General features: G+C 69.5%; 56 protein-coding genes and 1 tRNA gene (2 of these 57 cut by a window edge). 30 read left to right on the top strand and 27 right to left on the bottom strand.

What is annotated here, in order from left to right; genetic code table 11:
• Positions 1-605, top strand: the final stretch of a protein-coding gene (locus AC3ENX_RS01140) for a transglutaminase TgpA family protein (protein WP_434810008.1). Its footprint begins 1666 nt before the window's first position; the window shows 605 of its 2271 coding nt (coding positions 1667-2271); its start codon lies beyond the left edge, outside the window; its stop codon occupies positions 603-605.
• 62 nt (positions 606-667) lie between these two features.
• Here the strand turns inward: AC3ENX_RS01140 and AC3ENX_RS01135 are convergent, their stop codons facing one another.
• Together AC3ENX_RS01135 and AC3ENX_RS01130 are read right to left on the bottom strand one after the other, a co-directional pair.
• Positions 668-2083 carry a dicarboxylate/amino acid:cation symporter gene (locus tag AC3ENX_RS01135; protein ID WP_434810007.1) on the bottom strand — a complete coding sequence of 472 codons (1416 nt, stop codon included), beginning with the start codon at positions 2081-2083 and terminating at the stop codon, positions 668-670.
• A 201-nt stretch (positions 2084-2284) separates the two neighbouring features.
• Positions 2285-2376 (bottom strand) — tRNA-Ser (locus tag AC3ENX_RS01130).
• A 112-nt stretch (positions 2377-2488) separates the two neighbouring features.
• Here AC3ENX_RS01130 and AC3ENX_RS01125 point away from each other — a divergent pair.
• Genes AC3ENX_RS01125 through AC3ENX_RS01110 form a run of 4 tightly spaced genes read left to right on the top strand, consistent with a single transcriptional unit; the run spans position 2489 to position 4243 of the window.
• Positions 2489-3025 carry a PadR family transcriptional regulator gene (locus AC3ENX_RS01125; RefSeq protein ID WP_434810006.1) on the top strand — a complete coding sequence of 179 codons (537 nt, stop codon included), beginning with the start codon at positions 2489-2491 and terminating at the stop codon, positions 3023-3025.
• Positions 3022-3312: a hypothetical protein gene (locus tag AC3ENX_RS01120; protein WP_434810005.1), complete on the top strand. Its 291-nt coding sequence runs from the start codon at positions 3022-3024 to the stop codon at positions 3310-3312. Before AC3ENX_RS01125 ends, AC3ENX_RS01120 begins: the two co-directional genes overlap by 4 nt.
• Positions 3303-3680 (top strand): hypothetical protein, encoded by a 378-nt coding sequence (locus AC3ENX_RS01115; RefSeq protein ID WP_434810004.1) that lies wholly within the window; start codon positions 3303-3305, stop codon positions 3678-3680. Before AC3ENX_RS01120 ends, AC3ENX_RS01115 begins: the two co-directional genes overlap by 10 nt.
• 23 nt (positions 3681-3703) lie before the next feature.
• Positions 3704-4243 (top strand): hypothetical protein, encoded by a 540-nt coding sequence (locus AC3ENX_RS01110; protein WP_434810003.1) that lies wholly within the window; start codon positions 3704-3706, stop codon positions 4241-4243.
• Here the strand turns inward: AC3ENX_RS01110 and AC3ENX_RS01105 are convergent.
• On the bottom strand, positions 4228-4746 hold the full coding sequence (locus AC3ENX_RS01105) for a hypothetical protein (RefSeq protein ID WP_434810002.1): 519 nt from the start codon (positions 4744-4746) through the stop codon (positions 4228-4230). The two genes, AC3ENX_RS01110 and AC3ENX_RS01105, sit on opposite strands and share 16 nt — an antisense overlap.
• A gap of 165 nt (positions 4747-4911) precedes the next feature.
• On the opposite strand from AC3ENX_RS01105, the gene AC3ENX_RS01100 reads away from it, so the two are divergent.
• Positions 4912-6135: a sensor histidine kinase gene (locus tag AC3ENX_RS01100; protein WP_434810001.1), complete on the top strand. Its 1224-nt coding sequence runs from the start codon at positions 4912-4914 to the stop codon at positions 6133-6135.
• The gene (locus AC3ENX_RS01095; protein WP_434810000.1) at positions 6132-6761 is read left to right on the top strand and encodes a response regulator transcription factor; all 630 of its coding nucleotides are present in this window, start codon (positions 6132-6134) and stop codon (positions 6759-6761) included. Before AC3ENX_RS01100 ends, AC3ENX_RS01095 begins: the two co-directional genes overlap by 4 nt.
• Before the next feature lie 25 nt (positions 6762-6786).
• Here the strand turns inward: AC3ENX_RS01095 and AC3ENX_RS01090 are convergent, their stop codons facing one another.
• From AC3ENX_RS01090 to AC3ENX_RS01080, 3 genes are all read right to left on the bottom strand, one after another.
• Positions 6787-8289, bottom strand: a complete 1503-nt coding sequence (locus tag AC3ENX_RS01090) for a SulP family inorganic anion transporter (RefSeq protein ID WP_434809999.1) — start codon at positions 8287-8289, stop codon at positions 6787-6789.
• 79 nt (positions 8290-8368) lie between these two features.
• The gene (locus AC3ENX_RS01085; RefSeq protein WP_434809998.1) at positions 8369-10075 is read right to left on the bottom strand and encodes an ABC1 kinase family protein; all 1707 of its coding nucleotides are present in this window, start codon (positions 10073-10075) and stop codon (positions 8369-8371) included.
• Between the two features lie 5 nt (positions 10076-10080).
• Positions 10081-10656: a PadR family transcriptional regulator gene (locus tag AC3ENX_RS01080; protein WP_434809997.1), complete on the bottom strand. Its 576-nt coding sequence runs from the start codon at positions 10654-10656 to the stop codon at positions 10081-10083.
• 202 nt (positions 10657-10858) lie between these two features.
• Between AC3ENX_RS01080 and AC3ENX_RS01075 the strand changes: the two genes are divergently transcribed.
• Positions 10859-12394, top strand: a complete 1536-nt coding sequence (locus AC3ENX_RS01075; RefSeq protein WP_434809996.1) for an MATE family efflux transporter — start codon at positions 10859-10861, stop codon at positions 12392-12394.
• Positions 12395-12428: 34 nt separating this feature from the next.
• Here the strand turns inward: AC3ENX_RS01075 and chrA are convergent, their stop codons facing one another.
• Together chrA and AC3ENX_RS01065 are read right to left on the bottom strand one after the other, a co-directional pair.
• Entirely contained in the window at positions 12429-13643 is a 1215-nt protein-coding gene (gene chrA, locus AC3ENX_RS01070) for a chromate efflux transporter (protein WP_434810368.1), read from the bottom strand.
• Between the two features lie 104 nt (positions 13644-13747).
• Positions 13748-14731 carry a LacI family DNA-binding transcriptional regulator gene (locus tag AC3ENX_RS01065; protein WP_434809995.1) on the bottom strand — a complete coding sequence of 328 codons (984 nt, stop codon included), beginning with the start codon at positions 14729-14731 and terminating at the stop codon, positions 13748-13750.
• 149 nt (positions 14732-14880) lie between these two features.
• On the opposite strand from AC3ENX_RS01065, the gene AC3ENX_RS01060 reads away from it, so the two are divergent.
• Genes AC3ENX_RS01060 through AC3ENX_RS01045 form a run of 4 tightly spaced genes read left to right on the top strand, consistent with a single transcriptional unit; the run spans position 14881 to position 20044 of the window.
• Positions 14881-16521: an HAD-IA family hydrolase gene (locus AC3ENX_RS01060; protein WP_434809994.1), complete on the top strand. Its 1641-nt coding sequence runs from the start codon at positions 14881-14883 to the stop codon at positions 16519-16521.
• Between the two features lie 60 nt (positions 16522-16581).
• Positions 16582-17499, top strand: a complete 918-nt coding sequence (locus AC3ENX_RS01055; protein ID WP_434809993.1) for a DUF8171 family membrane protein — start codon at positions 16582-16584, stop codon at positions 17497-17499.
• Entirely contained in the window at positions 17496-19220 is a 1725-nt protein-coding gene (locus AC3ENX_RS01050; RefSeq protein WP_434809992.1) for an ABC transporter ATP-binding protein, read from the top strand. Before AC3ENX_RS01055 ends, AC3ENX_RS01050 begins: the two co-directional genes overlap by 4 nt.
• Positions 19220-20044: an energy-coupling factor transporter transmembrane component T family protein gene (locus AC3ENX_RS01045; protein WP_434809991.1), complete on the top strand. Its 825-nt coding sequence runs from the start codon at positions 19220-19222 to the stop codon at positions 20042-20044. Before AC3ENX_RS01050 ends, AC3ENX_RS01045 begins: the two co-directional genes overlap by 1 nt.
• A gap of 1 nt (position 20045) precedes the next feature.
• Here AC3ENX_RS01045 and AC3ENX_RS01040 read toward each other — a convergent pair whose 3' ends face one another.
• Positions 20046-20570: a bifunctional nuclease family protein gene (locus AC3ENX_RS01040; RefSeq protein ID WP_434809990.1), complete on the bottom strand. Its 525-nt coding sequence runs from the start codon at positions 20568-20570 to the stop codon at positions 20046-20048.
• 161 nt (positions 20571-20731) lie between these two features.
• Between AC3ENX_RS01040 and AC3ENX_RS01035 the strand changes: the two genes are divergently transcribed.
• The 5 genes from AC3ENX_RS01035 to AC3ENX_RS01015 are packed head-to-tail and all read left to right on the top strand — an operon-like array spanning position 20732 to position 28254.
• Positions 20732-21976 carry an ROK family transcriptional regulator gene (locus AC3ENX_RS01035; RefSeq protein ID WP_434809989.1) on the top strand — a complete coding sequence of 415 codons (1245 nt, stop codon included), beginning with the start codon at positions 20732-20734 and terminating at the stop codon, positions 21974-21976.
• Positions 21977-22031: 55 nt separating this feature from the next.
• Positions 22032-23396 carry an extracellular solute-binding protein gene (locus AC3ENX_RS01030; protein WP_434809988.1) on the top strand — a complete coding sequence of 455 codons (1365 nt, stop codon included), beginning with the start codon at positions 22032-22034 and terminating at the stop codon, positions 23394-23396.
• A gap of 4 nt (positions 23397-23400) precedes the next feature.
• Positions 23401-24354 (top strand): carbohydrate ABC transporter permease, encoded by a 954-nt coding sequence (locus AC3ENX_RS01025; protein WP_434809987.1) that lies wholly within the window; start codon positions 23401-23403, stop codon positions 24352-24354.
• Positions 24351-25196: a carbohydrate ABC transporter permease gene (locus AC3ENX_RS01020; protein ID WP_434809986.1), complete on the top strand. Its 846-nt coding sequence runs from the start codon at positions 24351-24353 to the stop codon at positions 25194-25196. The genes AC3ENX_RS01025 and AC3ENX_RS01020 overlap by 4 nt, the downstream gene beginning before the upstream one ends.
• Before the next feature lie 43 nt (positions 25197-25239).
• Positions 25240-28254, top strand: coding sequence for an alpha-mannosidase (locus tag AC3ENX_RS01015; protein WP_434809985.1), 3015 nt, complete (start codon positions 25240-25242; stop codon positions 28252-28254).
• Positions 28255-28422: 168 nt separating this feature from the next.
• Here the strand turns inward: AC3ENX_RS01015 and AC3ENX_RS01010 are convergent, their stop codons facing one another.
• Positions 28423-29748, bottom strand: a complete 1326-nt coding sequence (locus tag AC3ENX_RS01010) for a M18 family aminopeptidase (RefSeq protein WP_434809984.1) — start codon at positions 29746-29748, stop codon at positions 28423-28425.
• Between AC3ENX_RS01010 and AC3ENX_RS01005 the strand changes: the two genes are divergently transcribed.
• Entirely contained in the window at positions 29747-30298 is a 552-nt protein-coding gene (locus AC3ENX_RS01005; protein ID WP_434809983.1) for a CueP family metal-binding protein, read from the top strand. The two genes, AC3ENX_RS01010 and AC3ENX_RS01005, sit on opposite strands and share 2 nt — an antisense overlap.
• On the opposite strand, the gene AC3ENX_RS01000 is transcribed toward AC3ENX_RS01005, so the two are convergent.
• The 5 genes from AC3ENX_RS01000 to AC3ENX_RS00980 all read right to left on the bottom strand — a co-directional run bounded on the left by AC3ENX_RS01000 (position 30276) and on the right by AC3ENX_RS00980 (position 35560).
• Entirely contained in the window at positions 30276-31358 is a 1083-nt protein-coding gene (locus tag AC3ENX_RS01000; RefSeq protein WP_434809982.1) for a DNA glycosylase AlkZ-like family protein, read from the bottom strand. The genes AC3ENX_RS01005 and AC3ENX_RS01000 overlap by 23 nt on opposite strands.
• Positions 31359-31512: 154 nt before the next feature.
• Positions 31513-32322, bottom strand: a complete 810-nt coding sequence (locus tag AC3ENX_RS00995) for an ABC transporter permease (RefSeq protein ID WP_434809981.1) — start codon at positions 32320-32322, stop codon at positions 31513-31515.
• Positions 32323-32331: 9 nt separating this feature from the next.
• A complete protein-coding gene (locus tag AC3ENX_RS00990; RefSeq protein ID WP_434809980.1) occupies positions 32332-33159 on the bottom strand; it encodes an ABC transporter permease in 828 nt (275 codons plus the stop codon).
• 77 nt (positions 33160-33236) lie between these two features.
• Positions 33237-34427, bottom strand: coding sequence for an extracellular solute-binding protein (locus AC3ENX_RS00985; protein WP_434809979.1), 1191 nt, complete (start codon positions 34425-34427; stop codon positions 33237-33239).
• Between the two features lie 50 nt (positions 34428-34477).
• Positions 34478-35560 carry an ABC transporter ATP-binding protein gene (locus tag AC3ENX_RS00980; protein ID WP_434809978.1) on the bottom strand — a complete coding sequence of 361 codons (1083 nt, stop codon included), beginning with the start codon at positions 35558-35560 and terminating at the stop codon, positions 34478-34480.
• 127 nt (positions 35561-35687) lie between these two features.
• Here AC3ENX_RS00980 and AC3ENX_RS00975 point away from each other — a divergent pair, with 127 nt between their 5' ends.
• Both AC3ENX_RS00975 and AC3ENX_RS00970 read left to right on the top strand, forming a co-directional pair.
• Entirely contained in the window at positions 35688-36449 is a 762-nt protein-coding gene (locus AC3ENX_RS00975) for a FadR/GntR family transcriptional regulator (RefSeq protein WP_434809977.1), read from the top strand.
• 53 nt (positions 36450-36502) lie between these two features.
• Positions 36503-37222 carry a cache domain-containing protein gene (locus tag AC3ENX_RS00970; RefSeq protein WP_434809976.1) on the top strand — a complete coding sequence of 240 codons (720 nt, stop codon included), beginning with the start codon at positions 36503-36505 and terminating at the stop codon, positions 37220-37222.
• Between the two features lie 16 nt (positions 37223-37238).
• Here AC3ENX_RS00970 and AC3ENX_RS00965 read toward each other — a convergent pair whose 3' ends face one another.
• The 3 genes from AC3ENX_RS00965 to AC3ENX_RS00955 are packed head-to-tail and all read right to left on the bottom strand — an operon-like array spanning position 37239 to position 39022.
• Positions 37239-37883 (bottom strand): NAD(P)H-binding protein, encoded by a 645-nt coding sequence (locus AC3ENX_RS00965; RefSeq protein WP_434809975.1) that lies wholly within the window; start codon positions 37881-37883, stop codon positions 37239-37241.
• Between the two features lie 9 nt (positions 37884-37892).
• Positions 37893-38294, bottom strand: a complete 402-nt coding sequence (locus tag AC3ENX_RS00960; RefSeq protein WP_434809974.1) for a DUF3054 domain-containing protein — start codon at positions 38292-38294, stop codon at positions 37893-37895.
• A complete protein-coding gene (locus AC3ENX_RS00955; protein ID WP_434809973.1) occupies positions 38291-39022 on the bottom strand; it encodes an NYN domain-containing protein in 732 nt (243 codons plus the stop codon). Before AC3ENX_RS00955 ends, AC3ENX_RS00960 begins: the two co-directional genes overlap by 4 nt.
• Before the next feature lie 54 nt (positions 39023-39076).
• On the opposite strand from AC3ENX_RS00955, the gene AC3ENX_RS00950 reads away from it, so the two are divergent.
• A complete protein-coding gene (locus tag AC3ENX_RS00950; protein WP_434809972.1) occupies positions 39077-39544 on the top strand; it encodes a hypothetical protein in 468 nt (155 codons plus the stop codon).
• Positions 39545-39575: 31 nt separating this feature from the next.
• Here the strand turns inward: AC3ENX_RS00950 and AC3ENX_RS00945 are convergent, their stop codons facing one another.
• A complete protein-coding gene (locus AC3ENX_RS00945; protein ID WP_434809971.1) occupies positions 39576-41003 on the bottom strand; it encodes a dihydrolipoyl dehydrogenase family protein in 1428 nt (475 codons plus the stop codon).
• Between the two features lie 95 nt (positions 41004-41098).
• Here AC3ENX_RS00945 and AC3ENX_RS00940 point away from each other — a divergent pair, with 95 nt between their 5' ends.
• The 4 genes from AC3ENX_RS00940 to AC3ENX_RS00925 are packed head-to-tail and all read left to right on the top strand — an operon-like array spanning position 41099 to position 44292.
• Complete coding sequence (locus AC3ENX_RS00940; RefSeq protein ID WP_434809970.1) at positions 41099-41929, top strand: ABC transporter ATP-binding protein; 831 nt, start codon at positions 41099-41101, stop codon at positions 41927-41929.
• The gene (locus AC3ENX_RS00935; protein ID WP_434809969.1) at positions 41926-42615 is read left to right on the top strand and encodes an ABC transporter permease; all 690 of its coding nucleotides are present in this window, start codon (positions 41926-41928) and stop codon (positions 42613-42615) included. The genes AC3ENX_RS00940 and AC3ENX_RS00935 overlap by 4 nt, the downstream gene beginning before the upstream one ends.
• Complete coding sequence (locus AC3ENX_RS00930) at positions 42612-43331, top strand: ABC transporter permease (RefSeq protein WP_434809968.1); 720 nt, start codon at positions 42612-42614, stop codon at positions 43329-43331. Before AC3ENX_RS00935 ends, AC3ENX_RS00930 begins: the two co-directional genes overlap by 4 nt.
• 37 nt (positions 43332-43368) lie before the next feature.
• The gene (locus AC3ENX_RS00925; protein ID WP_434809967.1) at positions 43369-44292 is read left to right on the top strand and encodes an ABC transporter substrate-binding protein; all 924 of its coding nucleotides are present in this window, start codon (positions 43369-43371) and stop codon (positions 44290-44292) included.
• A gap of 89 nt (positions 44293-44381) precedes the next feature.
• Here AC3ENX_RS00925 and AC3ENX_RS00920 read toward each other — a convergent pair whose 3' ends face one another.
• Both AC3ENX_RS00920 and AC3ENX_RS00915 read right to left on the bottom strand, forming a co-directional pair.
• Positions 44382-45698, bottom strand: a complete 1317-nt coding sequence (locus AC3ENX_RS00920) for an LLM class flavin-dependent oxidoreductase (protein ID WP_434809966.1) — start codon at positions 45696-45698, stop codon at positions 44382-44384.
• The gene (locus AC3ENX_RS00915; RefSeq protein ID WP_434809965.1) at positions 45695-47020 is read right to left on the bottom strand and encodes an O-acetylhomoserine aminocarboxypropyltransferase/cysteine synthase family protein; all 1326 of its coding nucleotides are present in this window, start codon (positions 47018-47020) and stop codon (positions 45695-45697) included. The genes AC3ENX_RS00920 and AC3ENX_RS00915 overlap by 4 nt, the downstream gene beginning before the upstream one ends.
• A 243-nt stretch (positions 47021-47263) precedes the next feature.
• On the opposite strand from AC3ENX_RS00915, the gene AC3ENX_RS00910 reads away from it, so the two are divergent.
• Positions 47264-47842: a DUF805 domain-containing protein gene (locus tag AC3ENX_RS00910; RefSeq protein WP_434809964.1), complete on the top strand. Its 579-nt coding sequence runs from the start codon at positions 47264-47266 to the stop codon at positions 47840-47842.
• A gap of 49 nt (positions 47843-47891) precedes the next feature.
• Here AC3ENX_RS00910 and AC3ENX_RS00905 read toward each other — a convergent pair whose 3' ends face one another.
• On the bottom strand, positions 47892-48815 hold the full coding sequence (locus AC3ENX_RS00905; RefSeq protein ID WP_434809963.1) for a sulfite exporter TauE/SafE family protein: 924 nt from the start codon (positions 48813-48815) through the stop codon (positions 47892-47894).
• A gap of 19 nt (positions 48816-48834) precedes the next feature.
• On the opposite strand from AC3ENX_RS00905, the gene AC3ENX_RS00900 reads away from it, so the two are divergent.
• Positions 48835-49410: an RrF2 family transcriptional regulator gene (locus AC3ENX_RS00900; protein WP_434809962.1), complete on the top strand. Its 576-nt coding sequence runs from the start codon at positions 48835-48837 to the stop codon at positions 49408-49410.
• 30 nt (positions 49411-49440) lie between these two features.
• On the opposite strand, the gene AC3ENX_RS00895 is transcribed toward AC3ENX_RS00900, so the two are convergent.
• Both AC3ENX_RS00895 and AC3ENX_RS00890 read right to left on the bottom strand, forming a co-directional pair.
• Positions 49441-50193, bottom strand: coding sequence for a sulfurtransferase (locus tag AC3ENX_RS00895; protein ID WP_434809961.1), 753 nt, complete (start codon positions 50191-50193; stop codon positions 49441-49443).
• Positions 50194-50243: 50 nt separating this feature from the next.
• Complete coding sequence (locus AC3ENX_RS00890; protein ID WP_434809960.1) at positions 50244-51191, bottom strand: aldo/keto reductase; 948 nt, start codon at positions 51189-51191, stop codon at positions 50244-50246.
• 203 nt (positions 51192-51394) lie between these two features.
• Here AC3ENX_RS00890 and AC3ENX_RS00885 point away from each other — a divergent pair, with 203 nt between their 5' ends.
• The 3 genes from AC3ENX_RS00885 to AC3ENX_RS00875 all read left to right on the top strand — a co-directional run bounded on the left by AC3ENX_RS00885 (position 51395) and on the right by AC3ENX_RS00875 (position 53617).
• Positions 51395-52429: an LLM class flavin-dependent oxidoreductase gene (locus AC3ENX_RS00885; RefSeq protein ID WP_434809959.1), complete on the top strand. Its 1035-nt coding sequence runs from the start codon at positions 51395-51397 to the stop codon at positions 52427-52429.
• A gap of 154 nt (positions 52430-52583) precedes the next feature.
• Entirely contained in the window at positions 52584-53141 is a 558-nt protein-coding gene (locus AC3ENX_RS00880) for a dihydrofolate reductase family protein (RefSeq protein WP_434809958.1), read from the top strand.
• 35 nt (positions 53142-53176) lie between these two features.
• Positions 53177-53617: a GNAT family N-acetyltransferase gene (locus AC3ENX_RS00875; protein ID WP_434809957.1), complete on the top strand. Its 441-nt coding sequence runs from the start codon at positions 53177-53179 to the stop codon at positions 53615-53617.
• Between the two features lie 9 nt (positions 53618-53626).
• Here the strand turns inward: AC3ENX_RS00875 and AC3ENX_RS00870 are convergent, their stop codons facing one another.
• The 3 genes from AC3ENX_RS00870 to AC3ENX_RS00860 form a co-directional block, all read right to left on the bottom strand.
• Positions 53627-54334, bottom strand: a complete 708-nt coding sequence (locus AC3ENX_RS00870; protein WP_434809956.1) for a lysophospholipid acyltransferase family protein — start codon at positions 54332-54334, stop codon at positions 53627-53629.
• A gap of 87 nt (positions 54335-54421) precedes the next feature.
• Positions 54422-55120, bottom strand: coding sequence for an ABC transporter ATP-binding protein (locus tag AC3ENX_RS00865; protein ID WP_434809955.1), 699 nt, complete (start codon positions 55118-55120; stop codon positions 54422-54424).
• On the bottom strand, positions 55113-55694 hold the 3' portion of the coding sequence (locus tag AC3ENX_RS00860) for an ABC transporter ATP-binding protein (RefSeq protein ID WP_434809954.1). 393 nt of this gene lie beyond the right edge of the window; the window shows 582 of its 975 coding nt (coding positions 394-975); its start codon lies beyond the right edge, outside the window — the gene reads right to left on this strand; its stop codon occupies positions 55113-55115. Before AC3ENX_RS00860 ends, AC3ENX_RS00865 begins: the two co-directional genes overlap by 8 nt.

Genomic DNA, 55694 nt, shown 5'->3' with positions numbered 1-55694 from the left:
CCGACACCGGTGGCGAAGACATCGCGGGACCGACGCCGACGGCGGCAGCGACACCCTCCGCATCGGCCGCTCCGCTGGACCCGCAGGACCCGGCCGGCAGTGCCGACGCGCTCGGCGGTGGCCGGCTCGTCGACCTGCGTCCGTACCTGTTCACGCTTGGCGGGCTGCTGGCCGTCGCTGCCGCGCCCGGCCTCGCGCGCCTGGTCATCGAGCGCAGACTTCGACGGCGAGCAGCCGCCGGCAGCGTCGCCTCGGCGTGGCGCATCGTGCAGAACACCGCCATCGATCTCGGGGCCCCCGCGCCCGCCGCCGAGTCACCCAGGGTGTTCGGGCGCCGACTCGTGAAGCTCGGCGCCAAGCGCGCCGAAGTCGACCGACTCGTCGAAGCCATCGAACACGCCAGTTACGCGCCCGGCGACCGCCCGTCCGGCGATGCGCTCGTCGACGACGCGATCGCCGCGCGCCGAGCGATGCTCGACTTCGCCGAGCCCGCGCTGCGCACCCGCGCACTGCTGCTCCCGCGCTCGCTCGTCGTGCGGCCCGGCTCCGCCTTCGCCGCCGCTGCGCAAGTGCGTCGGACGCCGTCCTTCCTCACCGCCGAATAGCAACGCGGCGGGGACGACGAAGGGGACGCCGGAGTTCCGGCATCCCCTTCGCGTGCGGAGCCTCAGCTGCGAGTGGCAGGGGCCTCGTCGGCCTCACGCTCGGGCACGTCATCGCCCGAGTCGTCGGCGAACGGCTCGCCGTCGCGCGGCGCGTCATACAACTGCTGGTCGAGGATGCCCTCTCGCTTGGCGACGATCGTCGGCACGAGCGCCTGGCCCGCAACGTTGACGGCCGTGCGGCCCATGTCGAGGATCGGGTCGATCGCGAGCAGCAGGCCCACGCCCTCGAGCGGCAGCCCCAGGGTCGACAGCGTCAGGGTGAGCATGACGGTCGCACCGGTGGTGCCGGCCGTGGCCGCCGAGCCCACGACCGAGACGATCGCGATCAGCAGGTACTGCACGAAGGTCAGCTCGATGCCGAAGAACTGTGCGACGAAGATCGCCGCGATCGCGGGGTAGATCGCCGCGCAGCCGTCCATCTTGGTGGTCGACCCCAGCGGCACGGCGAACGACGCGTACTCGCGCGGCACACCGAGGTTGCGCTCGGTCACGCGCTGGGTCAGCGGCAGCGTGCCGATCGAGGAGCGCGACACGAACGCGAGCTGGATCGCCGGCCATGCGCCGGAGAAGTACTGCCGGATCGACAGGCCGTTGACCTTGAGCAGGATCGGGTAGACCACGAACAGCACGAGAGCCAGGCCGATGTAGATCGCGACCGCGAACCACAGGAGCGTCGTCAGCTTGCTCCAGCCGTAGGTGACGACCGCGGAGCCGATGAGACCGAGGGTGCCGAGCGGTGCGATGCGGATGATCCACCAGAGCACACGCTGCACGACCTTGAGGAACGATTCGGTGAACGCAACGAACGTGTCTGCCCGCTTGCCGAGCTTGAGTGCGGCGATGCCGACCGCGACGGCGATCACGATGACCTGCAGCACGTTGAAGCCGACGGTCGAGGTCAGCGCGCCGGCTTCGTCGGCACGTGTCGAGACGGTCAGTCCGAGGAAGTTCTGCGGGATGAGACCGAGGAGGAAGTTCCACCACGTGCCCACCGAGGACGGCGCCCCGGTTTCGAGCTGCGTCTGGTCGACGCGCGCGCCTGGCTGGATGGTGACGCCCAGCACGATGCCGATACTGACGGCGATGAGCGCCGTGATACCGAACCACAGCAGGGTCTGACCCGCGAGCCGGCCGGCGTTGGTGACGTTGCGCAGCTGCGTGATGCTCGCGACGATCGCCAGGAAGATGAGCGGGACGACCGCGACCTTCAGCAGCGTGACGTACGAGCTGCCGATCGTCGAGAGCGTCGCGGCGAGCGCGTTCGCGTTGCCGTCGGCGTCGGTGCCCAGCTGCAGCGCGAGCAGGCCGAGCAGGATGCCGGCGACGAGGCCGAGGGTGATCTGGAAGCCGAACGAGCGGTAGAAGGGCTTCTTGGGCTTGGGCGTGCGCGCGGGGGTCTCCGCGATGGTGGAACTCACGAGTGTTTCTCCTGGGGGTGGCGCAGGTGCTGCGTGCCGGTGGTGCGATACGACGCTATGCGCCGTCGCGCGTCGAATGCACGTGCATGACGCCTGATGACAACGCCCTCGCTTGCGCACTTTGTTCCCAATCGCGGGAAGCGGATCTGCACGCGCAACGAAAGAGCGCCTCACCCCGTCGGGGGCGAGACGCTCATCTCGTGGCGGAAGTGACAGGATTTGAACCTGCGAGGCGAGTTACCCCGCCTACATGGATTCCAGCCATGCTCCTTAGGCCGCTCGGACACACTTCCGTCGGAGATCCTATCACTGGCCGCATCGGCACCCGTCGCCCGCGCTCCCCCTTGACTGACATCACTCCAAGGGATATCTATATCTCTCAGAGGGATATCGGAGGTGGTGTCGATGCCGTTCGTCATTCTGGGCCTGCTCCTCGACGGTCCGCAGTCGCTGTACGACCTGCGCAAGCGGTTCGGCGCGGGCATCTCGCTGTTCTACAGCGCGAGTTTCGGCGCCCTGCAGCGCGCCCTACGGCAACTCGTCGACCAGGGCGACGTGACCGTCTCGGACGACACGAGCTCGGCCCGAGCCCGCAAGCTCTACGCCGTCACGCCTGCAGGGCAGACCCGATGGCGCGAGTGGATGCGGGAGCCGATCGCCGACACCGCGGATGCCGAGACCGTGATGCTCGCAAAGGTCTTCCTGCTCGGCCGGCTCGACACGGCAGACCGAGACACGGTCATCGACCTCATCCGAACGCACGCAGCGCAGGCGCAGGCGAAGCTCGATGCGCTGGCCGTCGAGGTCGATGCCGCCGCAGTATCCGTTCCCGCAGAACATCTCGAGGTGTACGCGTTCCAGCGTGCGACCCTCGACTACGGCCTGCGCGCCCACGCACTCATGCGAGCCTGGGCCGACGAGCTCGGACGCGTGACGCCGTGACCACCGCCCGTCGCTCACGACGCCCCCTGTTCGTGATCGCGGCCGTCGGCGCGGCCCTCGTCACCGCGATCTTCGCGACCGTCGGCGACGGCGTCGCGGTCGAAGCGGCCACGGGGGTGCGTGCGGCGATCGTCGACCACGGGCACACCCTGGTGTGGGCGCTGCTGACCGTCGCATTCACGATCGCGGCGGTGCGCGGCGGGTGGGTACGGCCGGCCGGCGCCGTGGCCGTCACCGCGGCGATCGTCTACGCCGTCTTCTTGTTTGCGGTGTTCCTGTGGCCGTGATCGCCGCCTGGATCGCGGTCGCACTCCTGACAGCGCTGGCCGGGCTCCAGGCGTGCGTCGCTGCGGGCGCCCCGTGGGGACGGTTCGTGTGGGGTGGTGGGCACAAGGTCCTCCCCCGCCACCTGCGCATCGGCAGCGCACTCTCGGTCGCGCTCTACGCCGGTTTCGCATGGCTGCTGCTGGCCCGGGCCGGGGTGCTCGCGGGCGGATCGGGCGCCTTCGCCGGGGTCGCGGCGTGGGTCCTGTTCGGGTACTTCTCGGTCGGCGTCGTGATGAATCTGGCATCCCGCAGCCCCGCCGAGCGCTGGACGATGGCGCCGGCCTGCCTCGCCCTGGCGCTGCTGACCTGGATCGTCGCGGCGTCGTGAGCGGAGCAACGCACAATGGTGTCATGGATCACACGGCGACCCAACGCACCTTTCGACTCACGCTCGGATCGCTGAACCAGGAGGAGCTGACGAGTGCGTTGCGGCATGCGGGCGTGCAGCTCAATGCACATGCCCGCACCCTGCTCGATCAGATCGACGTGCAGGATGGCGCGGGCCAGTCCTTGACGCTCACCGAAGTCTCCGTCGCAGACCTCGGACTCTCGGAGGGTGGGTCGTTGAGCGCTGTGTTCGCCGCGGCCGAGGTGCGCGGATTGGGGCCGTGTCCGGCCGCGACCGCTCCGTATCTGCGGTTGGCGTGGAGCGATCAGCGCCCATCCTCGGACGCCGAACTGTCGGCGGGGCGCGCACCCGATGGGTCCGTGACGGTCGCCTCACCGCCGCCGAGCGCCGACGACGAAGACCCGAAGGGCTTCTACCTTCGGGTCCTCGAGGGGGTCTCCTGGCTGCGCGGATACCGCTGCGACGACGAGCACCGGTGGGCGGCGACGGATCGATTCGTCTTCTGTCAGGCCAAGACGGTGCCTGCTCAGCGCGTGATGTAGACGCCGAGCGAGGCCAGGACGCCGAACACGGTACCCCAGAGGATGATCGAGACGATCTGCCACACGATGACCGTGTTGCGGTTCGCGCCGAACGACACCATCGCCGCCGAGGTGATCTGGCTCGGAAGGATGGTCTGGCCGAGCAGGCTCACCCCCGGCACGCCGAAGCGGTCGAAGGCGCGACGCAACTTCTGCCGACGGGCAGACTCCTGCGCAACGGGCTCATGCTCAGCGATGGCCACACCGCCTGCTCCGGCCGTCGTGCGGCGGCCCGCGACGACCTTCTCACGCACACGCGATGCCGACATCACGAACGCGAGCATCGAGATGACGTTGCCGACGACGGCTGCCGCGACCGCAACCACCGGCGGCAGACCGATGACGACACCGATGATCGCGCCGAAGTAGGACTCGACGAACGGGATCGCAGCGACGAGCATGACGGCGAGCCATTGGATGTAGGTGGGGAAGGATCCGGCGAAGTCCTGCAGCGCCTCGATCATGACGTGTCCTCTCGGAGTCGTGGGCCGCGCCGGAGGGCTCCGGAGCGGGCGATGTGTCCATCCTTCGAGACCGTCGCCGTCGGCGGCAGTGGCGCGATGTCACCTGCTGCCCGTCGATTTCGCACGTCGGACGATGACATTTGTCACTGCTCTACGCTCGGTGCCATGAGCCCCGACCGGCGCCCCGCGCGTGACAGTTCGCGCAGCGTGCGCTCCACCTGGCTGTACACGCTCGCGTCCTTCGTGTTCTTCGTCGGCTTCTATGCAGCGTTCATCGCGCTGCTCATGTTCGACAACCTCGCCGGCGCCGACGAACCGAACACGCCACTGGTGACCACGGTGATCGTGCTGCAGCTCGTCGCCGGCGCCGTGCAGGTGCGGTTCTGCTGGTTTCTGCAGGTCGGGCGCGGGGGCGGCCTGCCGCATCCTGCATGGGTGACGGCGCTGCTGGCGAGCGCGATCGCCGTCTGGACGATCGGGTTGTTCACACCTGAGACCGCGCTCCTTTCGGGTGCGGCACTGTGGACGGCGATGTGTCTCATCGCGAGCCTGTTCCCCCACCCGTGGCGCTGGACGACGGTGCTGCTGGGCGCGTTGGTGTTCGCAGGCCACATGGTGCTCGCCTCGTCCACAGGTCAGGTCGCCGCCGCCCCCAATGTCACGCCGATGATCGTGTACGGCATCGCGATGCCGTTCATGCTCATTTCGGGCCTGTGGTGGTGGCAGATCGTGGTCGAGCTCGACCGCCACCGTCGCTCGGCCGGACAGCTCGCCGTCGCGCAGGAGCGACTGCGGTTCGCCGCCGACCTGCACGACATCCAGGGACACCACCTGCAGGTGATCTCGCTGAAAGCCGAACTCGCCGAGCGGCTGCTGGCCGCCGACGTCGAGGCCGCGCGGGAGAACATCCACGAGGTGCGCACGATCGCCAAGCAGGCGCTCGAAGAGACCCGATCCCTCGTCGCGGGGTACCGGCAGGTGTCGCTCGACGACGAGCTCGAGAACGCGCGCGAAGTGCTGACAGCCAGTGGCGCGCGATGCCTGCTGCGGCTGGGCGACCTGCCGACGGATGCCGCCGTGCGCGGCGCACTCGCGTCCGTCGTGCGCGAGGCGACCACCAACATCCTGCGCCACAGCGAGGCGAGTGAGGTGACGATCGTGGTGGATGGCGGAGCCGACGGCTGGGTGATCGAGATCGTCAACGACGGCGTCAGCGACGAGCCCGGCGATTCGGGCGGCTCCGGTCTCGCGGGCATGCGTGAGCGGGTCGCGGCGGCGGGTGGCACGCTGGTCAGCGGCGTCGCGCAGGGCCGGTTCCGCCTTCGAGCGGCGCTCCCGGACGCGCCACCGCTCACGGTCGGGCCGACGGCACCGGGCGGTGCGGCGTGAGCGGCACCGCGACGCCAAACCCCGGCATCCGCCTGCTGGTCGCCGACGACGAGCACCTCATCCGCGGCGCGCTCGTCGCGCTGCTCTCCCTCGAGCCCGACATCGAGGTCGTCGCGACCGCCGAGAACGGCTCGATCGCCGTCGAGCAAGCCCTCGAGCACCGCCCCGACGTGTGCCTGCTCGACCTCGAGATGCCCGAGGCCGACGGGTTGGAGGCGGCGACGCGGATCCTCGCCCGCGTCTCGACCAGGGTGGTGATCGTGACCCGGCACGCGCGCCCGGGCGTGCTGCGGCGAGCCCTCGCGTCGAAAGTGTCGGGGTTCGTCCCCAAGTCGACCCCCGCCGAGGAGCTCGCCGATGTCATCCGGGCTGTCGCGGCCGGCAAGCGCTACGTCGATCCTGAGATCGCGGCGACCGCATTGTCGGCGGAGCGCTGCCCGCTCACCGACCGCGAACTCGACGTGATGCGCCACAGCCGGTCAACGCTGAGCGTGCAGCAGATCGCCGATCGCCTGCACCTGGCGCCCGGCACGGTGCGCAACTACCTGTCGTCCGCGATGACCAAGCTCGACGCCGCGTCGCGGCACGAGGCCGCCGAACGCGCGTGGCAACAAGGCTGGATCTGACACCGAGCTCCCGCTCACGCATTGATCAGTCAGCGCCGAGCCCGCCCGTCAGCCGTTCATGGAACGCCCTCGCCGAGGCGTTCATGCCGACGAGCTCCACCTCGATGTCGTAGCGCCGATACTTCGTCGTGATGGCGTCGAGCGCAGCGACGCTCGACGCGTCCCAGACGTGTGAGCGGGTGAGGTCGATCTGCACGCGCTGCGGATCCTGCGAGTACGCGAACTGGGTCGTGAGGTCATTGCTCGATGCGAAGAACAATTCGCCGTCGACCCGGTATCGAGCGAGCTGCCCGGCATCCGTTTCGACGACCTCGCGCGTGACGGTCGTGAAGTGCGCCACGCGGCGGGCGAACAGAACCATGGCGACCACGACCCCCGCGCCGACACCGATCGCCAGATTGTGGGTCCAGACTGTCATGGCGACGGTGCTGAGCATGACGATCGTCTCACCGAGCGGCATCCGTCGAAGTGTGCCCGGACGCACCGAGTGCCAGTCGAACGACACGATCGACACGACGATCATCACCGCCACGAGCGCCGCCATCGGAATGACCGCGACGACGTCGCCGAGCGCCAGCACCAAGACGAGCAGGAACGCACCGGCGACGAACGTCGAGATGCGGGTGCGGGCTCCCGACACCTTCACGTTGATCATCGTCTGGCCGATCATGGCGCACCCGCCCATGCCGCCGAACAGTCCGGCGAGAATGTTCGCACCACCCTGCCCCAACGCCTCGCGAGTCTTCGAGGAGTGGGTATCGGTGATGTCGTCGACGAGCTTCGCCGTCAACAGCGATTCAATGAGCCCCACGAGCGCCATCGCCAGTGCGTATGGGGCAATGATCTGCAGTGTCTCGAGCGTGAACGGCACGTCGGGCAGAAACGGAATCGGCAACGCATCCGGCAGTGCGCCCTGGTCGCCGACGGTCGGCACGTGGATGCCGAAGACGACGACCACGACGGTGAGGACCACGATCGCGACGAGCGGCGCCGGCACCGCGCGCGTGAGCTTGGGAAACAGCCAGATGATGGCCAGGCCCGCGGCCGTCAGCGGATACACGGCCCACGGCACATCGATCAGCTGCGGCAGCTGGGCGGTGAAGACGAGGATCGCGAGCGCGTTGACGAATCCGACCATGACCGAACGCGGCAGGAAGCGCATGAGCTTTGCGACGCCGAGCAGCCCGAACGCGAGTTGGAGGATGCCGGCGAGGATCACGGTCGCCAAGAGGTAGTCCAGCCCGTGGTCGCGCATGACCGGCGCGATCACCAGCGCCACGGCGCCGGTCGCCGCAGAGATCATCGCCGGTCGCCCACCGAGGAACGCGATCGAGACCGCCATCACGAACGCGGCGAACAGGCCGACGCGCGGGTCGACGCCGGCGATGATCGAGAACGCGATCGCCTCGGGGATGAGTGCGAGGGCGACCACGACGCCGGCGAGCACTTCGCGTGTCAGCATGCGCGGACTGCGCAGCGCCTGCAACACGGTCGGCTCGATGCGTGGGTGCGCAGCGGGTGCGGGCATGACGAAGCTCCGGAGAAATCGGGGGCGGGTGCGCGGGCGAGTCTATCCCGCACGCTCGTCGCCCCGACTGCGCCAGCGCTCAGCGCCGGCCGAGCGCTCCCCCGAAGACGGCGTACAGGCCGGGCACGGCCGAACTCCACATGAGCACAGCACCCAGCACCGCATCCGCCTCGCGCGTCACGGCGCCGGCCACGAGCAGCCCCGCGAACAGCACAGCGCCAAGGACGCGACGACCGAGCCGCTCCGACCGCGACGCGCGCTTGTCGGCGCGGGGGTCGCTCAGCGGCATCCGCCCTTCATCGATGCGGGTAAGCAGATCGTCGAGCCGACCGGGCATGCGCATGAGCGTCGCCGCCGTCGACATCGCCTGCGCGAGGGTGTCGCGGATGATTCCGGCGCTCTCCTCCCGCAGCAGCCTCGCGGCGTAGGGTTCGACGGCATCCCACAGGTTGAACCGGGCATCGAGCGAGCTGCACACGCCCGAGGTGAGCGACATGGCCCGCATGATCAGCAGGAAGTTGTCGGGCAGCTGCACCGGGAGGGTGCGCACCATGTCGCCGAACTCGTCGGCGAACGCGCGGAACTCGCGCGGGTCGACCTCGCGGAGCTCTGCGAAACCCATGCCGCCGAACCGCGCGAACAGCTGCGTGAGCGCCCGTTGCAGTTCGGTCGTATCGGTCCCGGGCAGCAGCACGCCGACCTCGCGCACGGCGTCGACGAGCGCCTTGCCGTCGCGCGCGGCTGCGGCGATCATCAGGCGCCGCAAGCCGGCGCGCAAGCGCGGCGAGACCTCGCCCATCATGCCGAAGTCGACGAACGTGAGGTGCCACCCGCCGCCGGGCTCGGGCGTCACGAAGATGTTGCCCGGATGCGGGTCGGCGTGAAAGCGTCCGCGCGTGAAGACCTGGTCGAACATGACGGGGGCGAACACCGCGGCGACCTCGGCGGGGTCGATGCCGGCCGCACGCAGCGCGTCGACGTCGGTGATCTTGATCGCCGTCACGTCGGCGAGGGTGAGCACGCGCCTCGTCGTGTACTCCCAAACGACAGCGGGCGCCTCGACGCGCGCGTCGTCGGCGACGTCGGCGGCGAACTTTTCTGCCCCCTCCGCCTCGTGGATGTAGTCGACCTCTTCGAGGCTCGTCTTGGCGAACTCCTCCATGAGCGCGGGCATGTCGACCCGCGATGCGACGACGTGCACGTGGCTCAGCCAGCGGGCGACGCGGCGGAGCGCGGCCAGGTCGACGTCGACGATCTGCTGGATGCCGGGGCGCTGCACCTTCACGACGACATCCTCGAACCCGACGTCACTCGCGATCGTCGGGCTGAGCCGGGCCCGATGGGCTTGCCCGAGGGATGCGGCTGCCACCGGCACCTCGTCGATCCACGTGAACGCGCGCGCGAGCGGCATCCCCAATTCACCCGCCGCAAGCTGCTCGATCTGCCCGAACGGCACGGCGGGCACCTCGTCCTGGAGACCTGCGAGCTCTGCCGTGAACTCGGGCGGTAGCACGTCGAGGCGCGACGACATGTACTGCCCGACCTTGATCATGAGCCCACCGAGATCGACAGCGAGCGCATGGAACCGTCGCGCGATGCGCTGCAAGCGCCGAGGCCGGCCGCGAGCGGCGAGACCACCGAATCCGATCCGCGGTAGGAACAGCTCGAACCACCACGTGACGATCAGGTGCCACGCGGCGAACCGCAGGATGCGGCGGTACCGCGCACGCGTCCGACCGGCTGCGGCCTCGTCGGTCGTAGTGTCGCCGGCCGCGTGGAAGGTCACCCGGCTCAGCCCTGCGCGAGCAGTCCGTAGAGCCTGCGGCGGGCGTCGTCGAGGATGTCGACGGCCTCTCGCACCTGCTCGGGGCTGCCGCTGCGGGCGACCTGCGCGGCGGCCTGCGCCAGTTCGACGCCGGCCTTCGGCAGCGCCGTGTGCCGCGACCCGTCGCGCGCGCTCGAGCCCTCCCACGGCGCCGGCTTCTCGCCCGCCTCCTCGGCGGCGGCTCGTCCCGCCTCGGTGAGCGAGTAGGTCTTGCGACCCTCCGACTCCTCAGCGCTGATCAGGCCCTCATCGGCGAGCAACTGCAGCGTCGGGTACACCGAGCCCGCGCTCGGTTTCCATGAGCCGCCGCTGCGCTCTTCGATGCGCTGAATGATCTGGTAGCCGTGCATCGGCTGCTCGGCGAGCAGCGCGAGCACCGCGGCGCGCACGTCACCGCGGCTCATGCGGGTCGTCGGACGCTGCTCGAACGTGGATCGAAGCTGATCCATCGCGTCCCACAGCCCCGCCCCGAGGTCGCCGAGCCCGAACCCGCGACTGTTTCCTGCACCGGGGAACCCCGCCCCCGAGAACGAATCGTTCATCATGCCTCCTCGTCCGAACGACTGTCAGCGATACTCAACGATATATCGTCCAGACGCGCGGCGAAAGCCCCTATCGCGCATCGAGCGCGATCGGCTCTCAAAACTTTCCCAACCTTTCCCGAATCGATTCGATACACTGGATCACATCGGCCGTCGCGCCACCCGCATCCCCACCCCGCTCTCCTTCTTCCGAGGCACCCGCATGTCCCGTTCACTCGTCACCGGCGCGCCCTGGCGCGTCATCCTGCTCTTCTCCGTGCCGTTGCTCGTCGGCAACGTGGTGCAGCAGCTGTACCACTTCGTCGACGCGATCGTCGTGGGCAGGCACCTCGGCGTGAACGCACTCGCGGCCGTGGGCGCGACCGGCAGCATGCTGTTTCTGCTGTTGGGGTTCGCCTGGGGCCTCACCTCGGGGTTCGCGATCCCCACCGCCCAGGCGTTCGGCGCCCGCGACCACGCCGCCGTGCGACGCTCGGTCGCGGCGGGAACGATCCTCACCGGCATCACGAGCGTCGCGCTCACCGTCGGCGCTCCCCTGCTGTCGCGCCCCCTGCTCGAACTGCTGCAGACGCCCACCGAACTGCTCGACGATGCGACCGTCTTCGCGCAGATCAGCTTCCTCGGCGCGGGCGCCATGATGTTCTTCAACTATCTGTCGGCCATCATCCGCGCCATCGGCGATTCGCGCACCCCGCTCGTGTTCCTCACGCTCGCGTGCCTGCTCAACGTCGCGCTCGTCATCATCATGGTCGGCCCCCTCAACTGGGGCGTCGGCGGCGCGGCCCTGGCAACCGTCGTCTCGCAGCTCGTCTCGGTGGTGCTGTGCCTCGAGTTCGTGCGTCGCCGCATTCCGGTGTTGCACGTGCGGCGCGAGGACTGGCGTGCGGCCCGCGGCGAGCTGACCCTGCACCTGCGCCTCGGTCTGCCGATGGGATTCCAGGCATCGATCATCGCGATCGGCACCCTCGTGGTGCAGGTCGCGCTCAACGAGCTCGGATCGGATGCCGTGGCCGCCTACACCGCGGCATCCCGCGTCGACGGCATGGCGATCGCGCTGCTGCAATCGCTCGGGCTCGCGGTCTCGATGTTCGTCGCGCAGAACTACGGCGGCGGGCGCCCCGACCGCATCCGCGTCGGCGTCACGCAGGCGACCTGGATGGCCCTCATCGGCTCGGTCGTCCTCGGCGCCCTGCTCGTGGTCGCCGGCGCCGCGCTCGTGCGACTGTTCGTCGGCGAGGCGGCAGAAGATGTCGTGTCGCTCGCCGCCCTCATGCTCGTCATCAACGGCGTCACCTACACCTCGCTCGGTGTGCTGTTCGTGCTGCGCGGCGCACTGCAGGGGCTCGGACACACGCTCATCCCCACCGTCACCGGCATCATCGAACTCGTCGCCCGCGTCGCGGCGGCGATCGTGCTGGGCGGCATCATGGGCTTCGCCGGCGTCGCGTGGTCGAACCCGCTCGCCTGGGTGGGTGCGGTCGTGGTGCTGATTCCCGCGTACCTGCACGCGCAGCGCGCGCTCGCGCGGATGCCGATCGCCGATCACATCTCCCCCGAGACGACCCCGATCCCGGTCGTCGGCCCCACCAACGGATCGATGTCGGTGGATGCCGTCGTCACCCGACCCGTGCCGATCATCCCGGCCGGGCGCCGCGCCCCGCGCGGACTCACCCGCATCGTCGTCGCTGAGCGGGAGCGTCCGTTTACAGGACGCGTGTGGTCACGTCGCGCGCGCTGAGGCGATCACACGCGTCCTGTATCCGGCGGTCGGTTCAGACCAGCGCGAGCAGCACGCCACCGCAGGCGCCGATCAGTACGGCGGCCCACGGCGGCATCCGCACGGCGGTCAGCAGCACGAAGCACACGGCCGCGAGCGCGAACGAGAAGACATCGGTCACGGCCGTCGTGAACACGGGCGTGTAGAGGGCGGCCGCCAGGATGCCGACGACGGCGGCGTTCGCGCCGGCCAGCGCAGCGCGGGCGAGCGGCCGCGCACGCAACGAATGCCAGAACGGAAGCACGCCGAGCAGCAGCAGGAACCCCGGCGCGAACAGCGCGAGCAGCGCGATGACCCCGCCGACAACGCCGCCCGGGCCCACGTCGGAGATGGCCCCGAGGTAACCGGCGAACGTGAACAGCGGCCCGGGCACGGCCTGCGCGACGCCGTACCCGGCCAGGAACGCGTCAGCGCTGACCCACCCGGGCGCGACGACCTCGGCATCCAGCAGCGGCAGCACGACGTGCCCACCCCCGAAGACGAGCGCTCCTGCCCGCGAGAACGCGGCGACGAGGGCCGCCGCGCCGTTCTGGGTGAGGGCTGCGACGATCGGCGCGCCCACGACGAGGACCACGAAGCCCGCCAGCGCGACGAACGCGCCGGTGCGGCCGATGACGCGCGACGAGGCCGGAGCCTCGGGCTGCATCCCCTCGGATCGGCACAGGACGATCCCGGCGACCGCCCCGACGGCGATCGCGACGAGCTGCCCGCCACCGCCGGCCCAGACCAGCGCGATCACGAGCGCCGCCCCGCCGATGAGCGCACGTCGCGTGTCGGGGGTGAGGGTGCGCGCCATGCCCCACACGGCGTGCGCCACGACGGCGACGGCGACGATCTTCAGACCGTCGATCACACCGGCGGCGATGGGACCCTCGAGCAGCGAGGCGCCGAACGCGAAAGCGATCATGACCACCGCGGACGGCAGCGTGAACGCGACGAAGGCGGCGAGCGCGCCCCACAGGCCCGCCCGTCGAAGCCCCAGCGCGAAGCCGACTTGGCTCGACGCGGGCCCCGGCAGGAACTGACACAGTGCAACCAGGTCCGCGTATTCGCGGTCATCGACCCAGCGCCGACGCTCGACGAGTTCGGTGCGGAAGTACCCGAGATGGGCGATGGGCCCGCCGAACGAGGTCAGTCCGAGCCGCAGGAACGCCGCGAACACCTCGCCCACCGTGCCGTGCCCGGGCGCTCCAGTCCGGTCAGCGTTCACCCAGTCCCACCACCACTGCGCAGACGGCGACAACCACACCGATCCGACGCCCTCTCATGTGTGCTCCCCCTGCCGACTCTGGTCGACGTTCTCACTGCCAGACACTACGCGAGCGGCGCCGATGTCGAGCGCCGGACCACGAGGGACGGAGCGACGACGCTGCGCCGGGCTGCTCCGCCCGCCATCAGGTTGGTGAGTTCGACCATCGCGAGCTCCCCCATCCGGCGCCGCGGCTGGTCGACCGTGGTGAGCGCGGGGCGGAGGCTCGAGGCGGCCTCGATGTTGTCGTAGCCGACGACGCTGAGCCGCCCGGGCACATCGACACCGGCATCGACGGCAGCACCGACGGTGGCGATCGCCGCGTTGTCGGTCGCGCAGAACACCGCCGTCGGGGCATCGCGCGATCCGCCCGCGACATCGACGACGAGCGCGGCCGGATCGTCGTAGACGCGCACCGCGCTCCCCACGCCCAGTGCCGCCATCGTCTCTTCGTACGACGATCGTCGGGCGAGGGCCGCTTCTCGCGTCGACCCGGCGATGTGCGCGATACGCCGATGCCCGAGCGCCGCGAGATGGTGCACCGCCATGCGTGCTCCGACGCGGTCGTCGTTGCACACCTGCGACACCTGCTCAGGCACCGCGCGTGGCCGCCCCACAACCACCAGGGGCAGCCTGCCGACCGCCGCGCGCAGCACGTCGGCGTCGGCGAGCCCCGACACCACGACGACACCGTCGATACCGAGCGACAGCATCGATTCCAACCGGGTGGCGAGGACAACAGGATCGCGCCGTCCGTCCGCGAAGAACACGGTCGATCCCGCGGTCGCCGCCGCATCCTCGAAGCCGCGTACGACATCGACGTGATACCCGCGCAGATCGCCGACCAGCACCCCGATCGTCTGACTGCGCCCGCGGGCCAGGGATCGCGCCCACGGATTCGAGCGGTAGCCCAGTCGGTCGGCGGCCTCCAGGATGCGCCGCCGGGTGTCGTCGCCCACGCGCCCTTCACCGCGAACGGCGAGCGAGACGAGCGACTTCGACACCCCGGCAGCGGCGGCCACGTCGAGCAGCGTCGGCTTGCGGATCACCCTTCCGTCCTACCGGGCGCTGGAGCGTTCCAGCACGTTCCAGCTGGAGCGTTCCACCACTGTTCACCGAACGGGGCCGTCGCGTACACGCGGCCGCAATAGCGTCGCCGTCGACCGCCCCAGAACGGAAGCCGATCGAAAGAGAACCCGTGCCCGTACCGACCACCTCCCCCGTCGCCGAGACCGCCGATGCCATCCCGGCGCTCGCCCACGCACCGCGCGCCCTGCTGCTCGATTTCGGCGGGGTCGTCTTCGAGACCGCGAAGCGACCGACCGGACGCGACGAGCTCGCAGACTCGCTCGTCGCGCGCCTCGCGCGCGCCGGCCACACCGTCGATCGGACGACGATGCGGGCTGGGCTGGATGCCGGGCTCACCGCACTCGGCCACTGGAAGCACGCGTCGAGCCGGCGACTCGAACCGCGCGAGATGACCCACCGCGAGGTGGTCGGCGACTTCCTCGCCGCCGATCTGCCGCCGGCTGCGCGCGCCGTGCTGGTCGCCGAGGCGGGCGACGTGCTCGCCGAGGTCAACACGACCCTCTCGACGCACCAGGTGCGCCCCGGCATCCGCGAATTGATCGACGAGGCCACGCGCCGCGGCATCCCGCTCGGCATCGTGAGCAACGCCCACTCCGGCCGCAGCCACCGTGCCCTGCTCGCCGCGCACGGCCTCGCCGGCGTGTTCGGCGTGCAGGTGTACAGCGACGAGGTCGGCATGCGAAAGCCGCATGCACGCATGATCGAACTCGCAGCCGCAGCACTCGGGGTGGCGCCCGCCTCGACGTGGTACGTCGGCGACACGCAGGACCGCGACGTCGTCGCCGGGCGACGCGCCGGCGTGGGCGCCGTCATCGTGACCGCGAGCCACCACACCGATCGCCCGCCGTTCACGGTGAACGACGTGGCCGATGCTGTCTTCCCCACCCCCGAAGGCTTGGCAGCGGCGCTTCGCGCTTCAGCCCCCGCGGGCTCTGCTCCGACCGTCCGCGTCGACGCGCCGACGCCCGGCCGCCCGGCCCTGCTCATCGACCACGGCGGCGTGATCTCCACCTCCGTCCCCGACGACGCGCTCATGGAGGCATTCGCCGAACACCTCGCGGGGCTGCTCGACGGTGACGACGAACGGGTCACACCCGGTCGTGCACGCGAACTCGTCACGCTGGCCAAGCAACGCCACAGCGACCGCAAGCGCGAGCAGCGGGCCGCGCTCGACGCCGGCGGCGAGAACCTCGAAGTCGACGCCACCGTGTTCTGGCGCGACCTCGCCGGCGAAGGACTGTCGACCCGCGCGAGAGCAGTGCTCGAAGCCGAAGCGCACGACCTGATGTTCCGCTACGGCCGCGCCAAGAGTCGCCGCACCCTGCGCCCCGGCATCCGGGCGCTGCTCGAACACATGCGCAGCGAAGGCATCGCGGTCGTGGTCGTCTCGAACACGGTCAGCGGCCGAGCCGTGCGCGCCGAATGCGCCGGCCACGGCATCGACCACCTCATCGGCGCCTACGTGTGCTCGGACGAGAACGGCCACCGCAAACCCGACCCGCACATCGTGCGCGAAGCGCTGCTGATCGCCGGGTCCGACCCCGCCGCCACCTGGTTCGTCGGCGACAAGCCCCACAACGACGCCGAAGCCGCCCAGGCGCTCGGCATCGCGAACCGCGTCATCGTGCGGGGCGGGTCCACCGACGACGACGCGGTCGACGCGGCGCTCGCCAACGGACGCGCCACCCTCGTCATCTCAGCGGCCGACGAGCTCATCTCGCTCGTCGCCGCCGTCCCGACCGCCGCCTGACCCTCCACCACCCGAGCCACCCGAGCCACCCGAGCCACCCGAGCCACCCGAAGGATCATCATGACCACGACCACCCCCACCTACGAGCGCGCCGGCGCCCTGCGCGGCATCGGCGCCCCCGGCGGCGACCTCACGACACCGCAGAAACTCATGATCTTCGTGCTGTCGATGGCCCTGTTCGGCCTGTCGAACATCATCCTCGAAGTCATCCCCGACGTCTCGGTCGGCCCGATCGACGTCTCGGTGAGCTATTTCGTGTTCGTGCCACTGACCATGGTCGCCCTGTTCTCACCCTTCTGGGCGGCCCTGGGCGCACCCCTCGGCGAGATCATCTTCACCGACCTGCTGATGGGCGACTTCTCGGGCCTGGCAGAAGTCGAGGGCTTCATCCAGATGTTCCTCGCGCTCTACATCGCCGGAACCGTCATCCGCAATCCGCGCAGCCGCGGTCAGATCTGGTTCGGCGCCGTCCTCGTCGTGCTGATCGACAAGGCGCTGTCGGCGATCGTCGACCTGTCGAAGGTGTGGATCGGCCTCGAAGACGCCGAATTCGTCGAGGGCCTCCCCGAGTCGATCCTCGCAATCGAAGGCATCGGGTTCGGCGTCGACATCCTCATCAGCGGCATCCTCTTCGGCGCGATCCCCGCCATGTGGCTCATTCCCGCCCTGCACGGCAAGATCGAGCCGCTGCTGGGCGTGCGCCCCCGCGTGCCCGGCGAGCCCGTGCCCGGCGCCGCGCCGCGCGCCGGCTGGTTCGTCGCCGTGGCCGTGCTGCTGGCCGTCGCGTCGTTCTTCTTCGCGTTCCTCGAGGCCTGGGATGTGAACATCGGCGTCGTCGACGGCGAGTTCCGCGACCAGTTCGGCGACGGGTTCCTGTGGGTAAGCGTCGCCGCCATCGTCGTCCTGCTCGCGATCGCGACGGCCCTGTTCGCCGCCCACCGCCGCCGTGCCCGCGGAAAGGCGAGCCCGCGCGCATGAGCGGCGACCCCATCGTCCGCATCGAGAACCTCTCGTTCCGATACCCGGGCGCCGACCACGACACGCTCCGCAACGTCAACCTCACGATCGACCGCGGCGACTTCGTCGCGATCGTCGGCAGCAACGGCGCAGCCAAGACCACGCTGTGCAAGACGCTCAACGGACTCATCCCGCACTACTGGTCGGGCGAGTTCGCAGGCTCGGTCACGGTGGACGGCATCGACACCTATGAGTCGTCGGTGGCGGAGCTGTCGACGACCGTCGGTTACGTCTACCAGGACTTCCAGAACCAGCTCGTGCGGCCGACCGTGGCCGATGAGGTGTCGTTCGGCCCTGTGAACTTCGGGCACACCGACCATGCCGAGCGCACGGTCGAGGCGATGGAGGCGATGGGGATCGACGCACTGTCGAACCGATACGTGTGGCAGCTGTCGGGCGGCCAGGCGCACCTGACCGCCCTGGCCGGTGTGCTGGCCCTGCGCCCCGAGATCATCGTCGTCGACGAACCCGTCGCCGAACTCGACCCGGCGCGTGCGGAGGAGATCTACCGCCGGCTCCGGGCCCTCAATCGCGACCACGGCGTGACCGTCGTCGTGATCGAGCATCACGCCGAGTTCATCGCACGGTACGCGGAGTCGGTCGTGCTCATGGCGCACGGCGCACCCGTGTGGCATCTGCCCACCGGCGATGCGCTGCAGCGCATCGGCGAGCTCGAAGCCCATGGCATCCCCGCGCCGCAGGCGATCGCCGCGGTCCACGCGCTCGGTGTCGCGGCCGCGCCCCGCGATCCGCAGGAGGCCGCCGACCTGCTGCGGGAGCGGGGCGTCGAGGTTCGTGAGCGCGCACTCGCACCCGTCGACACCGCCGCGACACCTGCCCGCGTCGTGGCGACCGCCACCGGCATCCGTCACGGCTACCGATCGGTGGGCGGTGCGATCACCCCTGTGCTCGACGGCCTCGACCTCGACCTGCGAGACGGCGACCGGGTCGCGCTGGTCGGCGGCAACGGGGCGGGAAAGTCGACGCTCATGAAGCTGCTGGCGGGCATCGTCGTCGCCCGCGAAGGCGACGTGCGCGTCGAAGGGCGCAGCACGCGCGACGTGTCGGCGCGCGAGATGGCGCAGACCGTCGCGTACCTGCCGCAGCATCCGCAGACGATGTTCTTGAAGGGCAGCGTGCGCGACGATGTGGCGCTCGCCCCCCGCAGTCGGCGCGAACCGGATGCCGAGGCGCTCGTCGAGCGGGTCCTGCAACGCGTCGAACTCGACGCACTGGCCGACCGCGACGGCCGACTGCTGTCGGGCGGCCAGCAGCGCCGAGCGGCGCTCGCGATCGGTCTCGCGATGCGCCCGAGCCTGCTGCTGCTCGATGAGCCGACCTCCAGCCTCGACGTGCGCAGCCGCGACGATGTGACCGCGATGCTCGCCGACCTCTCCGACACGATCGCGTGCGCCGTGGTGGCGACCCACGACATGCAGCTCGTCGCCGAGTGGGCGACACGGGTCATCGTGCTCGCGGACGGCCGTGTCCGCGCCGATCTCACGCCGAGGCGTCTGTTCGCCGACGATGCGCTACGCGCCGAGACACGCCTGCGCCCGCCGCAGATCGCCGAGCTGGGTCACCTGCTCGGCATCGATCCGGTGCCGCTGTCGGTCGCCGAGTTCACCGCGGCCGTGCGCGTACCGCAGCTGACCGGTGCACGACTTGCGGGGGTGGCCTGATGGCGCGCACCCATCACGATGTGCTGTCGGTCGAGTGGGTCAAGCTCGAACTCATCCGCACCGCCTACGCGACCCGTGGCGGCGTGTTCGCGGCGATGGATCCGCGCGCGGTCGTCGTCTGGTACCTCGCGATGGCGATCATCCCGTGGTTCACCCACAACATCACGGTGCTGGCTGCACTCTTCGGCGTCGGCGTCATCGCGATCGTGCTCGCACGCGTGGGACCGCTCATCCTCGGCCTGTTCGTGCTCGGTATGGGCATGGAAGTCGTGTACATGTCGATCGCGGCATGGCTGTTCGGCGGCAACGTCGACACGCTCATCGCGTTGGCGGCCCTCAACCTCAAGCTCGGGATCGTCGCGCTCGCCAGTATGGCCGCGTTCGTCTCGCTCGACCCCGAGAAGCTCTCCGACGCGCTGCTGGCGTTCCGGATGCCGCAGATGCTCGCGTTCGGCGTCAGCTACGGCTACCGCATGCTGCCGATCCTCATCGAGGAGTTCAGCACCGTCTTCGAGGGGTACCGGCTCCGGCAGGCGCCGCCCGAGAAGCCGGGGCTGCTGAAGTGGCGTTCAGGCGTGCAGTACGTGCGCATGACGGTGCTGTGCTTCTACCCGATCTTCCTCAACACGGCAGCCTCCGTGCGCACCACGGTCGAGGCCCTCGAGACGCGGGGCTTCACGCGAGCCGGCGGTGATGCGAACAGCCGATCGTTGCGGATGCAGCGGCTGCAGTTCGGGTGGATCGATGTCGTCGTGTTCGTCGCGACGCTGCTCGCAGTCGCCGTCTCGTTCTGGATCGGCGCGACGTGGCCGCTGTACCGATGAGCTATTCGCGGAAGTCGTCGGGGTCGACGTCGTCGAGAAACCGTTTGAACTCCTCGACGTTCTCCTCGGATTCGTCGCCGTCACCGGTGATGTCGGGAACGCCCGCTTCTTCGAGCACTTCGTCGGCGACCCAGATCGGCGCGCCGGTGCGAGAGGCGAGGGCCACGGCATCCGACGGGCGGGCGTCGACGCGCAGGTCGCCGGCGCCCGCGCGCAGCCCGATCTCGGCGTAGAAGGTGCCGTCGTCGATGCGGGTCACCTCGACGCGGTCGACGTCGGCGCCCAGGGTTTCGAGCATCGCCCGCATGAGGTCGTGGGCGAGCGGCCGCGGGGTGGCGGCGCCTTCGAGGGCGATGAGGATCGAGGTCGCCTCCTGCGCACCGATCCAGATCGGCAGGATCCGCCCCTCCCCCGGAAGCTCGTCGATGGGCTTCAGCAAGATCACGTGCTGGCCGGACTGATCCAGCGCCACCCCGGCGACGCGCACCTGCACCATCAGCAGTCTCCGTTCCGTGTCGCGAGCCATTCGAACAGCCCCGTACGCCCAGCCTGTCACACCGGTTCGGGACTGTCGCGGTGCGCGGCGCGGCTTGACGGCGCCGCCCGCCGGCGAGGTGCACCGGCTCGAGCAGAAGGTCGATGATCTGACCTCCGTGCTCGAGCAGCGACGCGACTACTGTGAGGTTCATGGTCAGGCGCGGCGCGAATCAGCCGAGCGTCAGGGGTTACAACCAGGCGCTCGTGCTCGACCGCGTGCGCCGCTCTGGCGGGCTCAGCCGCGTCGAACTCGCGGCGTCGACGGGCCTGTCGGCGCAGACGGTCTCGAACATCACGCAGCGTCTGCTCGAAGCCGGGATCATCGAAGAGGCCGGGCGCACGCTGCCAGGAGACCGTCAGCAGGCCGGGCCGGGAAAGCCGCGCACCCTGCTGCGTCTGGTGACGTCGAGCCGCTACGCGGTGGGCGTACACCTCGACCCCTCGCTGCTGACGATCGTGCTGTTGTCGATCGATGGCACCGTCGTCGCACGGCGCAGCAGGCCGACCCCGAGTGCGTCCGACCCGAATCGCACCGTGCGTCTCATCACGAAAGAGATCGAATTGCTGCTTGCGACCGCCGACGTCGATCGCGAACCGATCGTGGGCATCGGCATCGCCGCCCCCGGCCCCATCGATGCCGAGCGGGGCATCATCGTCGACCCGCCGAATCTGGGCGGCTGGCACCGTGTGCCGCTGCGCGACGCTGTGGCCGAACGCACCGGCTTTCCCGTCGTCCTCGACAAGGATGTGACGGCGGCCGCGGTCGCCGAGCGGTGGATGGATGCCGCGGGCACTGCAACCAGCTTCGCCTTCCTGTATCTGGGCACCGGCCTCGGCATGGGGCTCGTCGTCGATGACGAAGTCGTGCGCGGGGGTTCGGGCAACGCGGGCGAGATCGGGCACATCGTGGTCGACCCGTCCGGACCGACGTGCGTGTGCGGCCAGCGCGGCTGCATCGCCGTCAGCTGCACACCGGCTTCGCTGGTCGAAGATGCCGAAGCCCTCGGCATCCTGCCCGCCACCCGGGTCGGCAACGATCCGCGCACAATCGACGACGCCTTCTCGGCACTGGTCGACCTCGCCGCCGCCGAGCACGCCGGGGCGCTCACGGTGCTCGAGCGCGGTGGCGAGCGCATCACGCGCGCACTGGCGGTGGTCTGCAATCTGCTCGACGTCGACCGCGTGATCGTGGGCGGGCCGCTGTGGGCGCGACTGTCGCCGTGGTTCGAGCGCCAAGTGCCTGACGCGCTCGCCGACCTGCTGGTGACCCGCAGTGTGCGCCGGGTGACGGTGACGGGAACGAACGCCGGCGACGACGTCGGCGCGATCGGTGCCGCATGCCTCGTACTCGACGAGGCCCTCACGCCCAGGCCAGCATCGCTCTTGTTGGCCTGAGGTCTTGACACCGATATATCCATTCGGTTGACTTATCAGGTCTCAGGGGGGCGCCATGAAAACACCTGCAGCAGTGACCACGACGGCCGTCGCAACGGTGGCCGTTCTCGCGCTCGGCGGGTGCACCGCCGGTGACGAGCCGACCGACGGGTCGACGACCATCACGGTCGCGTACTCGAAGACCGACTCGTTCACGGTGCTCGACACGCTCCTGAACACCGCGAAGGAGCAGTTCGAGGCTGAGCACGAAGGGGTCACGGTCGAGCTCGAACCGATCACGGCGACGGATGACGATTACAAGACGCGTCTGCAGCTGTCGCTCGGTTCGGCCGACACCGCGCCGGACGTGTTCTACGAAGACACCTTCAATGTTCGCAGCGACGTCGAGGCTGGCTACCTGCTCAACCTCGACGACCACCTCGCCGACTGGGAAGACTGGGGCCAGTTCGACGAGGGTGCCAAGGCCGCGGGTCAAGGTGAGGACGGCAGCGTCTACGCGCTGCCGCTCGGCACCGACACTCGTGTCATCTGGTACAACAAGACGGTTCTCGAAGCTGCCGGGGTGGGGGTTCCCTGGCAGCCCGAGAGCTGGAATGACATCCTCGACGTTGCTGCGAAGATCAAGGCCAGCCAGCCGGATGTCGTGCCGTTCAACATGTACGCGGGCACGGGCACCGGTGAGGGCACCGTGATGCAGAGCTTCTACGAGCTGTTGTACGGCACGGGTGATGGGACGGGCCTGTTCGACGATGAGTCGGGCAAGTGGGTCGTCGAATCGCAGGGCTTCGTCGATTCGCTCACGTTCTTGCAGACGCTGTACGACGAGGGCTATGCGGTATCGCCCGACAAGGCGCTCGATCCGAATGTGTGGCAGGCGGTGTTCGGCGAGATGTTCCCGCAGAACACGCTCGGCGCGACGGTCGAGGGCTCGTACACGCCGTCGTTCTGGATCGAGGGGGGATCCTACGAGTGGGCTGATTACGGCGACGTCATGGGGGTGGCGCTGTTCCCGACGCAGGAGGGACAGGAGCCGGGTGGCGTGAGCATGTCGGGCGGCTGGACGCTCGCGGCATCCGCCTACACCGAAGAACCCGACCTCGCGTTCGAGTTCATGGCCACGGTCATGAACAAGGAGAATTCGCTCTGGTACGCGGTCAACAACGCGCAGATCGCGGTGCGCACCGACGTGGCGTCGGAAGCCGAGTATCTCGAGGCGAACCCGTTCGTCGGCGCGGTCAGCGAAGCCGTCGCCGTCACACACTTCCGTCCCGCCAACAGCGACTATCCGCAGATCTCGGTCGCTGCACAGCAGGCGACGGAAGCCGTCATCACCGGCCAGCAGACCCCGGAAGAGGCGGCTGCCGCCTACGACGCCGCGGTGCGCCAGCTGGTGGGCGACGACCAGGTCATCGTCAAATAGGAGGATGACCGCCACGACCCCGTCGCAGGGGGAGACGATCGGGCCGGCGACGCAGAACAGATCAGCACGCAGTGCTCGCACCAGCAGAGAGGCAACGCCTGTCAGAGCGTTGCCGCTGGTGCCGGCGGTGGGGCTGCTGCTGATCTTCCTCGCCGGTCCGATCGGATGGGCGTTGGCGGGCTCGCTCAGCAACCGGGCGCTCAGCGGCCCGCGCGCCGCGAACCCCGAGTTCATCGGGATCGATAACTTCACGCGCCTGTTCGCCGATCCGGCGCTGCCGGTGTCGATCGGTGTGACGGTGGTCTTCGTGGTCGGCTCGGCCGTCATCGGGCAGAACGTGCTCGGGATGCTGCTGGCCGTGCTGTTCCGGGCGGGTAGTCGCCCCGTCGCCGGCACGGTCGGTGTGCTCGTCGTCGTCGCATGGGTGCTGCCCGAGATCGTCGCCGGCTTCATCGGGTATGCGTTCCTCTCGGCCGATGGCACGCTCAATCAGCTCCTCGGCGCGGTCGGCATCGAAGGCCCGAACTGGCTCTATGCCTTCCCGGTGCTCGCGATCGTGCTGGCCAACACCTGGCGCGGTACGGCGTTCTCGATGATGATCTACCGCGCCGCCCTCGACGACGTCTCCCCCGACGTGATCGAATCGTCGATGCTCGACGGCGCGAACGCATGGCAGCGGTTCCGACTGATCACCCTGCCGATGATCCGCGGCACCGTGTTCACGAACCTCATGCTGACGACCCTGCAGACGCTGTCGGTGTTCACGCTCATCTGGGTGATGACCGCAGGTGGGCCGGCGGGAACGTCGAGCACGCTGCCGGTGCTCGCGTACACCGAGGCGTTCCAGTTCGGCGACATCGGCTATGGCAACGCGATCGCCGTCGTCATGCTGGCGCTCGGCGCCGTGTTCTCGGTGCTGTACGTCGTGTCACTGCGGCGGGCGGGTGATCGCGCGTGACGGCCGTGAGCATCGCCGCCCCCACGCGTGCCGCAACAAAGGTGTGGGCGAACATCGTGCTGCTGGCGATCGGCATCCTGTTCGCGCTCCCCCTCGCCTGGGTCGTGCTCGCTGCGGTCGATCCGGCGGCGACGTACCAGGTGAAGCTGCCCGAACAGGTCACGCTCGACAACTTCACGGCCGTCCTCACCCCCGAGCTCACCCTCGTCCCGTTGCTGAACAGCCTGTTGCTGTCGACGGGCGCGGCGGTGGTGACGGTCGTCGTGGCGGTGCTCGCCGCCTATCCGCTCTCCCGCTATCGGTCGCGCTGGGGCGGCACGTTCTTGTACACCGTGCTGTTCGCCAGCTGCCTGCCCATCACCGCGATCATGGTCCCCGTCTACAGCCTGTTCGTACAGCTGCGCCTGATCGACAAGCCATGGGCGGTCGCGCTGTTCCTCGCGGCGAGCTCGTTGCCGATGGCACTGTGGATGACGAAGAACTTCATGGACTCGGTGCCGGTGAGCCTGGAAGAGGCCGCGTGGGTGGACGGCGCGAGCGCTATGACGGCGCTGCGACGCATCGTCGTACCGCTCATGCGCCCCGCCTTGTCGGTCGTGTTCGTGTTCGTGTTCCTGCAGGCGTGGGGCAACTTCTTCGTGCCGTTCGTTCTGCTCTACTCCCCCGAGTGGCAACCCGCCGCCGTGTCGATCTACTCGTTCTTCGGGCAGTACGGCACGGTCGGCTACGGCAGACTCGCGGCCTATTCGCTGCTGTACTCCCTGCCCGTGCTCGGCCTGTACCTTCTGGTCACACGCGGACTGGGCGGCACGTTCGCCCTGTCTGGCGCCGTCAAGGGCTGACCTCCCCCGTTCCCGACTCCCACCCGCTCCCGAGAAGGACTCCATGCATCGCAACGACCGACTGACGCTGCAGCGCATCGACCGCGTGTTCGGCGACCGGCTGCGCCCTGCCGCGTACCGCGACACCGCCGGGCTGGAGTTGACCGCGTGGGAGGTGCCGGGCGAGCCCGTGCCGTTCGCCGAGGCGATCCAGGAGTCGTACACGCCGTTCACCGTCGGGCAGGCGTGGGGCAAGCCGTGGGGCACTGTCTGGTTCCACGTGACCGGGACGATTCCCGACGAGTGGGTGGATGCCGCCGGGGCCGACGTCGAACTCGTCATCGATCTGGGGTTCGACGAGTCCGGCCCGGGCTTTCAAGCAGAGGCGCTCGTCTTCCGCCCCGACGGGACGATCGTGAAGGCGATCGAACCCCGCAACAACACGGTGCCGCTGGCCGGCGTCGCCGCGGCCGACGGCTCGATCGATCTGTACATCGAGGCGGCCGGCAACCCGAGTGTCGCGGGTACCTTCACGTTCGCGCCGACACATCTCGGCGACCCCGCCACGGCGGGCGACGAACCCATCTACCGGCTCGAGGCACTGTTCCTCGGGTTGCGCGAGGTCGCAGTGTGGGAGCTCACACAAGACGTATGGACACTGCGCGGCCTCGTCGACGTGCTCGAACCCGACCGGACGCGGCGCGCGCGGGTGCTCGCGGCGCTTGTGCGGGCAGCCGACGCGCTCGACCCCGACGACGTGCCCGGCACTGCCAAGGCGGCACGCGCCGAACTCGCCGAGGTGCTCGCGTCACCGGCCGCGGCATCCAGCCATGTCGTGACGGCGATCGGTCACGCGCACATCGACTCGGCATGGCTGTGGCCCGTGCGCGAGACGGTGCGCAAGGTGGCCCGCACGTTCTCGAACGTGCTCGAGCTGATCGACCGCGAGCCCGGTTTCGTGTTCGCGGCGTCGTCCGCCCAGCAGTACGCATGGATGCAGGAGTACTACCCCGAGCTGTTCGAGCGCATCAAAGCGCAGGTCGCGGCCGGCCGGTTCGTTCCGGTGGGCGGTATGTGGGTCGAGTCCGACACGAACATGCCCGGTGGCGAGGCGATGGCGCGCCAGTTCATCGAGGGCAAGCGGTTCTTCATGGAAGCGCTCGGTGTCGAACCGCTCGAAGTGTGGCTGCCGGACTCGTTCGGCTATTCGGCGGCGCTGCCGCAGATCATCCGTTCCGCGGGATCGAAGTGGTTCTTGACGCAGAAGATCTCGTGGAACGAGACGAACCGCATGCCGCACCACAGCTTCTTGTGGGAGGGCATCGATGGCACCCGCGTCTTCACGCACTTTCCTCCCGTCGACACCTACAACGCCGAGCTGTCTGCCGCAGAGCTCGCACTGGCCGAACGCCAGTTCGCCGAGAAGGCGCATGCGTCGCACTCGCTCGTGCCGTTCGGGTGGGGCGACGGAGGCGGCGGCCCGACGCGCGAGATGGTCGCAGCGGCCCGGCGCACGGCCGACCTGGAGGGCTCACCGCGGGTACGGATGGCCTCCCCCTCAGAGTTCTTCGCCGACGCCGAGGCTGAATACCCGGATGCGCCGGTGTGGTCTGGCGAGCTGTACCTCGAGTACCACCGCGGCACCTACAGCGCACAGGCCCGCACGAAGCGCGGCAACCGTCGCAGCGAGCACCTGCTGCGTGCCGCCGAGCTCTGGGCGACGCTCGCGACCGTGCGAAAGGGCGCCGCGTACCCCGTTGACCGTCTTCGCACGGCGTGGCGGACGGTGTTGCTGCAGCAATTCCACGACATCCTTCCCGGCACCTCGATCGCCTGGGTGCACCAGGAGGCCGAGCGCAACTACGCCGCCGTCACGCAGGAGCTCACCGAGATCATCGAGTCGTCGGTGCGGGTGCTGGTCGGCGAGGGGGACCGCACGCTGACGGTGCGCGCCGCAGAACTGGGCGCGTTCGAGCAGATCCCAACGCAGGTTTCGCCGCCCGTCCTGCCCGAACGTGACGGAGACGGGTGGGTGCTGCACGCCCCGACCGTGACGTGGCGGATCGCGGCCGACGGCACCATCGCGGGATGCCGACTGCACGACGTCGCCATGGCCCGCGACGGCCGCGAACTCATCGACCCAGCGCACCCCGCGGGCGTACTGCAGCTGCTGCGCGACACGCCCCGCGACTGGGACGCGTGGAACATCGACGCGGAGGACTCGGGTGCTCCGGCGACCGAGCTGCGCGACGTCGAGCACGTCGAGATCGACGGCGACACGATCCGCATCACCCGCCGGTTCGGCGCATCCACCGCGGTGCAGTCGCTGCGCGTCGACCCCGTCTCGGGGGCCCTCGACATCACGGTGCGGCTGGACTGGCACGAGCGGCAGAAGATGCTCAAGCTCGCGTTCCCGCTGCGCGTGCGGGCCGACCGCGCCGAGTCCGAGATCCAGTTCGGGCACGTGACGAGGCCGGTCCACGCGAACACGTCGTGGGACGTCGCCCGGTTCGAGACGGTCGCGCACCGGTGGATGCGACTGGCCGAGGGCGACTTCGGGGTGAGTATCGCCAACGACGCCAGCTACGGACACGACGTGCGCTCCGGCGCCGGTGCCGGCGGCGGACGTGAGACGGTCGCACGGGTCACGCTGGTGCGTGCACCGCTGTTCCCCGACCCCGAGGCCGACCAGGGCGCGCACGAGTTCACGGTGTCGCTGCTGCCGAACGCACCGATCGGCGCGGCCATCGCGCAGGGGCTGCGGCTGAATCTGCCGGATTGGGAGACGCGGGGCGCGCACGGCATCGAACCGGCTGTCAGCGTGGGCGACGGCGGGGTCGCCGTCGAAGCCGTCAAGCTCGCCGAGGACGGGTCGGGCGACGTCATCGTGCGGCTGTACGAAGCGCTCGGCGAGCGCCGGGCCGCGACACTGCTCACCGGATTCGACTGGTCGGGTGTCGACCAGGTCGACCTGCTGGAGCGGTCTGTCAAGCAGGACGCGATCGACACGCTCGATTCCGACGGGGTGAGCCTGCGCCTCGACGCGTTCCAGCTCGTCACGCTGCGCTTCCGTCGCTGACGCGGTGCCGACGGGTACCGTCGGAGGCATGGTCGCCCAGTCCCGTCGCGCCCGCGCGTCACGCCCCGCTGCGCGCCTGACCGTCACGTTTCGTCTCGTCGCTACGCTCCTCGCTCAACGACCGAGCGCAGCGACGGTCGTTGAGCGAGCGGAGCGAGACGAAACGCGTCAGCCCGCGAAGAACGCGCCGGCGACGGCGCTGAGGTCGTGCAGGTCGGCGGTGCCGGCGAGTTCACGGGCCGAGTGCATCGACAGGATCGGGATGCCGACGTCGACCGTGCGGATGCCGAGACGCGTCGCCGTGATGGGGCCGATCGTCGAGCCGCACGGCACCGCGTTGTTCGAGACGAACTCCTGGCTGGTCACACCAGCGGTGTCGCACCAGCCGTTCCAGGCCGCAGCCCCGACACCGTCGGTCGCGTAGCGCTGGTTCGCGTTGATCTTGAGGATCGGGCCCGATCCGAGGAGCGGCTGCACGACGGGGTCGTGCCGGTCGGCGTAGTTGGGGTGCACCGAGTGCCCCACGTCGCTCGACACGCACCACGATGCCGCGAGCGCTCGGTGCTGCTGGTCGCGGTCGGCGCCGAGGGAGAGCTGGATGCGTTCGAGCACGTCCGCGAGGAACGGCCCTGCGGCACCCGAGCGGGTGGCCGAGCCGACCTCCTCATGGTCGAACACGGCGAGCATCGCGATGTGCTCGCCGTCGAATCCGTCGGCGACTGCTTCGAGGGCGACCAGCCCGGCGTGCACCGAGGCGAGGTCATCGAGGCGGCCGGCCGCGAAGAACGCGTCGTCTTTGCCGAACACGGCGCCGCGGGCGGTGTCGGCGGTGACGATGTCGTAGCCGCGGATGCGGGCGGCATCCACCCCCGCGGCTGCGGCGAGCTCGGCGAGGATGTCGGCGGTGCCGGCCTCCCCCAGACCCCACACCGGCTGTGTCTGCTGCTGCTTGTGCAGCGCGAGGCCGTCGTTGACCTGGCGGTCGAGGTGGATCGCCAGTTGCGGCAGGCGCAGCAGCGCGCCGGTGGCGGCGAGCGCCTCGGTGCCGTCGTCGAGGACGAGCCGCCCGGCCAGGCGCAACTCGCGGTCGAGCCAGGAGTTCAGCAGCGGGCCGCCGTAGATCTCGACACCGGCCTGCAGCCAGCCGCGGCTGCCGGTGGTCGGCTGCGGCTTGAGCTTGAAGGCCGGCGAGTCGCTGTGCGCGCCGAACACGTGCACACCGGTCGCCGCGGTCGCGGCGGTCGGCACCACCCACGCGAGCACTGCGCCGTCTCGCACGACGAGGTACCGCCCACCGGGCTGCTCGGGCCAGGCTTCGCCTTCATCCAGCGCCGTGAAACCGGCATCCGTCAGCCGCCTCGCGACCTCGGCAGCGGCATGGAAGCTCGACGGCGAGGCCGCGACGAACGCGGCGAGGTCTTCAGCGTGGGCGAGGGCGGCGGGCGTGACGGTCACGCCTTCGATCGTAGTTCGCGGGTGATTGACTGGAGGCATGCTCCGCCGCGCCGCCGCCCTGTTCCTCGCCGTCATCCTCACCACGGCCGCCGCAGGGTGCGCGCCGCAGGAGCCGACCGGATACTTGAGCGTCGAGACCGGTAGCGACATGTCGGCGGTCGAACTCATCGACACGCTCGAGTCCACGCCGATCGACGACCGCCAGGCGAGTATCACCGCGTCGGTGCTCGCAGACCGGGTGCTGTACACGAATGGGGTGGTCGAAGAGGAGTATCCGCTTCCCGACGATCTGTTCTACCTGTCTGTCGCGCCGTACGTCTCCCAGACGCACGACTGCTTCTTCCACAGCCCGACGACGTGCCTCGGAGAACTGCGCTCCGGCGAGTTCGACGTCACCGTCGTCACCGATACCGGCGAGATCCTCGTCGACGAGCCGCGCACCGCCGCCGACAACGGCTTCATCGGACTCTGGCTGCCGAGCGGCCTGACCGCCACCTTGACCATCACCGGGGTGCAGGGCACGGCATCGGCCACGATCGGCACCGGGCCCGAAGACCCGACCTGCATCACGACGCTTCGGCTGCGCTGAGTTCGACGCCGAGCCATTCGGCGAGGTCGCGGAGCTCGGCATCCACCATCTCGCGTTCGTCGTCGTCGAACGGGGTGAGCTCGTGCACGGCCTCGACGACGAGCTTCTCCTTCTTCTTGTCGAGCGCCGCATCGACGAGCCCCACGAACCGGTCGCCGAGCAGGATCGGGTGCGCGAAATAGCCGTACCGGCGCTGCGCCTTCGGCTTGAACTGCTCGAGCACGTAGTCGAACTCGAACAGTTCCTTCAGCCGCGGCCGGTCGAACAGCATGCCGTCGTACGGGTTCAGCAGTGCGACGCGGCCACCCGGGTCGTCGTCGAGGGTGGCGAGCGCGTCGGGGTCGACACGCCACTTCCACGCACTGCCTTCGACCTCAGCGGGCTCCCCCGCCTCGCCCACCGGCGTCCAGGGCGACTTGCGCTTGGCGATCCCCGCCGCCTGCAGCCTGCGCCGCTCCAGCACAGCCCCGGCCTCGTCGTACCCGAGCTCAGCGACACCGGCGTAGGCGCGCTCGGCGATGTCCCACACACGGTTCCGGCCACGCCGCCCGACGATCGCCACCTCGGCTCGATGAGAGAGCAGCTCGAGCATCCGCGGCACTTGGTTGGACCCGTACCAGCCGGCTTCGTCGTTGCCCGCGACCTGACTGGTGTCCTCCAGATCGGATGCCGCCAACGGTCCGTCTGCCCGCAACCGCGCCAGCAGGTCACGGCGGAAGCGCGCGTTGGCGTCGAGCCATTCCTGCGTCTGCGGGCGGAACTCGCGCCGCCGCAGCCGCGGCAGCAGCGCAGGCAGCAGGCTCGCCGGGCGGAATCTCCCGTCGAACTCGAACAGCGCTCGGTCGTCCTCGACCGCCTTCTGCAGATGGCCCGGCTCGTACCCGAATCCGATACGCGCCCACAGCACCGTGTGCTCGCACGGGGCGATCACGGCCGTCGGATCGATCTTGACCGACCCGATCTGCTCGGCCACCTCGACCACGTCGCCCGGACGCTCCGCGTCGAGCAGCTGCGCCCGCACCGCGATGCGGCGCGCCTGATCACGGGTCAGCCGGTGCATGCGTGAAGCGTAGCGGCCGTCGCGGACATGGGATCTCGATACACCGCGGCCGCGCCGCGGCACTCGATCACCGGCTGGGCACCGCGGCTGCGCCGTTCCCGGTGGTTGCGTGCGCCACCGCAGGCGGCGCGTATCGAAACCCGGGGAACCCGTGTCAGCGGTCGGTGACCTCGCGACCCAGGCGCTGCGACGCCCATACCGGCAGGAGCGAGAACAGGATGACGACGGTGGCGACGACGTTCACCATGCTGGCCTCATTCGGGCGCGCCATCTGGTTCATCATCCACAGCGGCAGGGTGTCCACGCCCGGCGGCGCCGTGAAGATCGTCACCACGACCTCGTCGAACGAGAGCGCGAAGGCGAGGATGCCACCGGCGATGAACGCCGACCGGAACTGCGGGAAGGTGATGAGCCGGAACGTCTGCCACGGCGTCGCACCGAGGTCCCGCGAGGCCTCCTCGACGTTCGGGCTGAGCCGGCGGAGGCGGGCGAACACATTGTTGAAGACCATCACGATGCAGAAGGTCGCGTGCGCGATGATCATGCCGAAGTAGCCGACCTGGATGCCGATGGGCTCCAGCAGCTGGTTGTACGTGTTGTTCAGCGCGACACCGGTGACCACACCGGGCAGGGCGATCGGCAGCACGACGAGGAGGTTGACGGTCTGCTTGCCGAAGAACGCGTACCGCTGCAGCGCGAAGGCGACGAGGGTTCCGAGCACGAGGGCGATCGCGGTGGCGCCGAGCCCCACCAGGATCGAGTTCCAGATCGCGAGGCGGATGGGTTCGCTGACGAGCGCCTTGCCCCACCATTCCAGCGACAGCCCGCGGATGGGCCAGCTCGCGATGCGCGCCTCGTTGAACGAGTTGAGCATGACGAGGGCCAGTGGCACGTACATGAACACGAGCACGACGGCGACGATGACCCCGAGGCCGATCTTGGCCGAACGCGAAAGCCTGAGCATGACGACCCCTTACATCCGCTCCAGCGCGCCGCTGCGCTGCACGCTGAGCAGGTAGACGATGACGAACACGATGGGCACGACCGAGAAGGCGGCAGCGATCGGCGGGTTCAGGTTGATGTTCGACGCGATGATGCTGCCGATCATCTGAGTCGAACCGCCGACGAACTTCGCGGCGATGTAGTCGCCGAGGCTCAGCGAGAAGGTGAAGATGCTGCCGGCGATGATCGCCGGCTTGATGAGCGGCAGCACCACGGTGCGGATGGTGCGCCAGGCACCTGCGCCGAGGTCGGCTGCGGCGTCGAAGAGGTTCGGCGGCAGCTGGCGGATCGCGGTGTACACCGGCACCGCCATGTACGGCAGCCAGAGGTAGGTGAGGGTGAGCACGACGGTCGTCTCACTGAATCCGGGACCGGTGATCCCCAGGGGCGCGAACGCCCAGTTGAAGAAGCCCTCTTCGGTGAAGGTGACGCGCATCGCCAGGATCTTCACGAGGTAGCCGGCCCACAGCGGCAGCGTGATCGCCACGGCGAGCACCGCGCGTAGCCATGGCCGTGCGATCTTGGCCATGAAAATGCCCAGTGGCACCGAGATGAGGATGCTGAGTGCGGTCACCGCGAGGGCGATCACGAGCGTCCGCACCGCCGTCGACAGGTACGCGGGGTTCGCGACGAGCTGCTCGAAGTTGCGGGTGGTGAACCCGGGGGTCACCTTCGATGTGAACGGGTCGGTGGTCCAGAACGCGGTGACCAGCAGCATCACCAGCGAGAAGATGTAGATGCCGACCAGCCACAGCATCGGCAGGGCGAGCAGGCCCGCCAGCTGTGCGCGACGCTTCATGTGCGCGTTCCCTTCGTGAATGTGGGGGTGGATGCGGGTGGGCGACCGGCGCCGACCACCCGCATCCGGTCAGGGCGTCAGCCCTTGACGGTGAGCCAGGCGTCGGTCCACTGCTGGAAGTTCGTGCAGGTGACGTCGGTGCGGCCGTCGATGCACTGCTCGATCGGGGTGGTCCAGAACCACACCTTCTCGAAGTACTCCTCGTCGAGTGCGTTGTAGTACTCGCAGTGCGCGGCAGCCTCGTCGTTCAGGTCGCAGAACGCGGCGTTGGCCGGAGCCATGCCGAAGTTCATCGCGATCGCGCCGTTGACCTCGGGCGAGCTCGTGTAGTCCATCCACGCGTACGCGCAGTTGGGCGCGTCGGACTCTGCCGACAGCATCCACGCGTCCGACCAGCCGGTCGAGCCTTCTTCGGGCAGCACCGACTTGTACTTCTCGTCTTCGGTGAGCTTGCGCAGCACCTCCCACGAGGTGCCGAGCACGGTGTTGCCGCCGACGAACGACGTGATCTGCGCGGCGGGGTCGGCCCAGTACTCCGAGACGATGCCGTTCTGCTGCTTGAGCAGCTCGATCGCAGCGTCCAGCTGGGTCTGGTCCAGCGCGTACGGGTTCGTGATGCCGAGGTCGGGCTGAGTGGCCATGAGGTACACGGCGGCGTCGGCGATGTAGATCGGCGCGTCGTAGGCGATGACCTTGCCGGCGTAGGGGCTGTCTGCCTCCCACGCGACCGACCAGCTCGTCGGCTCTTCGGTGACGACCTCGCTGTTGTACTGCAGGATGTTCGCGCCGCGACCGATGGGCACACCGTACGACTTGCCGTTGATGGTGTCGTACAGCTGGCCCTTCATGCCGGGGACGATGTCGTCGCCGAAGTTCTCGATGAGGTCGAGGTTCAGCGGGGCGACGTCGCCGCCGGCGATCAGGCGCAGGCTCGCGTCGCCGGATGCCGAGACAAGGTCGTAGTCGCCGGTGCGCATGAGCTGGACCATCTCGTCGCTCGTGCCGGCGACACGGCGGTTGACGGTGCAGCCGGTGTCTGCGGTGAACTGGTCCGACCAGGCCGGCTCGACGAAGCCGCTCCAGGCGACGATGTCGACCGAGCCTTCGTAGTCGCCCATCTCTTCGTGCATGGGCACGTCGGGCACGTCGATCTGCAGGCCGCCGGGGGCGTCGCCGCCACCGCCGTCGGTGGTGGTGCCGCTGCAGGCGGACAGGGCCAGGGTGACGGCCGCGATGGCCGCCGCGCCGGCGATCAGTCTGCTGTTCATGGATCGCTCCTTGTTTCTCTGGTGGTTTCCGAGGTGGTGCGGGTGGGGAGTCAGGGCAGGACGGCGGCGTGGTCGGCCGCCCAGGCGACGCGGACGCGGTCACCGCGGGTGACGTGCACGTCGGCTGCGGGGTGGTGGGTGTTCTGCGTCTCTGCGATCAGGCGCAGCCCGTCGGCCGCGTCGACGAGCACGCGGGTGGTGGGCCCGGTGTAGACGATCTCGGCGACGGTGCCCTCCACGACGACGTCGCCGGCGGTCGTCGGGGCGTCGGCATCCCGCTCGAGCAGACGCACCCGCTCTGGGCGGATGCTGATGGCCGCCGCGGTGCCGGTGAGCTTCTCGGCGACCGGCGCCGGGAGGATGTTCGACAGCCCGAGGAACCGTGCGACGAATTCGGTCTGCGGGTACTCGTAGACCTCACGGGCGGTGCCGACCTGTTCGATGCGGCCGTCGTTGAACACGGCCACACGGTCACTCAGGGTGAGCGCCTCCTCCTGGTCGTGCGTCACGAAGATGAACGTGATGCCGACGTCGCGCTGGATGCGCTTGAGCTCGATCTGCATCTCTTCGCGCAACTGCTTGTCGAGCGCCCCGAGCGGCTCATCGAGCAGCAGCACGCGCGGGCGGAGGATGAGGGCGCGGGCCAGCGCGATGCGCTGCCGCTGTCCGCCCGACAGCTGGTGCGGCAGTCGGTCTGCGACGTGACCGAGCCGCACCTGGTCGATCGCCTCGGCGACGGCGGCCTGGCGTGCGGCGCGGGACTGGCCGCGCACCTTCAGCCCGTAGGCGACGTTCTCGGCGATGGTCAGGTGCGGGAACAGGGCGTAGTCCTGGAACACGGTGTTGACGGGACGCTGGTGCGGCGGGATGCGGGTGATCTCGTCGCCGCCGATGCGGATGCTGCCGCTCGTGACGTCTTCGAACCCGGCGATCATGCGCAGCACGGTGGTCTTGCCGGAGCCGGACGGCCCGAGCATGGAGAGGAACTCCCCCGCCTGCACCTCGAGGTCGAGGTCGTGGACGGCCGTCATCGATCCGAAGGTCTTGGTGACCTGTGACAGGACGACGTCACCTCGACCGGCGGTGTGGGCCGCGCTGTCGGCGGCGGTTCCGGGTGCGGCAGTGGGCGGCATTTGCAGAACTCCTCGGGACGACTCTGTGCTCCAAGCACGAGTAAACATATAGAAACAGAGGTTATATTTCAAGCGTGTGTCCAGATCGTGTCGGTCGCTCGCTGCCGCGACGGACCCCGGTGAGAGGATGGAGAGCGTGACCAGCCAGCCCACGGCATCCGAACGACGCCCGCACCGCCTGCAAGGGGCGATGTTCACGTCGATCGGCGAACAGGGACGCGCCGAACTCGTCGAGAAGCGGCTGGCCGACGCCATCACCGGCGGCCATCTCCGCGCCGGGGAACGCCTCCCCTCCGAGGCCGACCTGGCCCGCACCATGGGGGTCGCCCCCGTCACGGTGCGCGAAGCCCTGCTCGGCCTCCGCGCGCGCGGACTCGTGGTCACCAGGCGCGGCCGCCACGGCGGCAGCTTCGTGTCGGAGTCTGCCGACCCGTTCGCGTTCGCCCGCGAGGCGCTGCGCGCTTCGAGCGGGCTCGCGCTGCGCGATCTCGCGCTGCACTACGCCGCGATCACGGTCGCGGCGGTGCGGCTCGCGGCACGCCGGTCGGCGCCGAGCGAGATCGACACGATCCGCGCCAAGATGGGCCGCCTCGACACCGAGGATGCCGGCCTGTGGCGTCAGACGATGGACGATCTGCAGCTGGAACTGGTCGCGCTCAGCCAATCCGCACGGCTCACCCGGGACCAGATGCGCCTGCAGGCGGAGCTCTCGCCGCTGCTGCGCCTGCTCGACGGCGACACGCGCGCCCGGCAGCGCACCCTGCTCGATGCCACCCTCGACGCGGTTGCGGACGGCGACGACGTCGAGGCCGCCCGGCTCACCGAACTCGCCGTCACCGAGGCGACACGTGCTCTGCTCACCCTGCGAGCGCAGAACGACGAGACATGACCGTGACACGGCGTGTGTACGATGCCGTCACACAGCCACCCGAGGAGACCCCCATGTCAGCGACCCGTTCCGTCGACGTCGCCATCGCCGATGCGGCGCTCGACCGTGCCGTCGAGACGGTCTCGGCGTACTTCGCCGCGCTGCTCGAGCCGTTGCAGTCCCACGCAGATCGGATCGCCGCCGAACTCGGCGACCAGGGCGACGAGCAGTTGACGGTGTCCCGGCTCGACGATCTCGTGCAGCCGCACGCGATCGGCATGCTCGACCACCCCACCGAACCGGTCTACGGTGCGGGATTCATCGCGGAAGTCGGCCTGCTCTCCGACGCCGCAAGCCATCTCGCCTGGTGGCAGGGCGCTGACCGCCGAAAGCTCGTCTTCCCTGCGCAGTCGGTCAAGCAGGCGATCGACTACCGCGACCTGGAGTGGTTCCGGGTGCCGCAGGCGACGGGGCGCCCCCACGTGGCGGGGCCGTACGTCGACTACCTCTGCAGCGACGAGTACACGATGACGGCGGCCGCGCCGGTCACCGTCGACGGCCGCTTCGCTGGTGTCGCCGGCCTCGACGTGCTCATCGAGACGATCGAACGCCGACTCACTCCCCCGTTGCACGCCCTCACGACGCCGCTGGTGCTCGTCAACGGCGTCTCCCGGGTGCTGGTCTCCACCGACGACCGGTTCTCGGCCGGCGACGTGCTGCGCGCAGACCGCGTCGACATCGCAGAGCGTCGCGCGTGCCGCCACGTCGACCTCGAGGTGCTGCGCCTGGCCTGATCCGTTTCCGCGTCTGTCAGCCGCGCAGGGCTTCGGCGATCGGGGTGTCGCCGGCGTTGAAGCGCACGGTGCGGCCGATCGTTGCGGGCTCGTCGACGGCCGCGGCGGTGACCGCTGCGACATCGGCGCGTGAGACGGATCCGGATGCCGTGGCCTCTGCGTCGATGCGCCCCGTCGGTTCGTCGAGTGTGAGGGTGCTGGGGGCCAGGATCGTCCAGTCGAGGTCGCTCGCGCGCAGGTGCTCATCAGCGGCGGCTTTCGCCTCGGCGTATGCGAAGAACGGGTTGTCCGGGTCGATCCCGTGGTCTGCTCGGGCACCGAAGTACGAGACCATGAGGTACCTGCGGACGCCTGCCGCAGCGGCGGCATCCATCGACCTGATCGCGGTGTCGCGATCGAGTGCGTACGTGCGGTCGGGGTTGCCGCCCCCGGCCCCGGCCGACCAGATCACGATGTCATGGCCGCGCGCGAGATCAGTCAGCGCTGCGACGTCGAGGTGCTCGACGTCTGCGACGAGCGGGGTGGCCCCGGTCGCGGCGACGTCGTGTTCGTGTTCCGAGTTCCGAACGACGGCGGTGACGTCGTGTCCGGCGTCGACGAGCAGGGGTTCGAGCAGCAGGGCGACCTTGCCATGGCCGCCGATCAACAGGATGCGCGACATCCTTCGAGCCTACGCTCCCCTGCTCGCTTCGGCTCCGGCCGCAGCTCCGACGAGACGGCGGTGGCGAACGAGGGCGGCGACCGCCCGCCACCCCACGAGGGTCACCGCGAGCACGATCGCCGCGACGATGATGAACGCCGGTGCCGTGCCCTGACCGGATGCGGCGCGCAGCAGCATCCCGCCCGCCAGCGTGACCGCCCACACGCCGACACCCGTCCGCAGCGGCGCAGTCGGTGCACGCCATGCGAGCGTGAGCAGCCAGCCGACCGCCAGGCCGGCGAGGAAGGGCCACGCGGTCGTCCACAAACCGAGCAGCGGATGCTCTTCGTGGCTGAGCCGACCGGTGAGGGCGAAGCCCGTCACGAAGACGACGTCGGCGAGCGCCGCGAGCAGCACGAGCCGTGCGCTCACGCGGCGACCTTCTTCTTGTCCTTCAGGCGCATGCCGCCGGGCTTGGTCTCGACGGTGAACAGGCCGACCGCCTTGACGAGGTCCGACAGCTTCGCGTAGCCCCAGTTGCGCGAGTCGAAGTCGGGCTGCTGCTTGCGCACGAGCTGACCGACGGTGCCGAGGTTCGCCCAACCGTCTTCTCCGGCAGCGTGCGAGGCGGCGGTGCGCAGGGTGGTGACCAGCTTCGCGTCCTGTCGCAGCTTCGCACCCGGCACCCGCTCGCGCGGCGCCTCGGGGTCGAGTGTGTCGGGCTCTTCGAGCACCTCGAGGTAGGTGAATTGGTCGCACGCGTTGCGGAACGCCTCGGGGGTCTTGCGCTCCCCGAAACCGTAGACGGTGACGCCCTCCTCGCGAATACGGGATGCCAGTCGCGTGAAGTCGCTGTCGCTCGAGACGATGCAGAACCCCTGGAAGCGGCGCGTGTACAGCAGGTCCATCGCGTCGATGATGAGGGCACTGTCGGTCGCGTTCTTGCCCGTCGTGTTGTCGAACTGCTGGATCGGCTGGATGACGTGGTCGGCTGCCGCGTCCTTCCAACTGCGCAGGTTCGGCTTGGTCCAGTCGCCGTAGACGCGCTTGACCGAGGCGGTGCCGTACTGCGAGATCTCGGAGAGGACTGCGCCGATGCGGGCGGGCGAGACGTTGTCGGCGTCGACCAGGACGGCGAGCAGGTCGTTGGGCTGTGCCATACGTCCAGCATGTCAGTCTTCCGCCGTGTCGGCAGTGGGCGCTACGCTGACGCCATGAACCGATTCTGGGGGATCGGGCTCTTCGCGATGGGGATCGCTGGAGCCGTTGCGACGTGGCATGCCTGGGTGCCGTGTCAGACCGATCACAGCAGCCCGGCCTGTTACACCGCGATGGACCGGCCCGCCAACGGCGGCATCCTGTTGGCCTTGTGGATCGCGGCGATGCTCGTGGCCGCGGTCGCCACGTTCTTCAGCCGCGGCACGGCCACGATGGGCGCGATCATCGCGCTCGGCATCGTGGTGCTCGCCAACCCGATGACGGAATACGGCATCTGGTTGGGGATCGCCGGCGGCCATTGGGACACGCCACCGGGCACCGGGTACACGCAGTCGGCGGCCTTCGCCTTGGCCGGGATCGTCGTGATCGTCGCGTACGAGATCTCGCGTGTGCAGCGCCGGGCGCGGGCTCGGGATGCCGCACAGCTCGCCGCCGCGCGCGGCATCCTCGCGTCGGCGCACTGACTCCTGGGGCCGCCCGGACCCGCCGGCATCGTCAGACGCCGGTGGGCCGCCCGTACGCCTCGAGCCACCGCAGCCAGACTTCGCTGAGTGTCGGGTAGGCGGGCACGGCGTGCCAGAGGCGGTCGATCGGCACCTCGCCGACGATCGCGATGGTCGCCGCGTGCAGCAACTCGGCCACGTCGGCGCCGACGAAGGTGGCACCGATCAGCACGCCGCGCTCCGTGTCGACGACCGCGCGCGCCTGACCGCGGTAGCCGTCGGCATGCGTGGACGCACCGGCGACCCATGACAGGTCGTAGTCGAGCACCTCGACCGCGACACCGTCCGCTTCGGCGGCTGCGGCCGTGCGACCGACCGCCGCGATCTCAGGGTTCGTGAACACGACCTGCGGCACGGCGCCGTGATCGGCGGTCGCCGCGTGCGCCCCCCACCGGCCGTCGTCGACGGCAGCCCCGCGTGCGCGGGCGGCGATGGCATCGCCCGCAGCTCGCGCCTGGTACTTGCCCTGGTGGGTGAGCAGAGCCCGGTGGTTGACGTCGCCCACTGCGTAGAGCCAGGACGACCCCCGCACGCGCATCGTGTCGTCGACGTCGAGCCAGGTGCCCGGTTCGAGCCCGATGCTGTCAAGCCCGAGGTCGCCGGTGCGCGGCGTCCGCCCGGTCGCGACCAGGATCTCGTCTGCGCGCACCTCGCCGTCCGGCAGCGCGACGAGCACCCGTCCGTCGGGGTCACGCTCCACTCCGACCGGCTCGACGCCCAACCGCACATCGACGCCGTCGGCGCGCAGCGCCGCCCGCACAGCCTCGCCCGCGATCGGCTCGAGTCCGCCGAGGACCCCCGATCGCACCAGCATCGTCACGCTCGTGCCGAACGAGGCGTACGCCGTCGCCAGTTCGCACGCGACGACGCCGCCGCCCACGATCACGAGCGACCCGGGAACCTCGCGCACAGCCGTGGCCTCACGGCTGGTCCAGGGGCTCGCATCGGCCAGCCCGGGAACATCGGGCAGAAGCGCGGCAGACCCTGTGCACACCGCGACGGCATGGTTCGCGCGCAGGACGGTGCTCCCACCTGCACTGTCGGTGACGGTCACCTCACGCTCGCCCGTGAGGCGTCCGTGGCCGCGGACGAGGTCGATTCCCGCGTCGTGGAGCCACCGCACCTGCCCGGAGTCGTCCCATTCGTGCACGATCTCGTCGCGGCGCCGCAGCACGGCGGCGACGTCGACTCCGCCGGCTGCGGAAACGCCCGCACCCGGCGCATGCACAGCCGCCTCGCGCGCGGCTCCGGCGCGCAGCAGCACCTTCGACGGCATGCACGCCCAGTAGGAGCATTCGCCGCCGACGAGTTCGCGTTCGACGATCACTGCTCTCAATCCGCCCCGCACCGCCCGATCGGCGACGTTCTCTCCCACCGGGCCCGCGCCGATGACGATCAGGTCGTATGCATCCTCAGCCATGTCCTCTCACTACCCGAGTGTGACGCCGAATGCCAGCCCCGTGCGCGATGTCGCACGGCTGTGGTTGGGTGGGAAGCCCCGACCCGGAGGATGCCATGGCGATCGAGTTCCGCTCCGTGACCAAGCAGTTTCCTGATGGCACGGTCGCGGTCGATGACTTCAGCCTGCGCATTCCCGCACACAAGACGACGGTCTTCGTGGGGTCGTCCGGGTGCGGCAAGACCACCCTGCTGCGCATGATCAACCGCCTCGTCGACACGACATCTGGCGAGATCCTCATCGACGACGAGCCCATCACGGGACGCGACCCGGTGCAGCTGCGCCGCAGCATCGGCTACGTCATGCAGAACGCGGGCCTGCTCCCCCACTTCTCGGTGCTCGACAACGTCGCGACGGTGCCGGTCTTGAGTGGCACCCCGAAGGCCAAGGCGCGCGAGCGCGCCCTCGAACTGCTCGACGTGGTCGGCCTGGACCGCAGCCTCGCGGGCCGGTACCCTCGGCAGCTGTCGGGCGGTCAGCAGCAGCGCGTCGGCGTCGCCCGCGGCCTCGCCGCCGACCCGAACATCCTGCTCATGGACGAGCCGTTCGGCGCCGTCGACCCGATCGTGCGCAAGGAGCTGCAGGCCGAGACGCTGCGTCTGCAGCGCGACCTCGACAAGACCGTCGTCTTCGTCACGCACGACATCGACGAGGCCTTCCTCCTGGGCGATCAGGTCGTCATCCTGCAGAAGGGCGCCAGGATCGCACAGGTCGGCAGCCCCAGCGAGATCATCGAGCGTCCCGCGAACGACTTCGTGCGCGACTTCGTCGGACTCGAGCGCGGGTCACGGGCCCTGCGCACGAAGCAGACGACAACCGGCACGGTGCTGGTCGATGACGCGGGTCGCACGCAGGGCGTGCTCGTCGAAGGCGACGGGTCACCGTGAGCTGGATCCTCGACAACCTCGACCTCATCTGGAGCCTGTCACTGGATCACCTGCGGCAGAGCATCGTCCCGATCGTGCTCAGCTTCATCATCGCGGTGCCGATCGGCTGGTCGGCGTTCCGGTACACGAAGCTCCGCGGACCGGTACTCACGACGGTCGGGCTGCTCTACACGATCCCGTCGCTCGGGCTGTTCGCGGTGCTCGCCGCGAGCTTCGGCTTCCGCATGGACAGCGAGATCAACCTCATCGTGGCGCTCACCATCTACGGCGTCGCGATCATGGTGCGCTCGGTGACCGACGGACTCGAATCCGCAGACCCGAGTGCCCGCGCGGCGGCCGTCGCGGTCGGCTACGGTCCGTGGCGCCGATTCTGGGCCGTCGAATTCCCGCTGGCCGGTCCGGTCATGCTCGCGGGGCTTCGGGTCACCGCCACCTCGACGATCTCGCTCGCGACCGTCGGCATCCTCATCGGCATCCAGAACCTCGGCTACCTGTTCACCAACGGCGGGCAGCGTCGGATCATCCCCGAGGTGCTCGCGGGCGTCGTCGCCGTCGTCGTCATCGCGATCATCGTCGACCTGGTGCTCGCCCTCGCCGGGCGCCTGCTCATGCCGTGGCTGCCCACCCGCGCGGCCACCCGTCGTGAGCGCCGCGCCGCACGCTCCGCGAAGGCGGCGATCGCATGAACCTCTTCATCGATGCCTTCGCCTGGATCTTCTCGCCCGACCGCGCGACCGGCTCGCTTCCCCTCTGGGAGGCGATCGTGCAGCACCTCGCGTTCACGTTCGGCTCGGTCGCGATCGCCGCGATCATCGCGATCCCCGTCGGCTGGCTGATCGGCCACACGGGCCGCGGCCGTGACTTCGCCGTCGCACTCTCGGGCGCGGCGCGCGCGATCCCCGCCCTCGGACTCGTCGTGCTGCTGTGGCTCGTCCTCGGCGTCACCCACAAGACCGAGGCGGCCGTCGCGTCGTTCGTCGTGCTGGCGATCCCGTCGATCCTCGCCGGTGCCTACGCCGGCTTCGAAGCCATCAACCGCACCACGATCGATGCCGGGCGCGCTGTCGGCATGACAGCATGGCAGGTGCTGTGGAAGATCGAGGTGCCGCTCGGACTGCCGCTGCTGATCGGCGGACTGCGCTCGGCGACCCTGCAGGTCGTCGCCACCGTCACGATCGCAACGTACGTCGGCCTCGGCGGGCTCGGCTTCTACATCCTGCAGGGCATTCCCCTGCGCCGCTTCGACCAAGTGCTCGGCGCATCCATCGTCGTGATCGCGCTCGCCCTCATCCTCGACGGAATGTTCGCCCTGCTGCAGCGCGTTGTCGTTCCACACGGCGTGACCGCGCGACCGGCGCGTCGACTCACCCCGCTCCGGCGCCCGTCGGTCGCCACTTCTTGAGACCCTGCATCACAACCACCACACGGAGGTACCCACCATGTCCCGCACACGCACACGCACCCGCCTCGCGCTCGCGCTCGGCACGGCGGTGATCGCCGCGGTCGCCCTCACCGGTTGCGCCACGAGCGACCCGCTCTCCGGCGACGAGCCGGACGGCGACACCGGCGAGACGAGCGACACGATCGTCATCGGCTCGCAGGCCTACTACTCGAACGAGATCATCGCCGAGATCTATGCGCAGGCCCTCGAAGGCGCAGGCTTCGAGGTCGAACGACAGTTCAACATCGGGCAGCGCGACGCCTACCTGCCGTCGCTCGAAGACGGGTCGATCGACCTGTTCCCCGAATACACCGGCAACCTGCTGCAGCACTACGATCAGGCGGCCACCGTGACCAGTTCTGAAGAGGTCTATGCGGCGCTCGCCGACGCACTGCCGGATGGGCTCGCCGTACTCGAGCAGTCTCCCGCGACTGACCAGGACTCGTACAACGTGACGGCCGAATTCGCTGCCGAGCACGACCTCAACGCGATCGGCGACCTCGCGAACGTCGACGGCACCCTCGTCCTCGGCGGCGCGCCCGAACTCGAGGAGCGCCCGTACGGCCCCAGCGGCCTCAAGGACAAGTACGGCGTCGACGTGCAGTTCCAGGCCACCGGTGACACCACGGTCGACGAACTGGTCGCCGGCAACATCCAGATCGCCAACGTCTACAGCGCCGACCCGCGCATCGAGACGCAGGACCTCGTCACGCTCACCGATCCGGACGGCCTGTTCCTGGCATCGAACGTCGTGCCGCTGGTGAACGGCGACTTCGCCGACGACGCTGCGGCCGTCATCAACGACGTGAGCGCCGCCCTCAGCCCCGAAGGCCTTGTCGCGCTGAACGTGCAGTCGACCGTCGACCAGCGTTCATCTGCCGACATCGCGACCGACTGGCTCGCGGAGAACGGCCTCGGCTGACCTTCGAACCCACACGATCCACGCGAGCCCTCATGGTCTGCCCCGCAGATCGTGAGGGCTCGCGAAATGTATGAGGGCTCGCGAAGGCGTCAGAAGGCGCGAAGGTTGGCGTGCAGGCCACCGGCCTCGAAGTCGCGGCGCAGGATGCCGCGGCGACGCAGCACCGGAACGAGTTCGTCGAGGGTGCGGTGCAGGGTGACCGGGTGCAGGTCGCCCCACAGCAGCACGCCGTCGTTGCCCCACTCGCCGAGCTCTTCGATCATGTCGGCGAACTCCTCGGCCGTCCCGACGAACCCGGTGCGATCGGAGATGCGTCCCGCTTTGGCGAGGGCGGAAAGATGCGCCCGGAGCGGCGTCGACGAGACGTCGCGGTCACCGGTGAGCCGGCGGATGCTGCCGTGCGAGACGTGTTCGCCAAAGACACCGAGGTCGAGCGGGCGGTCGAGATCGAGCGCCGTGAGGTCGGTCTCGAGGTCGCTCGATTGCTTGCGCGCGATCGCCAGCAGGGCCGCATCGTCGGGGGCGGCAGACGCACCGACGATGCGGTCGGCCTCTTCGATGCTCGAGACGATCACCGGTTGGATCGCGAACATGATGCGGATGTCGTCGGCCGAGCGGCCGCGTTCGACTGCCGCCGCATGGATGCGCGCCCTGTAATCACGGACGCTCTGCTCGTGCAGGGGGGCGAGCGCGAGCTGGATGTCGGAGTTCGCGCCCGCGAATGCGAGCCCTCTGCCGGATCCGCCCGGTGAAGCGATAGCCGGCTCGCCATGCTCGAACGGGATGGCGTTGAGTGGGCCGTCGAACGCGAAGTACTCGCCGCGGTGACGCACGGCATCCATCTTCGAGCCGTCCGCGTACACGTCGGTGGTGGTGTCGGCGACGAGGGCGCCGTCGTTCCAGCTGCGCCAAAGTGACCGCAGACCCGCGAGCCACTCTTCGGCGCGGTCATACGCGGCGTCGTGCGCGAGCGGCGGCGCATCACCGAAGTGGCGCGCACTGCCGGTGTCGGTCACGACGTTGAGCCCCAGCCGGTGCCCCGACAGATGCTGCAGCGTCGCGAACTGACGCGCCGCCGTGTAGGGCAGCATCGCCGCCGGATTGACGGTCGGGATCACACCGAGGTGACGCGTCGCCTGGAACAGGTACGGCGCGAGCATGAGCGGGTCGTGCTTGGGCCCACCGAACGCGTGCCGCACCCGCAAATCGATCGTCTCGGGCGACCCCATCGACGGAGCGTCCTCGATGAGCAGAAAGTCGAACCCGGCCTGCTCCAACAGCTGTGCAGACTGTGCGTACAACGCAGGCGTTGTCCAGTCGTGGCCCCAGTCCCAGCCAGCCGCGCCCCACCCCTGCGGGCCGAAGCCCCGGGCCAGGAACCAGCCGAAATGCTGCAGGCTGGTCACGCCGACACTGCCGCCGGCACGTCCGCGGGCGCGACGGCCTCGAGCACCTCGAGCGCGGCCGTCACATCGGCGATCAGGTCGGCGGCATCCTCAATGCCGATCGACAGGCGCAGCGTGCCGGGGTACACCCCGACGGCCGCCTTCTGCTCGGCGTCGAGCAGCGTGTGGCTCGTCGAGCCCGGGTGCAGCACGAGGGAGCGGACGTCGCCGATGTGTGTCATGTGCGTGAAGACCTCGAGCGCCTCGACGAACCGCTCCGCGGCCTCGTCGCCGCCGCGCAGCGTGATCGTGAACACGGCGCCCGGGCCTGCAGGCAAGTAACGCTCGACGAGCGCATGCTCGGGGTGACCGGGCAGATCGGGGTGGTCGACCTGCGCCACCTGCGGGTGCGCGGCGAGCGCTTCGGCGAGGGCGCGGGCATTGGCGGTCTGCCGTTCGACGCGCAGGCTGAGGGTCTCGATGCCCTGGCCGATCAGGAACGCGTTCAGCGGCGACGGCGTGGGGCCGAAGCGGGGCGCGACGCTCTCACGGGCATAGGCGATGCGGGCGTCGCCGGCGGCGCGGCCCGCGAAGCTCTGCGTGCAGCCGCGGGGAACCTCCGTGAGCTGCGGGAACAGCACGCCCGTCGAGGCCGCATCGAACCGTCCGTTGTCGATGATGACGCCGCCGAGCACGGCACCGTGACCGGCGAGGAACTTGCTGGCCGAATGCACCACGACATCCGCGCCGTGCTCGAGCGGACGCAGCAGGTAGGGCGTCGCGAGCGTGTTGTCGATGACGAGCGGGATGCCGTGACGGTGCGCCACCTCGGCGATCGCTTCGATGTCGAGGATGCGGTTGGGTCCGTTCGAGATCGACTCCGCGAACAGGGCGCGGGTCTCGGGACGGATGAGGCGCTCCCACGCTGCCGGATCGTTCAGATCGTCGACGAAGTCGGTGGAGATGTCGAAGCGCGACAGGCTGTCGACGAGCAGACCGCGGGTGCCCTCGTAGATGTGGTTCGACGAGACGATGTGCTGCCCGGCCGACACGATGCTCATGAGTGCCACGGCGGTCGCGGCCTGACCGCTTGCGAGCAGCAGCGCCTGCGAGCCGCCCTCGAGGTCGGCGATCGTGCGTTCTACGGTCTCGACCGTGGGGTTGCCGATCCGCGTGTACGCGTACCCCTCGCCGTTGCCGAAGTGCGCGGCCGCATCGCCGTACTCGCCGAAGCTGAAGCCGGCCGTCAGGTAGATCGGGGTTGCGCGCGGCGTCGCGCCGCCGCTCCCTTCACCCGCGTGCACCTGCCGCGTCGTGAACCCGGTACAGTCCGCTGCGCCCATCGTCGACCTTCCCATTCGTGACTCGACACCCCATCGTGCCGCCTCCCGCGCACCCGACCTATCAGGGTGTCGTCGTGTTACGGCGGGGCGCCGATAGCGTGAGACGCATGGGGATCCGCACGCCGACGCGCCTCGACACCACGCCGCTCACCTGGACCTGCGTCAGCATCATCGGCGACATTGTGTCGTGGCTCTCGTGCTGAGCCCCCTACCCTTGACCAAGCCCCGACCCGAGGAGACGACGTGTCCACACCGCATCAGGCCGCACCCGGTTGGTATGCCGACCCGCAAGACTCGCGATTGCTGCGTTGGTGGGACGGCTCGCGCTGGGGCGTGCAGACGACCCCCGCACGCACCACACCCGGCGCGGTGGTGTCGGCTGCGCCCGGCTCGCAGGCGGCCGTGCGATATGCGGCGCCGCAGACGACGGCACCCGGGTACGAGATCCCGGTCGGCGCGTGGCGCACTCCGATCGACAACCGGCCGATCGTGAACGGGATGGGCGAGGCGATCAAGGTCGTCTTCGCCAAGTACGCCCAGTTCGACGGACGCGCGAGTCGCAGTGAGTACTGGTACTTCACGCTGTTCACGGTCATTTGCTTCCTGGGCGGAGCCATCGCGGTGCTCGTGCCGTTCATCGGCTTCCTGGTCGCGTTCGCGCTGATCGCCGGCGCCCTCGCCGTGTACGTGCCGACCCTCGCCGTCACCGTCCGACGGATGCGGGATGCCGGGTGGACATGGCCCTGGATCTTCCTCTCGCTCGTTCCCGGCGGCTCGATCTTCTTGATCGTGGTGTGCTGTCAGCCCAGCAAGTATCCGTGAACGGCAGACGCCCCCCACCTCGACTGAGGTGGGGGGCGTCTGTCTGCGATCAACGGGCCGCGAGCTGCGACTTGTCGTCGTCGGAGACCTCACCACTCTCGGAACGCAGCGCGGCATCGGCTGCCTTCAGGGCGCGGTTCTTGCGGATCGCGAGGACGACGAGCGCGACACTGACGGCGACGAGCACGAGGTAGATCCACGGCTGTTCGAGGTTGAACTCGCGCAGGATCGTCCGCGAGTTGGTGATCAGGATCACGCTGCCGACGAGGGCGCCCAACAGCGGGAGCGAGACCTTGCGTACCAGGTAGGCGGCGAACGGCGCCGCGATGACGCCGCCGGCCAGCAGCGCGAGCACGATGCCGAAGTCGATGCCGGCGGTGCCGAGTGCCAGCAGGAAGCCGACGCTCGCGGCGACCGTGACTGCGAACTCCGCTGCCGAGACCGAACCGATGACCCGTCGCGGGTCCATCTTTCCGCTCGAGATGAGCGTCGGCGTCGCAACCGGTCCCCAGCCGCCACCACCGGTGGCGTCGATGAAGCCGGCGAACAGACCGAGCGGAGCGAGCAGCACACGGCGCGGGCGAGCATCACGGGCCACGCGCGGCGGCCGGCGGAACACGAAACGCGCGATGACGTAGACGCCGAGGGCGAGCAGGATCAGCGCCATCCAGGGCTTGGCGGCGTCAGTGGCGAAGCCGGTGAGCACGTGGGCGCCGACGAACGCGCCGATCGCACCGGGAATCGCGATCCACCCGACGACCCGCCAGTCGACGTTGCCGAATCGCCAGTGCGCGAAGCCCGACACAGCGGTCGTGCCGACCTCTGCGAGGTGCACGGACGCCGAAGCGACGGCGGGCGCCACACCGGCGGCGAGCAGCAGCGTGCTCGAAGTGACGCCGTACGCCATGCCCAGCGAGCCGTCCACCGTCTGCGCGGCGAGCCCGACAAGGGCGAAGATGATCAGTCGTTCCACGGTGAGTCTCCAACGTTCGGTGCCGACCACCCCACATGATCGGACTTACTGGATCAAAATAGTCCTGTTTCGGCCCGTGCACCAGCAGAGATTTCGCAATGTGTCGTCGGCCACCGACATCAGGCAAGATCAGACCATGCGCATCACAGCAAAAGCGGACTACGCCGTCCGTGCACTGGTGGTGCTCGCCGCCCAGGAACCCGATGCGCCGATGTCGGCAGATGCGATCGCCGACCAGCAAGCGATCCCCGTCGCCTTCCTGCTCAAGATCCTCGCCGACCTGCGAACGGCGCGGCTCGTCAAGAGCCGACGCGGTGCGACGGGGGGCTACACACTCGCCGCTCCGGCAACGACCGTCACCATCGCCGATGTGATCCGGGCCGTCGAAGGTCCGCTCGCCGACGTTCGTGGAGAGCCACCGGAGAATCTGGACTACCCCGCGCCGACGAGCGCCCTGCGCGAGGTCTGGCTCGCGACACGCGTCGCCTTGCGCGACGTCTTGGAGCGCACGACTATCGCCGACGTCGCGACCGACCGACTCCCCCCGCACGTCACTGCCGCGCTCGACAGCCCCGGCGCGGATCGTCGCCGCTGAGGTTCTCCGCCGTCGGCGGCCGGAGACCCGTCACAGACGCCTGGTAGCGACCGGGTCCATGATCTGCAGCGCGGGCGTGAGCGCCTCGCGCTGGTCGAACACGAAGCAGTCGCCTTCCCAGTGGGCGCCGCCCATCTGCTCGAACCAGCCGAGAATGCCGTCTTCGAGCTGGTAGGCCTCGACGCCCGCTTCGCGCAGTACGATCGCGGCCTTCTCGCAGCGGATGCCGCCGGTGCAGAAGCTCACGACGGTTTTGCCTGCGAGCTCGTCTCGGTGCGAGGCGACCGCATCCGGGAACTGCGTGAAGCGGTCGATGCGCCAGTCCACGGCATCCGCAAAGGTGCCGTAGTCGACCTCGAACGCGTTGCGGGTGTCGAGCATGACGACCTCGCGCCCGTCGTCGTCGTGCCCCTGCTCGAGCCAGCGCTGCAGCGTCACGGGGGTGACGGCGGGGGCGCGACCGTCGGCGGGCACGACCGTGGGACGGTCCATGCGGATGATCTCGCGCTTGACCTTCACGAGCATCTTGCGGAACGGCTGGTCGTCGGACCAGCTCTCCTTCGTCGTGAGTGCGGCGAAGCGTTCGTCCGCGCGCAGTGCGTCGACGAAGCCGCGAACGGCGTCCGCTGGACCGGCGAGGAACAGGTTGATGCCTTCCTCGGCGAGCAGGATCGTGCCCTTCAGGCCGCCGGCGTCCGCGCGCTCGCGCAGCACCTCGCGCAGCCCGGCCGGATCAGCGATGGGCGTGAAGCGGTAGGCGGAGATGTTCAGGACGGATGCCACGGCACCACAGCCTACGCGCCGCTCGGCCCCGGTCGTTGACCGAGCGCGACCTAAACGCCCGCCGGCATCCGCTCCGAGATCGCGCTGAGCGCGGCGATCTCGTCGGGCGCGAGTTCGAGCCGGGCACCCGCGAGGAGGTCGGCGACCTGCTCGACGCGCGACGCCGATGCGAGCGGCGCGACCACCGTCGGCTGCACGCGCAGCCACGCGAGGGCGACGGCTGCGACCGACGCGCCGTGGCCGCCGGCGATCCGCCCCATCGTGTCGATGAGCTGGAGCCCTTCCGGAGTCGCATACGCGGCGGCCGCGCCCGCGCGGGGCGAGGCGTGCCCGTCGGTCTCGACGGAGCGGTACTTGCCGGTGAGGAACCCCTTCGCGAGCGAGAAGTACGGCACGACGGCGAGGTCGAACTCGGCGGCGACCGGTGCGATGTCGCGCTCGAACTCGACCCGGTGCACGAGGTTGTAGTGCGGCTGCACGGCGACCGGCGCTGCCACTCCCAGTTCGTCGGCCAGCCGGATCCACTCGCGAATGCGGTCGGCGCTGTAGTTCGACACTGCGACGTTACGCACCAGGCCGTCGCTCACAAGCGCGCCGAACGCGGCAACGGTCTCTTCGAGCGGGGTCGCGGCGTCGTCGAAGTGGGCGTAGTAGAGATCGATGCGGTCGGTACCGAGGCGGCGGAGGGATGCTTCCGCGGCGGCGCGCACGTTCGACGCCGACAGTCCCTTGAAATCGGGATGCTGACTGACCTTCGTCGCCACGACCACGTTCTCGGGGCGGCGGGAGGCCAGCCACTCCCCGATGATCGTCTCACTCTCGCCGCCGGCGTGCCCCGGCACCCACGCCGAGTACGAGTCGGCGGTGTCGATGAAGTCGCCGCCGCCCTCACGGAACGCGTCGAGCACAGCGAAGGAGGCGTCACGGTCGGCGGTCCAGCCGAACACGTTGCCGCCGAGCGAGAGGGGAAGGACGTCGAACTCTCCGATACGGGTCATGGTGGTGACAAGTCCGCGCGCGGGCGGGCTATTCCATCCCGACGCGCGCACCAACTCCGCAGATTGGCACGACGCCCGCAGGATTCGGCGATATGGGTGCGGAGACGCCGACATTCTGCGGAGTTGGTGCCATCGCGATCGCTTCACGGCTCCCGGCATCTATTCACCGGAATAGAACCTGTGGGCGTACCGTTGCACGCGTCATGCAACGCTTCGGAACCCTCTCGTTCGGTCATTACGGCCCCCTCGGCGGCGGCAGGCAGCTCAGCGCCGGCGACTCGCTGCATCAGGCGATCGACCTCGCACAGGGCATGGACGACCTCGGCGTGAACGGCGTGTACTTTCGGGTGCACCACTTCGCACGCCAGCAGGCATCACCCATGCCGCTGCTGTCAGCGATCGCGGCGCGCACGAGGCGCATCGAGATGGGCACGGGCGTCATCGACATGCGCTACGAGAACCCGCTGTATCTGGCCGAAGAGGCCGCCGCCGTCGACCTGATCTCCGACGGACGACTCGCACTCGGCGTCAGCCGCGGCTCACCCGAGACCGTCGTCCGCGGCTACGAGGCGTTCGGCTACACGGGGTCGACCGACCCGCGCGGGGCCGACATCGCCCGCGAGCACTTCGACCTGTTCTTGCGCGCCATCGAGGGCGAGGGCCTGGCCGAACGCGACAACCAGAGCCCGTTCGGCGGCGGCACCGGTATGCAGCGCATCGAACCGCACTCCCCCGGCCTGCGCTCGCGCGTGTGGTGGGGCGCCGGCAACCGCGACTCGGCGGAATGGGCGGGCAGGATGGGTGTGAACCTCATGTCGTCGACCCTGCTCACGCAGGCCGACGGTCGCCCGTTCGACATCCTGCAGGCAGAGCAGATCGATGCGTTCCGGGCGTCGTGGAAGGATGCCGGGCACGCCGGCACGCCGCGAGTGTCGGTGAGCCGCTCGGTCTTTCCGATCACGACCGCCGAGGACGAGCTGTACTTCGGCCACAGCCAGGACGGCGACGGCATCGGGGTCATCGACGGCATGCGCTCCACGTTCGGCAAGACGTACGCAGGCGCACCCGACGTGCTCGTTGAGCAGTTGCAGCAGGATGCCGCCGTCATGTCGGCCGACACCCTCATGCTGACGATTCCGTCGCAGTTGGGTGTCGAATTCAACCTGCGCATCGTCGAGTCCTTCGCGACGCACGTCGCCCCCGCGCTCGGCTGGCAGTCCACGCTCGCCTCGGCCTGACGCCCGTCGCCCGTGCGCAACTCCTGAGTTTTCACGCCGCCCGCCCGCGCCGACCGCGAACTCTCGCGGCGCGCGGCAACCGGCATCTCGGAGACTCAGGAGTTGCGCACACGGCCCCGTTGCGACCGAGCGACGGAAGGCGCACCCTGGGTCGATGGGAACCCTCTGCTACACCGCAACCGTCTCAGTCGACGGGTATGTCAACGACGCCGACGGCGATTTCCAGTGGTCGGGACCGGGTGAGGATGTCTTCCGGTTCCACATCGAGCGGATGGCGCCGATCTCCGCCGAAGTGCTCGGGCGCAAGACCTACCAGCTCATGCAGTACTGGGACACCGATCAGGACGACTGGGGTGCCGACGAGCAGGAGTTCGCCGACCGTTGGCGGCGCATCGAGCACGTCGTCGCCTCGTCCACGCTCGCTCCCGGTGACATCACCTCGCCGACTGGTCGTCTCGTCGCCGCGCTCGACCTCGACGCGCTCGCGCAGCTCGTCGCCGACGCAGACGGCGAGATCGAGATCTTCGGGCCGACGACCGCCGCACCGGCGATCCGGGCGGGCATGGTCACCGACTTCCGCTTCTTCATCGTGCCGAAGGTCGTCGGCGGTGGCACGCGCGCGCTGCCCGACGACGTCGATCTGGACCTCGACCTCGTCGAACTCCGCACGTTCGAGAACGGCATCACCCTGCTGCACTACCGCGCCCGGTGACCGCACCGGTCGGACCGCTCCCCTACGGTTGAGGCATGCTGATCGCACCGCTCACCGCATCCGACCGTGCCGACTGGCAACCGCTGTGGGACGCGTATCTGACGTTCTACGAGACCGACCTCGATCCCGCGATCACCGAGACGACGTTCAGCCGTCTGACGACCCCCGGATCCGGCCTGCACGGAGCGATCGCGCGCGATGCGTCGGGCACGGCCGTCGGGCTGGTGCACTGGCTCACCCATCCGGCGACCTGGTCGACGAGCGCCTACTGCTACCTCGAAGACCTCTTCGTCTCGGCCGACGCCCGCGGCGCCGGTGCGGGCGCAGCCCTCATCGAGCACGTGCGAGCATGGGCCGAGCACGACGGTGCGTCGAAGGTCTACTGGCTGACGGCCGAAACCAACGCGACGGCCCGCCGGCTCTATGACCGCGTCGCAGCGCGCACGGGGTTCGTGCACTACCAGATCGCGCTGTGACCGGGCCAATCAGTCGCGCGATGTGGCGTTGACGGCGCCGGAACGCTCCTGGCCTGACAGCGCGGCGATCGCGTCCATCATTCGCGCCGTGATCTCGCGGCGGGCCTTGCCGTCGGCGACTCCGTCGAGATCGGAGAGGTCGAGCGGGGCACCGAATCGCACCTCGAGGCGAGGGCGGCCGGGCAACAGGTGCCCGAAAGGCTTGACGGTGCCCGTCGCGACCAGTCCCACCGGCACCACCTGGGCCCCTGTGTCGCGCGCCATCCACGCCGCACCGCCGTGTCCTTCGTGCAGCTTGCCGTCGCGCGAGCGAGTGCCCTCGGGGAAGACCGCGAACACGCTCCCGGCACGAAGGATGCCGCTGCCCGCCGAAAGCGCCGCACGGGCGTCACGGCCCGTCGAGCGATGCACCGCGACACCGCCGATCGATGTGAAGAACCAGCGGCGGAACCTACCGAGCACACCGGGCCCCGTGAAGTACGCCGACTTGATGAGGAACTGCACCGGCCGAGGCGCCGACGTCGGGATGATGACGGTGTCGAGGGCCGCGAGGTGGTTGCTGGCCAGCAGCACGGGACCGGTGTGCGGCACATGTTCGCGCCCGGTCACCCGTGTCCGGTAGATCAGCCAGAACAGCGGGCGCAGGATCGCACGGCCCGCGAAGTAGACGGCACCGGGTCGCGGGGCGGGCGCGGGTGGCACGACGGCTTCGGTCACTCCGTCACCCTATCCATGCCACAGGCCACGGCCTCCAATGGCACAAGCAACGGCGTCCAATGGCACAGGCCACGGCATCCGCCCCGCTCACTCGCTGACGACCGCCCCGGCACGCAGCACGCCGTCGTGCAGCTCCAGCACGCGGTCGGCGAGCGCGACGATCGAGGGGTCGTGGGTCGACAGCAGCACGGCGACGCCGTCGTCGTGCGCGATGGAGCGGATGAGCTCGATCATCTGCTCGGCCGTGTGCGAGTCGAGCTGGCCGGTCGGCTCATCGGCGAGCAGGATGCGGGGCGATCCGGCGAGTGCACGGGCGATGCCGACGCGCTGCTGCTGCCCGCCCGAGAGTTCTGCTGGGCGCTGCTTGGCGTGTTGGGCGAGTCCGACCCGCTCCAGCAGGTGTGTGACCCGCGCGGCGCGCTCGGACGGGTCGGCGCCCGCGATCCGCAACGGCAGTTCGACGTTCTCCTCGGCCGACAGCGCCGAAATGAGTCCGAACGATTGGAACACGTAGCCGATGTCGTCGCGGCGCACCCGGTCGACGTCCCGCTCGGGCGCCTCGGTGACAACGACGTCTCCCACGCGCACGGTGCCGGTCGTGGCGGGCTGGATGCCGCCCAGCACATGCAGCAGGGTCGTCTTGCCCGCGCCGGAGGGGCCGACGAGCACGACGAACTCTCCCGGTTCGAGGGTGAGCGTCGCCTCGGCGAGGGCGTGCACGTCGCCGGCGGGCGTCTTGTGCACGACGGAGAGCCCGGTGGCGTGCAGCAGCGCGGTCTCAGACATCGTCATGATCCTTCCGTTCGCGGAGGCTCCGGCGCGTGGGCGCGCTCTCGGGAGAGGGCGTTTCGTCTCGCTTCGCTCGCTCAACGACCGGGGACTCCGCCGCGCCGGCCTGCCCCGGCCAGACCCCGACGTGGTCGGGGTTGAGTTCGAGGCGCACCCGGTCGCGCAGCGAGAGGCGCTGCAGGTATTCGCTCGGCAGCTGCATGCGGCCGACCTTGTCGAGCACGACGAACTCTTCGGCCATGGCGTGCTCCTGGCCCTCATCGTCGGTGTGGGTCCAGCGCAGCACTTCGGTCGAGGTGCGACCGTCGCGGATCTGCACGGTGCGCTGCACGTGCTCAGAGACGGCGGGGTCGTGGGTGACGATGAGCGCGGTCGTGCCGAGTTCGCGGTTAACGGATTCGAAGGTGGCGAGCACTTCGGCAGACGCATGCTCGTCGAGGTCGCCGGTGGGCTCGTCGGCCAGCAGCACGCGCGGGTGGTTCGCGAGTGCGACGGCGATCGCGACGCGCTGCTGCTGCCCGCCCGACATCTCTGCGGGGCGGCGGTCGGCGCAGTCGGCGACGCCGGCGAG

The sequence above is a fragment of the Microbacterium sp. bgisy189 genome, from assembly GCF_057707225.1.
This window is presented reverse-complemented; position numbering and strand designations above follow the sequence as displayed.

Coding starts and splice junctions, on each gene's coding strand:
- AC3ENX_RS00890 (WP_434809960.1), bottom strand. CDS start 51,191: ATGACCCGTATCGGAGAGTTCGACGTCCTTCCCCTCTCGCTCGGCGGC.
- AC3ENX_RS00945 (WP_434809971.1), bottom strand. CDS start 41,003: ATGGCTGAGGATGCATACGACCTGATCGTCATCGGCGCGGGCCCGGTG.
- AC3ENX_RS00930 (WP_434809968.1), top strand. CDS start 42,612: ATGAACCTCTTCATCGATGCCTTCGCCTGGATCTTCTCGCCCGACCGC.
- AC3ENX_RS00940 (WP_434809970.1), top strand. CDS start 41,099: ATGGCGATCGAGTTCCGCTCCGTGACCAAGCAGTTTCCTGATGGCACG.
- AC3ENX_RS01045 (WP_434809991.1), top strand. CDS start 19,220: ATGGCGCGCACCCATCACGATGTGCTGTCGGTCGAGTGGGTCAAGCTC.
- AC3ENX_RS00865 (WP_434809955.1), bottom strand. CDS start 55,120: ATGTCTGAGACCGCGCTGCTGCACGCCACCGGGCTCTCCGTCGTGCAC.
- AC3ENX_RS00950 (WP_434809972.1), top strand. CDS start 39,077: ATGAACCGATTCTGGGGGATCGGGCTCTTCGCGATGGGGATCGCTGGA.
- AC3ENX_RS01000 (WP_434809982.1), bottom strand. CDS start 31,358: ATGCACCGGCTGACCCGTGATCAGGCGCGCCGCATCGCGGTGCGGGCG.
- AC3ENX_RS01110 (WP_434810003.1), top strand. CDS start 3,704: ATGGATCACACGGCGACCCAACGCACCTTTCGACTCACGCTCGGATCG.
- AC3ENX_RS01005 (WP_434809983.1), top strand. CDS start 29,747: ATGCTCCGCCGCGCCGCCGCCCTGTTCCTCGCCGTCATCCTCACCACG.
- AC3ENX_RS01075 (WP_434809996.1), top strand. CDS start 10,859: ATGTCCCGTTCACTCGTCACCGGCGCGCCCTGGCGCGTCATCCTGCTC.
- AC3ENX_RS00965 (WP_434809975.1), bottom strand. CDS start 37,883: ATGTCGCGCATCCTGTTGATCGGCGGCCATGGCAAGGTCGCCCTGCTG.
- AC3ENX_RS00990 (WP_434809980.1), bottom strand. CDS start 33,159: ATGAAGCGTCGCGCACAGCTGGCGGGCCTGCTCGCCCTGCCGATGCTG.
- AC3ENX_RS00925 (WP_434809967.1), top strand. CDS start 43,369: ATGTCCCGCACACGCACACGCACCCGCCTCGCGCTCGCGCTCGGCACG.
- AC3ENX_RS00885 (WP_434809959.1), top strand. CDS start 51,395: ATGCAACGCTTCGGAACCCTCTCGTTCGGTCATTACGGCCCCCTCGGC.
- AC3ENX_RS00980 (WP_434809978.1), bottom strand. CDS start 35,560: ATGCCGCCCACTGCCGCACCCGGAACCGCCGCCGACAGCGCGGCCCAC.
- AC3ENX_RS01100 (WP_434810001.1), top strand. CDS start 4,912: ATGAGCCCCGACCGGCGCCCCGCGCGTGACAGTTCGCGCAGCGTGCGC.
- AC3ENX_RS00985 (WP_434809979.1), bottom strand. CDS start 34,427: ATGAACAGCAGACTGATCGCCGGCGCGGCGGCCATCGCGGCCGTCACC.
- AC3ENX_RS01040 (WP_434809990.1), bottom strand. CDS start 20,570: ATGGCTCGCGACACGGAACGGAGACTGCTGATGGTGCAGGTGCGCGTC.
- AC3ENX_RS01105 (WP_434810002.1), bottom strand. CDS start 4,746: ATGATCGAGGCGCTGCAGGACTTCGCCGGATCCTTCCCCACCTACATC.
- AC3ENX_RS01080 (WP_434809997.1), bottom strand. CDS start 10,656: ATGAACGATTCGTTCTCGGGGGCGGGGTTCCCCGGTGCAGGAAACAGT.
- AC3ENX_RS00975 (WP_434809977.1), top strand. CDS start 35,688: ATGGAGAGCGTGACCAGCCAGCCCACGGCATCCGAACGACGCCCGCAC.
- AC3ENX_RS01010 (WP_434809984.1), bottom strand. CDS start 29,748: ATGCCTCCAGTCAATCACCCGCGAACTACGATCGAAGGCGTGACCGTC.
- AC3ENX_RS00880 (WP_434809958.1), top strand. CDS start 52,584: ATGGGAACCCTCTGCTACACCGCAACCGTCTCAGTCGACGGGTATGTC.
- AC3ENX_RS00970 (WP_434809976.1), top strand. CDS start 36,503: ATGTCAGCGACCCGTTCCGTCGACGTCGCCATCGCCGATGCGGCGCTC.
- AC3ENX_RS01035 (WP_434809989.1), top strand. CDS start 20,732: ATGGTCAGGCGCGGCGCGAATCAGCCGAGCGTCAGGGGTTACAACCAG.
- AC3ENX_RS00915 (WP_434809965.1), bottom strand. CDS start 47,020: ATGGGCGCAGCGGACTGTACCGGGTTCACGACGCGGCAGGTGCACGCG.
- AC3ENX_RS01030 (WP_434809988.1), top strand. CDS start 22,032: ATGAAAACACCTGCAGCAGTGACCACGACGGCCGTCGCAACGGTGGCC.
- AC3ENX_RS01050 (WP_434809992.1), top strand. CDS start 17,496: ATGAGCGGCGACCCCATCGTCCGCATCGAGAACCTCTCGTTCCGATAC.
- AC3ENX_RS00875 (WP_434809957.1), top strand. CDS start 53,177: ATGCTGATCGCACCGCTCACCGCATCCGACCGTGCCGACTGGCAACCG.
- AC3ENX_RS01055 (WP_434809993.1), top strand. CDS start 16,582: ATGACCACGACCACCCCCACCTACGAGCGCGCCGGCGCCCTGCGCGGC.
- AC3ENX_RS01025 (WP_434809987.1), top strand. CDS start 23,401: ATGACCGCCACGACCCCGTCGCAGGGGGAGACGATCGGGCCGGCGACG.
- AC3ENX_RS00955 (WP_434809973.1), bottom strand. CDS start 39,022: ATGGCACAGCCCAACGACCTGCTCGCCGTCCTGGTCGACGCCGACAAC.
- AC3ENX_RS01090 (WP_434809999.1), bottom strand. CDS start 8,289: ATGCCCGCACCCGCTGCGCACCCACGCATCGAGCCGACCGTGTTGCAG.
- AC3ENX_RS01125 (WP_434810006.1), top strand. CDS start 2,489: ATGCCGTTCGTCATTCTGGGCCTGCTCCTCGACGGTCCGCAGTCGCTG.
- AC3ENX_RS01015 (WP_434809985.1), top strand. CDS start 25,240: ATGCATCGCAACGACCGACTGACGCTGCAGCGCATCGACCGCGTGTTC.
- AC3ENX_RS00995 (WP_434809981.1), bottom strand. CDS start 32,322: ATGCTCAGGCTTTCGCGTTCGGCCAAGATCGGCCTCGGGGTCATCGTC.